Origin of the sequence: Arcticibacter eurypsychrophilus (assembly GCF_001730525.1) — a bacterium.
Taxonomy (GTDB): Bacteria; Bacteroidota; Bacteroidia; order Sphingobacteriales; family Sphingobacteriaceae; genus Arcticibacter; species Arcticibacter eurypsychrophilus.
In genome coordinates, this window is record NZ_MDFN01000001.1 from 173,015 (window position 1) to 230,685 (window position 57,671).

General features: G+C 38.7%; 49 protein-coding genes (2 of these 49 running past the window's edge). 26 read left to right on the plus strand and 23 right to left on the minus strand.

All coding sequences use genetic code 11. The features are described 5' to 3' along the window. On the plus strand, positions 1 to 24 hold the 3' portion of the coding sequence (locus tag BFL47_RS00770) for a transketolase family protein (protein WP_069657881.1). The gene continues 936 nt to the left of window position 1, outside the view; the window shows 24 of its 960 coding nt (coding positions 937-960); its start codon lies beyond the left edge, outside the window; its stop codon occupies positions 22 to 24. 252 nt (positions 25 to 276) lie between these two features. Here the strand turns inward: BFL47_RS00770 and ispG are convergent, their stop codons facing one another. From ispG to BFL47_RS00795, 5 genes are all read right to left on the minus strand, one after another. After that, positions 277 to 2,283 carry a (E)-4-hydroxy-3-methylbut-2-enyl-diphosphate synthase gene (gene ispG / locus BFL47_RS00775; RefSeq protein ID WP_069657882.1) on the minus strand — a complete coding sequence of 669 codons (2,007 nt, stop codon included), beginning with the start codon at positions 2,281 to 2,283 and terminating at the stop codon, positions 277 to 279. A gap of 88 nt (positions 2,284 to 2,371) precedes the next feature. Continuing rightward, positions 2,372 to 4,645 (minus strand): GH92 family glycosyl hydrolase, encoded by a 2,274-nt coding sequence (locus tag BFL47_RS00780; protein ID WP_069657883.1) that lies wholly within the window; start codon positions 4,643 to 4,645, stop codon positions 2,372 to 2,374. A gap of 276 nt (positions 4,646 to 4,921) precedes the next feature. Further along, entirely contained in the window at positions 4,922 to 5,554 is a 633-nt protein-coding gene (locus BFL47_RS00785) for an RDD family protein (RefSeq protein ID WP_083256918.1), read from the minus strand. Then, positions 5,538 to 6,470, minus strand: a complete 933-nt coding sequence (locus tag BFL47_RS00790) for a LiaI-LiaF-like domain-containing protein (protein WP_069657884.1) — start codon at positions 6,468 to 6,470, stop codon at positions 5,538 to 5,540. The genes BFL47_RS00785 and BFL47_RS00790 overlap by 17 nt, the downstream gene beginning before the upstream one ends. A gap of 9 nt (positions 6,471 to 6,479) precedes the next feature. After that, positions 6,480 to 6,989: a PspC domain-containing protein gene (locus tag BFL47_RS00795; RefSeq protein ID WP_069657885.1), complete on the minus strand. Its 510-nt coding sequence runs from the start codon at positions 6,987 to 6,989 to the stop codon at positions 6,480 to 6,482. 288 nt (positions 6,990 to 7,277) lie between these two features. On the opposite strand from BFL47_RS00795, the gene BFL47_RS00800 reads away from it, so the two are divergent. From BFL47_RS00800 to msrA, 5 genes are all read left to right on the plus strand, one after another. Then, positions 7,278 to 8,009 (plus strand): MlaE family ABC transporter permease, encoded by a 732-nt coding sequence (locus BFL47_RS00800; protein WP_069657886.1) that lies wholly within the window; start codon positions 7,278 to 7,280, stop codon positions 8,007 to 8,009. Next, positions 8,006 to 8,758: an ABC transporter ATP-binding protein gene (locus BFL47_RS00805; protein WP_069657887.1), complete on the plus strand. Its 753-nt coding sequence runs from the start codon at positions 8,006 to 8,008 to the stop codon at positions 8,756 to 8,758. Before BFL47_RS00800 ends, BFL47_RS00805 begins: the two co-directional genes overlap by 4 nt. A gap of 117 nt (positions 8,759 to 8,875) precedes the next feature. After that, the gene (locus tag BFL47_RS00810) at positions 8,876 to 9,763 is read left to right on the plus strand and encodes a class I SAM-dependent methyltransferase (protein WP_069657888.1); all 888 of its coding nucleotides are present in this window, start codon (positions 8,876 to 8,878) and stop codon (positions 9,761 to 9,763) included. Positions 9,764 to 10,023: 260 nt separating this feature from the next. Beyond that, positions 10,024 to 11,040 carry a hypothetical protein gene (locus tag BFL47_RS00815; RefSeq protein ID WP_083256936.1) on the plus strand — a complete coding sequence of 339 codons (1,017 nt, stop codon included), beginning with the start codon at positions 10,024 to 10,026 and terminating at the stop codon, positions 11,038 to 11,040. 39 nt (positions 11,041 to 11,079) lie between these two features. Beyond that, on the plus strand, positions 11,080 to 11,622 hold the full coding sequence (gene msrA / locus BFL47_RS00820; RefSeq protein WP_069657890.1) for a peptide-methionine (S)-S-oxide reductase MsrA: 543 nt from the start codon (positions 11,080 to 11,082) through the stop codon (positions 11,620 to 11,622). A 7-nt stretch (positions 11,623 to 11,629) separates the two neighbouring features. On the opposite strand, the gene BFL47_RS00825 is transcribed toward msrA, so the two are convergent. Together BFL47_RS00825 and BFL47_RS00830 are read right to left on the minus strand one after the other, a co-directional pair. After that, positions 11,630 to 14,383, minus strand: a complete 2,754-nt coding sequence (locus tag BFL47_RS00825) for a DNA gyrase/topoisomerase IV subunit A (RefSeq protein WP_069657891.1) — start codon at positions 14,381 to 14,383, stop codon at positions 11,630 to 11,632. Positions 14,384 to 14,494: 111 nt separating this feature from the next. Continuing rightward, the gene (locus tag BFL47_RS00830; RefSeq protein WP_069657892.1) at positions 14,495 to 17,056 is read right to left on the minus strand and encodes an ATP-dependent Clp protease ATP-binding subunit; all 2,562 of its coding nucleotides are present in this window, start codon (positions 17,054 to 17,056) and stop codon (positions 14,495 to 14,497) included. A gap of 188 nt (positions 17,057 to 17,244) precedes the next feature. On the opposite strand from BFL47_RS00830, the gene ettA reads away from it, so the two are divergent. Both ettA and BFL47_RS00840 read left to right on the plus strand, forming a co-directional pair. After that, the gene (gene ettA, locus BFL47_RS00835; protein WP_069657893.1) at positions 17,245 to 18,927 is read left to right on the plus strand and encodes an energy-dependent translational throttle protein EttA; all 1,683 of its coding nucleotides are present in this window, start codon (positions 17,245 to 17,247) and stop codon (positions 18,925 to 18,927) included. 46 nt (positions 18,928 to 18,973) lie between these two features. Then, a complete protein-coding gene (locus BFL47_RS00840; RefSeq protein ID WP_069657894.1) occupies positions 18,974 to 19,795 on the plus strand; it encodes an MOSC domain-containing protein in 822 nt (273 codons plus the stop codon). 2 nt (positions 19,796 to 19,797) lie between these two features. On the opposite strand, the gene BFL47_RS00845 is transcribed toward BFL47_RS00840, so the two are convergent. After that, entirely contained in the window at positions 19,798 to 20,859 is a 1,062-nt protein-coding gene (locus BFL47_RS00845) for a metallophosphoesterase (protein WP_069657895.1), read from the minus strand. A gap of 246 nt (positions 20,860 to 21,105) precedes the next feature. Between BFL47_RS00845 and BFL47_RS00850 the strand changes: the two genes are divergently transcribed. Continuing rightward, positions 21,106 to 21,483 (plus strand): hypothetical protein, encoded by a 378-nt coding sequence (locus BFL47_RS00850; RefSeq protein ID WP_069657896.1) that lies wholly within the window; start codon positions 21,106 to 21,108, stop codon positions 21,481 to 21,483. A 34-nt stretch (positions 21,484 to 21,517) separates the two neighbouring features. On the opposite strand, the gene BFL47_RS00855 is transcribed toward BFL47_RS00850, so the two are convergent. Together BFL47_RS00855 and BFL47_RS19670 are read right to left on the minus strand one after the other, a co-directional pair. Continuing rightward, positions 21,518 to 23,479, minus strand: a complete 1,962-nt coding sequence (locus BFL47_RS00855; RefSeq protein ID WP_139125714.1) for a tetratricopeptide repeat-containing sensor histidine kinase — start codon at positions 23,477 to 23,479, stop codon at positions 21,518 to 21,520. A 136-nt stretch (positions 23,480 to 23,615) separates the two neighbouring features. Continuing rightward, positions 23,616 to 23,759, minus strand: coding sequence for a hypothetical protein (locus BFL47_RS19670; RefSeq protein ID WP_170827239.1), 144 nt, complete (start codon positions 23,757 to 23,759; stop codon positions 23,616 to 23,618). 109 nt (positions 23,760 to 23,868) lie between these two features. Here BFL47_RS19670 and mnmA point away from each other — a divergent pair, with 109 nt between their 5' ends. From mnmA to BFL47_RS00880, 5 genes are all read left to right on the plus strand, one after another. Next, positions 23,869 to 24,957, plus strand: a complete 1,089-nt coding sequence (mnmA, locus tag BFL47_RS00860; RefSeq protein WP_069657898.1) for a tRNA 2-thiouridine(34) synthase MnmA — start codon at positions 23,869 to 23,871, stop codon at positions 24,955 to 24,957. 86 nt (positions 24,958 to 25,043) lie between these two features. Beyond that, complete coding sequence (gene topA, locus BFL47_RS00865) at positions 25,044 to 27,389, plus strand: type I DNA topoisomerase (RefSeq protein ID WP_069657899.1); 2,346 nt, start codon at positions 25,044 to 25,046, stop codon at positions 27,387 to 27,389. A gap of 24 nt (positions 27,390 to 27,413) precedes the next feature. Beyond that, positions 27,414 to 27,818 (plus strand): hypothetical protein, encoded by a 405-nt coding sequence (locus BFL47_RS00870; RefSeq protein ID WP_069657900.1) that lies wholly within the window; start codon positions 27,414 to 27,416, stop codon positions 27,816 to 27,818. Positions 27,819 to 28,279: 461 nt separating this feature from the next. Next, positions 28,280 to 30,409 (plus strand): ribonuclease R, encoded by a 2,130-nt coding sequence (gene rnr, locus BFL47_RS00875; RefSeq protein WP_069657901.1) that lies wholly within the window; start codon positions 28,280 to 28,282, stop codon positions 30,407 to 30,409. A 23-nt stretch (positions 30,410 to 30,432) separates the two neighbouring features. Continuing rightward, on the plus strand, positions 30,433 to 31,410 hold the full coding sequence (locus tag BFL47_RS00880) for a polyprenyl synthetase family protein (RefSeq protein ID WP_069657902.1): 978 nt from the start codon (positions 30,433 to 30,435) through the stop codon (positions 31,408 to 31,410). An 87-nt stretch (positions 31,411 to 31,497) separates the two neighbouring features. Here BFL47_RS00880 and rpmA read toward each other — a convergent pair whose 3' ends face one another. Together rpmA and rplU are read right to left on the minus strand one after the other, a co-directional pair. Then, complete coding sequence (rpmA, locus tag BFL47_RS00885; protein WP_069657903.1) at positions 31,498 to 31,812, minus strand: 50S ribosomal protein L27; 315 nt, start codon at positions 31,810 to 31,812, stop codon at positions 31,498 to 31,500. A gap of 70 nt (positions 31,813 to 31,882) precedes the next feature. After that, positions 31,883 to 32,194, minus strand: coding sequence for a 50S ribosomal protein L21 (rplU, locus tag BFL47_RS00890; protein ID WP_069657904.1), 312 nt, complete (start codon positions 32,192 to 32,194; stop codon positions 31,883 to 31,885). 271 nt (positions 32,195 to 32,465) lie between these two features. Here rplU and BFL47_RS00895 point away from each other — a divergent pair, with 271 nt between their 5' ends. Then, on the plus strand, positions 32,466 to 32,690 hold the full coding sequence (locus BFL47_RS00895; protein WP_069657905.1) for a hypothetical protein: 225 nt from the start codon (positions 32,466 to 32,468) through the stop codon (positions 32,688 to 32,690). A 112-nt stretch (positions 32,691 to 32,802) separates the two neighbouring features. Next, on the plus strand, positions 32,803 to 33,084 hold the full coding sequence (gene ppnP, locus BFL47_RS00900; RefSeq protein ID WP_069657906.1) for a pyrimidine/purine nucleoside phosphorylase: 282 nt from the start codon (positions 32,803 to 32,805) through the stop codon (positions 33,082 to 33,084). 24 nt (positions 33,085 to 33,108) lie between these two features. Here the strand turns inward: ppnP and BFL47_RS00905 are convergent, their stop codons facing one another. Further along, positions 33,109 to 34,011, minus strand: a complete 903-nt coding sequence (locus tag BFL47_RS00905) for a histone deacetylase family protein (RefSeq protein ID WP_069657907.1) — start codon at positions 34,009 to 34,011, stop codon at positions 33,109 to 33,111. An 83-nt stretch (positions 34,012 to 34,094) separates the two neighbouring features. Between BFL47_RS00905 and BFL47_RS00910 the strand changes: the two genes are divergently transcribed. From BFL47_RS00910 to BFL47_RS00920, 3 genes are all read left to right on the plus strand, one after another. Next, complete coding sequence (locus tag BFL47_RS00910) at positions 34,095 to 35,039, plus strand: Smr/MutS family protein (protein ID WP_069657908.1); 945 nt, start codon at positions 34,095 to 34,097, stop codon at positions 35,037 to 35,039. A gap of 20 nt (positions 35,040 to 35,059) precedes the next feature. Then, positions 35,060 to 36,106: a hypothetical protein gene (locus BFL47_RS00915; protein WP_069657909.1), complete on the plus strand. Its 1,047-nt coding sequence runs from the start codon at positions 35,060 to 35,062 to the stop codon at positions 36,104 to 36,106. Between the two features lie 239 nt (positions 36,107 to 36,345). Beyond that, the gene (locus BFL47_RS00920) at positions 36,346 to 36,771 is read left to right on the plus strand and encodes a nuclear transport factor 2 family protein (RefSeq protein WP_069657910.1); all 426 of its coding nucleotides are present in this window, start codon (positions 36,346 to 36,348) and stop codon (positions 36,769 to 36,771) included. Positions 36,772 to 36,840: 69 nt separating this feature from the next. Here BFL47_RS00920 and BFL47_RS00925 read toward each other — a convergent pair whose 3' ends face one another. After that, a complete protein-coding gene (locus tag BFL47_RS00925; RefSeq protein ID WP_069657911.1) occupies positions 36,841 to 38,739 on the minus strand; it encodes a DNA topoisomerase IV subunit B in 1,899 nt (632 codons plus the stop codon). Positions 38,740 to 38,977: 238 nt separating this feature from the next. Between BFL47_RS00925 and BFL47_RS00930 the strand changes: the two genes are divergently transcribed. From BFL47_RS00930 to BFL47_RS00940, 3 genes are all read left to right on the plus strand, one after another. Next, positions 38,978 to 39,169 (plus strand): hypothetical protein, encoded by a 192-nt coding sequence (locus BFL47_RS00930; protein ID WP_069657912.1) that lies wholly within the window; start codon positions 38,978 to 38,980, stop codon positions 39,167 to 39,169. Positions 39,170 to 39,531: 362 nt separating this feature from the next. Next, positions 39,532 to 40,554 carry a Holliday junction branch migration DNA helicase RuvB gene (gene ruvB, locus BFL47_RS00935; protein WP_069658033.1) on the plus strand — a complete coding sequence of 341 codons (1,023 nt, stop codon included), beginning with the start codon at positions 39,532 to 39,534 and terminating at the stop codon, positions 40,552 to 40,554. Between the two features lie 60 nt (positions 40,555 to 40,614). Further along, the gene (locus BFL47_RS00940) at positions 40,615 to 42,201 is read left to right on the plus strand and encodes a peptide chain release factor 3 (protein WP_069657913.1); all 1,587 of its coding nucleotides are present in this window, start codon (positions 40,615 to 40,617) and stop codon (positions 42,199 to 42,201) included. Between the two features lie 10 nt (positions 42,202 to 42,211). Here the strand turns inward: BFL47_RS00940 and BFL47_RS00945 are convergent, their stop codons facing one another. From BFL47_RS00945 to BFL47_RS00955, 3 genes are all read right to left on the minus strand, one after another. Continuing rightward, entirely contained in the window at positions 42,212 to 42,991 is a 780-nt protein-coding gene (locus BFL47_RS00945; RefSeq protein ID WP_069657914.1) for an N-acetylmuramoyl-L-alanine amidase family protein, read from the minus strand. A 102-nt stretch (positions 42,992 to 43,093) separates the two neighbouring features. Continuing rightward, on the minus strand, positions 43,094 to 43,732 hold the full coding sequence (locus tag BFL47_RS00950) for a hypothetical protein (protein ID WP_069657915.1): 639 nt from the start codon (positions 43,730 to 43,732) through the stop codon (positions 43,094 to 43,096). A 93-nt stretch (positions 43,733 to 43,825) separates the two neighbouring features. After that, the gene (locus BFL47_RS00955; protein ID WP_069657916.1) at positions 43,826 to 44,968 is read right to left on the minus strand and encodes a putative sensor domain DACNV-containing protein; all 1,143 of its coding nucleotides are present in this window, start codon (positions 44,966 to 44,968) and stop codon (positions 43,826 to 43,828) included. Positions 44,969 to 45,216: 248 nt separating this feature from the next. Between BFL47_RS00955 and BFL47_RS00960 the strand changes: the two genes are divergently transcribed. Beyond that, on the plus strand, positions 45,217 to 45,711 hold the full coding sequence (locus tag BFL47_RS00960) for a YMGG-like glycine zipper-containing protein (RefSeq protein ID WP_069658034.1): 495 nt from the start codon (positions 45,217 to 45,219) through the stop codon (positions 45,709 to 45,711). Positions 45,712 to 45,864: 153 nt separating this feature from the next. On the opposite strand, the gene BFL47_RS00965 is transcribed toward BFL47_RS00960, so the two are convergent. Then, complete coding sequence (locus tag BFL47_RS00965; protein WP_069657917.1) at positions 45,865 to 48,588, minus strand: Ig-like domain-containing protein; 2,724 nt, start codon at positions 48,586 to 48,588, stop codon at positions 45,865 to 45,867. Positions 48,589 to 48,680: 92 nt separating this feature from the next. Between BFL47_RS00965 and BFL47_RS00970 the strand changes: the two genes are divergently transcribed. Both BFL47_RS00970 and BFL47_RS00975 read left to right on the plus strand, forming a co-directional pair. Further along, complete coding sequence (locus tag BFL47_RS00970; protein ID WP_069657918.1) at positions 48,681 to 49,829, plus strand: alpha/beta hydrolase; 1,149 nt, start codon at positions 48,681 to 48,683, stop codon at positions 49,827 to 49,829. Positions 49,830 to 49,928: 99 nt separating this feature from the next. Beyond that, positions 49,929 to 50,120: a cold-shock protein gene (locus BFL47_RS00975; protein ID WP_016194291.1), complete on the plus strand. Its 192-nt coding sequence runs from the start codon at positions 49,929 to 49,931 to the stop codon at positions 50,118 to 50,120. 75 nt (positions 50,121 to 50,195) lie between these two features. Here the strand turns inward: BFL47_RS00975 and BFL47_RS00980 are convergent, their stop codons facing one another. Continuing rightward, positions 50,196 to 52,793: a DUF5686 and carboxypeptidase regulatory-like domain-containing protein gene (locus tag BFL47_RS00980; protein ID WP_069657919.1), complete on the minus strand. Its 2,598-nt coding sequence runs from the start codon at positions 52,791 to 52,793 to the stop codon at positions 50,196 to 50,198. A gap of 267 nt (positions 52,794 to 53,060) precedes the next feature. On the opposite strand from BFL47_RS00980, the gene BFL47_RS00985 reads away from it, so the two are divergent. Beyond that, positions 53,061 to 53,591, plus strand: a complete 531-nt coding sequence (locus BFL47_RS00985; protein WP_069657920.1) for a YceI family protein — start codon at positions 53,061 to 53,063, stop codon at positions 53,589 to 53,591. Positions 53,592 to 53,825: 234 nt separating this feature from the next. On the opposite strand, the gene BFL47_RS00990 is transcribed toward BFL47_RS00985, so the two are convergent. The 4 genes from BFL47_RS00990 to BFL47_RS01005 all read right to left on the minus strand — a co-directional run. Further along, positions 53,826 to 54,677: an HAD-IIA family hydrolase gene (locus BFL47_RS00990; RefSeq protein ID WP_069657921.1), complete on the minus strand. Its 852-nt coding sequence runs from the start codon at positions 54,675 to 54,677 to the stop codon at positions 53,826 to 53,828. Positions 54,678 to 54,690: 13 nt separating this feature from the next. After that, positions 54,691 to 55,731, minus strand: a complete 1,041-nt coding sequence (locus BFL47_RS00995; protein ID WP_069657922.1) for an aminoglycoside phosphotransferase/kinase family protein — start codon at positions 55,729 to 55,731, stop codon at positions 54,691 to 54,693. 17 nt (positions 55,732 to 55,748) lie between these two features. Next, complete coding sequence (locus BFL47_RS01000) at positions 55,749 to 57,107, minus strand: glutamine synthetase family protein (protein WP_069657923.1); 1,359 nt, start codon at positions 57,105 to 57,107, stop codon at positions 55,749 to 55,751. Positions 57,108 to 57,226: 119 nt separating this feature from the next. Then, on the minus strand, positions 57,227 to 57,671 hold the final stretch of the coding sequence (locus tag BFL47_RS01005) for a glutamine synthetase beta-grasp domain-containing protein (RefSeq protein WP_069657924.1). The gene runs 566 nt beyond the window's last position; only the last 445 of its 1,011 coding nucleotides appear in the window; its start codon lies beyond the right edge, outside the window — the gene reads right to left on this strand; it ends in the stop codon at positions 57,227 to 57,229.

Below are 57,671 nucleotides of genomic sequence, written 5' to 3' on the forward strand. Positions count from 1 at the left end.
GTAATTGCTAGAAAGAAGAAATAAGAATTTTTATATTTTATACAAAAATAGGCTGTCTTTTAAACAAGGTACAGCCTATTTTTGTTAGTTCTGTTTTTGATATGATGTTAGTTTTTGTTCGTTCTAGTTTTGATTTGATCAATAAAACGAATTTAAATATGTGCAATTTTGGACAAAGCATTTAGTATTCCATCGTAGGTAAAAACGCTTTGATTGAAAGACTAAACAATTGCATTACGATCTTCATCCTGCTTCTCAATTTTTTCCTGTAAGTATTTAAACCTCCATTTCAATCCAGTTGCCGTCTTCACGAATGATATCAATCAATTCATCCAGTGCATTATCCTTATTGACACTCTTTTTAACTACTTCTTTGCCCCTGTACAGGGTTATCTTACCAGGACCCATGCCTACGTATCCATAATCGGCATCAGCCATCTCACCAGGTCCATTAACAATACAACCCATAATAGCGATTTTGACACCCTTAAGGTGACTGGTTCTACTCCGGATCATTTGGGTCGTTTCCTGAAGATCAAATAGTGTGCGTCCGCAACTTGGACAAGAAATATACTCTGTTTTGGAGATTCGGCATCGGGTTGCCTGCAGGATGACAAAAGAAGTGCTCACGATGGTCTTTGCTGAAACAGCCGCAGAATTAAGCCATATTCCATCTCCAAAACCGTCTAGCAACAATGCACCTACATCTGTGGAAGAATACAGTTGAAAGTCAGAATCCCGCTTATCCTGCTGCTCAAGAACATCAGACTTGGAAGTATATGATCTTTTAATGATTACGGGGGTTTGGATACCTGTATTTTCAAGGGCAAAAAAGAACTGTCGCTGATCTGCCATACCATGTGATTGATCTGTTGTCAATACAAAAACCAATGTTTTATCTGCTGAAAGTATCTTGAAAGCATTGGGATATTGTAGTAAATCTTTGTTGCTTACTTGAACAAGATTTAGGTACTGATCTTTTATTTGTGCAGACTGATATACATTCCAGGATGCAAAAAGAGGATGCATGTTCTTTTTGTCTACGATTTTAAGCCATGTGGAATAATCATAAAGTTGTTTCAGATTTCCCGGCATATTGAATGAAGGAAGCTGATCTGCCAAATAAATAAAATCGACAGACTGCTCTGCCATATTGAATTTATCTAATAGAGGCGAATATAAATAGCCCGCAGCTGCAAGGATCTGCGGATCCATCAGGCTAGACTTAGAAAGATCAAGAATAACACGTGGAACCTGATGACCTCCTACAAAAGTATTGAGTTCAGTTGTTGTACGTTTGGTATATTGATAGGGACTAAAGCCAATGGGTACTGGGATACTACTGTTTACACCATCCTTGACGAGTTGAGTCCTATGTTTATATCTTTCAGCCAAAGCAATTGCAACAGGAGCCTCCAGTTCTGGATCTTCCGTTAACGAAACGCGGATAGTATCGCCTAATCCGTCTTCCAGGAGTGTTCCTATGCCTACTGATGATTTAATTCTTCCATCCTCTCCATCACCTGCTTCTGTAACGCCCAGATGTAATGGGTAATTCATCCCCTCCTTGTTCATGGTTTCCACTAAAAGCCGGTAAGCCTGTACCATCACCTGAGGGTTACTCGCTTTCATGGAGATCACCAAGTTAAAATAGTTCAGGCTCTCGCACATCCGTATGAATTCCATGGCAGATTCGACCATACCACCAGGAGTATCGCCATAGTAGCTCATGATGCGATCGGATAAGGATCCATGATTGGTACCAATGCGCATGGCAGTACCATATTCTTTGCAAACCTGAACGAGAGGAGTAAACTTTTTATAGATCCTTTCTAATTCGGCTTCATACTCAAAACTGGTATATTCCAATTGATCAAAGCGCTTCTTATCAGCATAGTTACCCGGGTTGATCCTTACTTTTTCAACAATCCTTGCTGCTGCTTCTGCTGCATTAGGAGTAAAATGGATATCGGCAATTAAGGGTACATCATACCCTCTTGCACGAAGTTCATTTTTTATCTGAGTAAGGTTTAGTGCTTCTTTAATACTGGGAGCGGTAATCCGTACGTATTCGCAACCTGCGTCTACCATTCGGATAGTCTGCTCAACCGTACCAATGGTATCCATGGTGTCGGTTGTGGTCATACTTTGAATCCGGATAGGGTTGTTTGCGCCCATTGGGATATGCCCAATAAATACTTCCCGTGTTAGGTATCTGGAGTAATCTGTTAAAGAATTGCAGTAAAGACCTTTTAAGGGTATGCTGGAAATAGAAGCGTTCATACTTATTTAAAATCTATTACAAAAGTAATAATTAATATGTTTGAACGCTCCTGTATATCTGAATGAGAAGGATACGATAAATTTTACATTATTTGTTATCAGCTTGCGATAAAGAGAATGGTTTGTCAGCTATAGCTAGCCCCTTCTCTTTTGCCGGATCACTTCCCATATCAAATTTAAGAGTGCCGCCATTGGTGATATCTGAATGTCTGAAATAATTAGCTGTGTAATTTTTACCATTCAATGTAGCAGATTGAATGTACACGTTTTTGTCATTATTATTAGTGGCCTCAATAATGAATTTCTTCCCGTTTTCCAAAGTAATGGTTGCCTTTTTGAAAACAGGACTTCCTATTACGTATTGATCAGTACCCGGACAAACGCTATAAAAGCCTAATGCACTTAGCACATACCAGGAAGATGTTTGTCCCTGATCTTCATCACCAGGATAACCATTTTCCGTAGAATTATATAAGCGGCTCATCACCTGACGGATATGATATTGTGTCTTCCAAGGTTCTCCGGCATAATTGTACAGGTAAATCATATGCTGAATAGGCTGATTTCCATGTGCATACTGTCCCATATTTGCCATGACCATTTCCGTCATTTCATGGATCATTCCTCCATAAGTACCGACGTTTACTTTATTAGGTTCAGAAAAAACAGAATCAAGTTTTTTGATAAAATTCTTTTCTCCACCCATTAGATTGCTGAGTCCTTGAATATCATGAAATACAGACCATTGCCAGTGCCATGCGTTGCCTTCTGTATAAGGGCCTCCCCATTCTATTGGGTCAAAGTTAGGTTTCCATTCCCCTTTACGATTTTTCCCTCTCATAAATCCGCTTGATGGGTCGTACACATTCTTGTAATTATACATTTGTCTGGCAAAGATATTTTCATAAAAAGGTTTATCAGTTGCTTTAGCAAGCTCATAACCACAGAAGTCATCATAGGCATACTCAAGCGTCTTAGCGGTTCCTTCGCCATATTCAGGATAAGGAACATAACCTAACTCATAGTATTCTTTCCAGCCATGACGACCATTAGCTGGTCCCCATGGCCCTTTGTTGGTTGCTTCATGTAAATAAGCATCCAAGGCCTTTTCAGGATCAAATGTGCGAATTCCCTTCACCCATGCATCAGTAAGAAGGGAAATAGCATGATTACCGATCATACTTCCACCCTCTCCGGGGAAAGACCAGGAAGGAAGCCATCCACATTGCTCCTTAGCCTCCAGCATGGCTTGCATGTATCTGCCTTGCATGGTTGGTTGTAAGATCGTGTTTAAGGGGAACTGAGCTCTGAAGGTATCCCAAAAGCCAGTATCGGTATACATAAAGCCGGAATGAACTTTTGCATCATAGGGGCTATAGTAATAGGGCTTACCATCTTGACCATACTCATAAAACTGTCTGGAAAACAGACTTGCACGGAAAAGACAGGAATAGAATGTAGCTTTTTCTTCCTCTGTTCCGCCCTCAACCAAGACTTTTCCTAAATGTTGATTCCAAATTTTAGCTGCTGCAGCTTTAGTATCCTCGAGTGTTTTAAATTTACGAAGTTCAAGGTTAAGCGTCCGTTCCGCTTGTTCAAAACTGAAGTAGGAAGAAACCACTTTTACCTGGACATTTTCTCCAGAATTAAATTCAATATAAGCGCCTGCACCATCTCCTTCTTTAGTTAATGATCCTGCAGTTATGGTATTTTCCCTATTTTCCCAGGTTCCATAAGATTTGAAAGGTTTATCGAATTCTGCAACAAAATAGTTTCTAAAACCTTCTGGTACATAATGACCGTTGTTTACGTAGCCAATAATTTTTCTTTCTTTAGGAAAGATCTTGACCATACTCATTTTAGTATAGCCGTCCAGAACCAGATAACTTGGGGCTCCTTTTGGAAAAGAAAATCGCAAATGTGCCCCTCTTTCTGTGGGTGCAATTTCCGCATTAATGCCATTATCAAGCTTTACCTGGTAATAATTAGGTTTTGCTGTCTCATTGGAATGATTAAATCCTGTAGCTCTATCCTCTTCATTTACTTTTAATACGCCTGTAACTGGCATGAAAGAAAAAACAGCATAATCATTACTCCAGGAACTGCACTGATGGGCCTGCTGAAATCCCCTGATCGTCTTTTTTTCATATTGATATTTCCAACCATCACCATTTCTGCCTGTTTGTGGTGTCCATGTATTCATTCCATTTGGCAAAGCCGTCGTTGGGTAGGTATTTCCTCGTGTTAGCTCATGTTTTGAATTGGTACCTTGAAGTGTGTTTACATAGTGCACCAAGTCAGGCGTCTGTGCAAACAGTGGTTTTATTAAAAATAAAAGAATAATAGAGAATCTCAATTTCATAAGCAAGTACTTTATACCGTGATTTTGGCAGTAGCATTTATAATAGCAAATTGTCGCCTGTGGTAAATTAAAAGAACAGACAGTATTTAATGGGTTACTTTTAGGTTAAAAACAATTGTATAAAACAAATATAGATTATATTAATCGATTTAGCATGATAATAAAAAATATATTACCCCAGTTTTTTTTACCTTAATAAGTGTCCTTAAAACAGCTCTACATGAATTACATCAGAACCAGAAAGCAGAATTTCCGTTTAATTTGCAGTATAAAAACTTAAATGAGACGATCCTTTATGACCAGGGTTTTCGCAATCCGATCATGCCAGCATTGTTGTTTTCTATTAAAAAAACCGGCTAGGTAGCCAATTCCCAAACTTAAAATGCAAAGAAGCTTTAAGCTATTTCGATAAAAGCTTTGTTTGAGGCTCAGGGGATTTGTATCTTCAGTCGTAACCTTAATACCCAGCCATGACTTACCAAATGTTCCCTGTCTTTTAGAAGCTTCCATAAAAACATTCATAAAAAATTTAACGATAGGAATTACCGGCAAAAAAGATACAGATACGGCTACTCTAAGATATTGAGACTGGCTATCAGTGATTTTGATTATAGCGACAATGAGTATCAGGTAGATAAAAAGCAATAATAAATAATCGATTACAGCAGAAAGAAGCCGCATATCCATAGATGCAAAATATTGTGCATGCGCTTTTTCAAGCTTAAATCCCAGAGCATCACATAAAACAGGAATTTCATGTGCTTCTTTATAATCACTCATTTTACTCGTTTTGACAAAAGTGTCTGGAGTGATTTGCATTCCCTTCATTTCTTCTATCGAGAAAGGGCCTTGAGGTTTACCTGATCGTACAACGAAATAGTCTTCCTCCATATTAATACCGGTCAACATGAAATTTGGAAAATCCACCTTTCATATTAATAATAATTTTACTCGACGCCGTATTGAAGTTAGAGGTTTGGTAAGAATCCTTACCGGTTGAATTAAACCCTTCAAAATCACTTGATGATAAACCTGAATCCGTTTTTATAGTGCATCCCGAAGATTCAGGTACAGTAATATTTATTTCTGATATTCCTGATTCAATGTTTACAACCGTATATTTATTCAAATCACCCAACTTAATATCAAAAGAGGCAACCCCACCCTGCAGTTTTAAGGTACTAATTTTGAATTTGGTTAGGTCAAATTCCGTTTTACCAGCACCTGTTTCTAAATTAATAGCCCACAATGGTTGAGTATTTAATGCCAATATTACTTGATTGGCTTTTGACTTATTCATATCCCAGTTACTCTTTCCTGTCATCTTAAAATCTACAGTTTCGGTACTATCATTGGAAGTCTTGAATAACGAATAGTTGCCATAAGTCTTTTTTACTTGCGCAGTAATTAGAGTAGAAGAACTATCTTTTAGTATAAATTTGGTGGCCCCGCCTGTAATGTTTAAAGTTGCAAGTCGGGTTCCCATTACAAAAGGCTCACTAAAAACGTTGGATTTTAGCTCATCTTCGTCCCTCTCAAATACATTACCTTCATCAAAAAAAGAATCACCATCTCTACCTGATGTATTTATACCTTTATAAGCGATAAAAGACAACACGATTATGGTAATCAATATAGAAACAAAACTACCTGCCTTATTAGTTGAATAAGAAAATAACATATTTACACCAATAAGGATCAGAATAACAGGCCAGAATCTCCAAATGATAGCCCAATCAAAACTAATCTGATCAAAGTTCTGCAATAGTAGAATTCCTCCTATAAAGAGGAGCACTATTCCCCAAATAATCCTTTCTGTCTTCATATCAATATTTTATGTTAAGGGTTGATCGTCTAATGGTTCGTTAAACTTAAATTCCTCTTTTTTTACTTCTTCTACTTTCTGCTTCTTACCCGATCTGAACAGAAAAATCAACCCTATTATGATTAAAATAACTGGCCATAATTTTCTTAATTCAAACCAATCCGGAACAAAACCGAATTCTTCAAATAAAAAGTACACCCCTAAAGCCACCAGAACTAGTCCTGCAACAGGTGCATTTTTCGATCGCTTACCCATACTTCCAAAGGTGCGGCATGAATTAGGGTTTGCACTATAATCCCCATTTATTTTAGCTTCCGAATCGAAAGGAAATGTATAAGGTTTCGCAGGTACAACGATCCATAATATAAGATAAATCAATACTCCGGATAACCCGAGTACAATCATCAGTAAAAAGATCAGTCTCACCCACATCACTTCAATTTCAAAGTATTCTGCTAATCCGGCAGCTACCCCCGCCAGGATTTTATTATTTTCATCTCGCTGCAGTTTCTTTTCCATAATTCCGATAATTAAGCTAATTAAATGGACAATTATCTAATCATTAGAGATTTCTTTATAGACTTTGTTACACAAGATCCATATATAGCTTGTCCTGGTCTACATTGTAACGCAGCAATAAATATTTTACTAATTAGAACAGAACGCAGTTACATGACGATTAATTAAAACATCGAATCAAAGATTATGTTGTTGCCTTAATTAGCAAATGACATAGTTTTAAAGATTCAGAAATTTAATTAATTTAGCTATCATTATAATCATCATATAAAATATACGCAATCATATATGTTTACAGATTTCGGAAGATATATTCTTCTCCTAAAAGCAGTATTTAAACGCCCTGAGCAGTGGAAGATTTATTGGAAAAACATCAGTCACGAAATGGTATATATCGGCGTAAACTCCCTGTACCTTATTGGCATAATTTCCGTATTTGTAGGAGCCGTAATGACTTTGCAGATCGCTTTTCAGCTACAAAGTGACCTGATACCTAAAACGATTATCGGATCTGTAAACCGCGACTCTGCCATTCTGGAGCTTAGTCCTACCATCAGTGCGCTGGTACTGGCCGGAAAGATTGGCTCATCCATTTCATCTGAAATTGGAACGATGCGTGTTACAGAGCAAATTGATGCCCTAGAAATAATGGGAATTAACGCTCCCGGGTTTCTGATCCTTCCTAAAATTATTGCAGGTGTAACCATGATTCCCTTACTAGTCATTGTATCTATCGCTTTAAATATTATAGGTGGCTATATTGGAGGAACATTTTCGGGCGCAATCACAGGAGCTGATTATTACAGAGGCATCACCGAAGGATTTAATCCTTTTACTATTGTAGTTTCTTTAGTTAAAGCTTTCTTTTTCGGTTTTATTATTACTTCTGTATCTGCTTATCAGGGCTATTACGTGAAAGGAAGTGCATTAGAAGTAGGTCGTGCAAGTACAAGCACTGTGGTTATCAGCTGCATTTCTATTCTATGTGCTGATTATGTGATTACCGATTTATTATTATGATTGAAATAAAGGACATCCATAAATCATTTGGAGACAATTATGTCTTAAAAGGTATATCCGGAAAATTTGAAGCGGGAATGAATAACCTGATCATTGGTGGTTCAGGATCTGGAAAAACGACACTTTTGAAATGTATGGTTGGCTTGCACGAACCTGACGAAGGTTATGTATTGTATGATGGACGCGACTTTACCCGCCTCACCAAAGATGAGCGGATAGATATCAGAAAGGAAATCGGCATGCTATTTCAAAACTCTGCACTTTTTGACTCAATGACTGTACAGGAGAATGTGATGTTTGCTTTAAATATGTTTACTAAGCAGAGCAAAGAAGAGAAGTTAGAACGGGTAAATTTTTGTCTGAACAGGGTTAACCTGGAAGGAAAAAATGATTTATACCCTTCCGAATTATCAGGAGGGATGAAAAAGCGCGTTGGTATCGCACGTGCAATATCCATGCAACCTAAATATCTTTTTGTGGATGAACCCAATTCGGGACTTGATCCCCTTACTTCAATCGTTATTGACGAACTTATAGATGAAATCACGAATGAATATAACATTACTACAGTAGTTGTTACCCATGATATGAATTCAGTAATGGGGATTGGTGAAAATATATTATTTCTTGCTGAAGGGAAAAAAGAATGGGAAGGCTCTAATAAAGAGATTGCACATACTGACAATCAAAGGGTAAATGACTTCGTTTTCGCAAGTAAATTCGCTCAGGCAGCTAAAGAAAAACTATAATCTTATATACCTGAAAATCACATCTCAGACCTGATTAAGTCCTTCCTGCATTATTTTTTTCAAGTATGCTGTCTATATTTAGTAATTTCGCAATCTTAATTACGGATATAATTGGCTATGATTGCATTACTTACACCTGAACATTGGAAAGATTACGAACTAATTGATTGCGGAGATTTCGAAAAACTCGAGAGATTCGGAAACGTGGTTCTTATCCGTCCTGAACCTCAGGCAGTATGGTCCAAGCAATTACCCCCATCAGAATGGCAAAACCTAGCGGACATTCGTTTTCAGGGACGGTCAGCTACTTCAGGCGAATGGGCAAAAAAAAACAGTAAAACACCTGATCGCTGGCACATCACTTATCGCAATAACGACATTGAAATCAAATTCCGCCTGGCATTAACTTCCTTTAAACATGTAGGAATTTTCCCTGAACAGGCTGTTAACTGGGACTTTATATCCAATACGATTAAGGCATTCCATACATCTCAGCCCAAAGTCCTTAATCTTTTTGCTTATACAGGCGGCGCATCTCTGGTAGCGAAAGCTGCAGGCGCAGACGTCACACATGTCGATTCAATTAAACAAGTGGTAAGCTGGGCAAACGAAAACCAGGAGTTATCCGGATTAAAAGATATCCGCTGGGTGGTAGAAGACGCATTAAAATTTGTTAAAAGAGAAATTAAAAGAGGGAAAAAATATAACGGTATTATACTTGATCCTCCCGCTTATGGCCATGGACCAAATGGTGAAAAGTGGAAGTTGGAAGATCATATTCTTGAAATGATGAATGATGTCGCTAATCTTCTTGATCCCGAGGAACACTTTATGATTTTAAATACTTACTCATTAGGGTTCTCATCCGTTATTGTAGAAAATCTTATCAAGGATTCCATTAAAAACCCTCAAAATCTGGAAACAGGTGAGCTTTATTTACAAGCAAAGACTGGAAACAAATTACCACTTGGTGTTTTTGGTAAAATTAGAAAGGTTAAGAATTAACGGCAAAAAAAATAAACGATTGAATTACAAAACTTCAACGCTTCCAAGAGTTACTGTGACCTATTTCAAGAGTTTTAGGCGCTAAAATTTCAGACTATTAGCAGATGATAACAGACCATGTTCTCAGGTCTTTGTACTCTAACTAAAGATAAAAAAAGTGTAGAAATGACCTACAAAGTCATTATCTTAATTCTTTTGATTACTTTGGTTGAAATTTCACTTCAATTTCTATAATGACTTATAAGTTCTTAACTTTCGTAATGTGTGCATCATGCATCATTTCTCTTGGGTGCAGCGAAAATAAAAGTACCGCAAATTCAAAAACCGCACTTCATATCTCTACTAAAAACCAAACAGTGGAAGGCGAAGCTGATAGCTTAGCAGTCAGTAATACGATCGACACTTCAGACTATAATAAAAGAAACTTACATCTGGCAAATGGAGATACTTCAGGCTACTGGCCTGTAAAGAAACAGCCTTACCCTCTTCCAGGAGCTATCTTGCCTTTCAAAAGAATTATTGCTTATTATGGAAACTTATACTCGGTAAGAATGGGTGCACTAGGCGAATATGCGCCTAAAGAAATGCTTGCTCGTCTAAACGTTGAAGTTAAAAAATGGGAGAAAGCAGACCCTGGAACTCCAGTACAACCTGCTTTACATTATATAGCCGTAGTTGCTCAAGGCGCTGCCGGAAAAGATGGTATGTATCGTACCCGGATGCCTGACAAACAAATTGATTCGGTACTCACTATCGCTAAAAAAATTAATGCAATAGTATTCCTGGATATTCAGGTCGCTTTAAGTACCGTCAAAGATGAACTTCCTTACTTTGAAAAATATCTTAAATTACCACAGGTTCATTTAGGAATAGATCCGGAATTTTCCATGAAAACTGGCGCTAAACCAGGTACCCGTATCGGCACTTATGATGCCGCCGATATCAATTATTGCTCAGCCTATTTGGCCAAATTGGTTATCGATAACAATCTTCCTCCTAAAGTACTTACGGTTCACCGTTTTACACGAAAAATGGTAACAAATACAGACAATATTAAACTTCATCCTGAAGTTCAAATTGTCATGCACATGGATGGATGGGGTCAGCCTGAATTGAAAAAAGGAACCTATCGCCATTGGATCTATCCTGAGCCAGTTCAATTTACAGGATTTAAGCTTTTTTATAAAAATGATCTTAAACAAGCACCTAATAAGATGATGACTCCCGAAGATCTGTTAAAACTAAAACCTCAACCGATCTACATCCAGTACCAATAAACTCGAAAAACATTGCCATAAAATCTGCGTTATAGAATTATGGCATTAGAACAGGCAACTTTTGGAGCTGGATGTTTTTGGTGCACTGAAGCAGTGTTCCAGGGACTTAATGGCGTAACATCATCTATATCCGGATATATGGGAGGGGAGCTTCCAAATCCAAATTACAACGATATTTGCAAAGGAAATACAGGGCATGCAGAAGTAATTCAAATTGATTATAATCCGTTAATCATAACATACGAAGAATTGCTTCTGGTTTTTTTTAAAACACACTCTCTTACATCGCTGAACAAACAAGGTAACGATATAGGCACACAGTACCGATCAGTGATATTTTATCACAATCAGGAACAAAAAAAAGTCGCTGAGTTAATGATCGATACCTTAACTAAAGAATTGGTTTATGATAAACCAATTGTAACGGAAATCGCACCCGTTTCCGAATTTTATAAAGCGGAGGATTATCATCAGAATTTTTTTAATGACAACCCCCTAAAAGCATATTGTGTATTTGTAATCCAGCCGAAACTGTCTAAGTTTACCAAGGATTTCAAAGAAAAGCTGAAACTTGAACAGTAAAATAATATTAAAAAAGATCAAGCTGGCCTTTATCATCAATATCATCAGGATTGGTAATTTCCAACTTGATATCTTTAGCTTTTTTTGGAGTAAGCAAGTCCTTTTTACCAGGCAAACCTTTAGCAGGTATTTCATCTTCCTGAACAGCTTCCGAATCTAATTCAATAACATCCTTCTCCGCTTCCTCATCAGCCTTCTCTGCCTCAACAACCTCTTCCAATGAAGATTCAGGTATAGGATCCGGAACGTCCTCCTCATCATCGTGCTCAGCGATGAGCTCAATATTTTTTATATCAAAAGCCGACAATTTATTCCCCTGAGCTTTCATACCTTTTATGTCAATTGTATCTGCCAAGTTAAGTTCAATCTGTTCTATTGCCTGATTTTTACCCTTACTTATTTCTAACCGTACTACAGGTTGTGCCGCACCAGAGATTATCCTAAGCTTTGATCCACTTTCTTCATTAATGATATGTACCGTTTTCCCGATTGAAATATCATCAAATTTAAACCGCTTCACATAATAGTTTTTAGTCTTTCCGTCCAGATGAATTACGGTATAGACCTTATCAGCATCATACTTTTCAATCAACACCATTTTATCATCAAAATGATTAGTCAGATCAAAAGAGCTTAGCTCATAAATACCTGTTAATGAAACAGTAAGAATTTTATCTGAGCCATCAAATTCGCCAAGATATATTCCTCTGCTATCCACATTTAAACGTTTTAAAGTTTCATCATACCATATCTTCCTACCTGATAAAGTAGAAATTCCCCTGCTTTTCAATATTACTTTGCGGATTGGATATTTAGTGACAATATTACCCATAGAGCCACGTCCTTTTATTGAAATGTCTGCAAAATTAATATCAAGCTGTAGCTTCTTTAGCTTTGAATGCGGTTTTAAATGAATAGTAACCACCTCCGCTTCTCCATTTGGATTCGCGCTAAAATAATATAATTTAGAACCCTTCGTGCCCTTAGTCAGATCATACTCTTTGTCCCTGGTCACCCCTAAAACTGCAAATCTTTTCACGTAACAGGTTCCACTCTCCCCATCTTTATAGATCATGTTATAAACGGTACGTTCATCACCCTTTTTAAACACGGCAACATGAATAATATCCTTTCCAACGAAAACCTTATCCTGAATTTTAGAAACAACAAATCGTCCACCTTCGCGAAAAACTATTATTTCATCCAGATCGGAGCAATCACAAACAAATTCATCCTTTTTAAGTCCTGTACCAATAAACCCATCTTCTCTGTTTACATAGAGCTTAACGTTAGCCAGAGCCACCTGTGTGGCCTCAACCCGATCAAATACACGAAGTTCCGTTTTACGTCCCCTACCCTTGCCATACTTATCCCTGATGTGTTCAAACCAGGATACGGTATATTCGATCAGGTTCTTTAAGTTATGCGTAACTTCTTTTATCCCATCCTGCAAAGATTTCAACTGTTCATCCGCTTTCTTCACATCAAAACGGGTGATGCTACTCATCGGTCTTTCAATCAATTTTTTATAATCCTCAGCAAGAATTACACGATAGAACTTAGGAAAGAAAGGCTCGAATAACTTATCCAGCACGACTACAACACGCTCAAAACTATTTGAACTTTCGTACTCCGCATTCTTATACATTCCCTCCTGGATAAAGATCCTTAACAAGGAGCTGAAGAATATTTTTTCCTTCAATTCCAACAGGCGGATCTCCAATTCGCGCTTTAAAAGATTGCGCGTATTATTGGTATTTTCAATCAGGATATCGTTTACACTTAGAAAGTGAGGTTTATCATCCCTGATCACACAAGTATTTGGAGATATTGAAACCTCACAATCGGTAAAAGCATATAAGGCATCTATGGTTACATCAGGAGAAGTTCCCGGTGCCAGATGGATCATAATTTCTACATCCTTCGCTGTATTATCCTCAATCTTTTTAATCTTAATCTTACCCTTGTCATTGGCCGAAATAACACTATCAATTAAACTACCTGTAGTGGTAGAAAATGGAATTTCAGTAATTGCAAGCGTTTTTTTATCGCGTTCTTCAATCCTTGCACGAACTCTGACTTTTCCTCCCCGCTGTCCTTCATTATAATTAGAACAATCTGCGGTACCTGCTGTAGGAAAATCCGGCAATAACTGAGGTCGAATCCCTTTCAATACACCAATGGAAGCATCTATGAGTTCAATAAAATTGTGAGGAAGAATTTTGGTTGCTAACCCTACCGCTATACCTTCTGCTCCCTGAGCCAACAACAACGGAAACTTAACTGGCAACGTAATGGGTTCCTGATTTCTACCATCATAGCTTGCTTGCCAAAACGTAGTATCCGGATTAAAAACCACCTCCAAAGCAAATTTAGAAAGTCGTCCCTCAATATATCGTGGCGCAGCAGCAGAGTCTCCAGTCATCGGATCACCCCAGTTTCCCTGTGTTTCAATAAGAAGGTTCTTCTGCCCGATTTGAACCATAGCATCACCAATGGACGCATCACCATGTGGGTGATATTTCATTGTGTTGCCAATCACATTTGCCGCCTTGTTGAATCTGCCATCATCCATTTCTTTTAACGAATGGAGAATTCTTCTTTGAACCGGTTTAAAACCATCATTAATATGTGGCACTGCCCGGTCTAGTATTACATAGGAAGCATAATCAAGGAACCAATTTTCATATAAACCATTAATGAGAATGACATTTTGTAACTTATCTCTATTCTCATTATTATTACTCGACTCTTCGCTCATTATATCAATAAAGATCTTGGGATGGGCAAAGATAACAGTTTAAATAAAAAAACCCCATGTTTCCATGGGGCTTTTAAAATCAATCAAATCAAAATTATGAAAAAATCAAAATTATTCTTCTTCAGCATCCTTTTTACCTTCTGGCAAATGAGGCTCTTTCTTCTTTTTAACAGCTATTAGCTTTGGAGTAATAACAATTTTATCACTTTCTTTGTTATAATCGACCTCCATGACCTGGCCTTCTGTCAAATCGCCTTTTAGAATTTCTTCAGCAATCGGATCTTCCAAATGTTTCTGAATCGCTCTCTTTAAAGGTCTGGCTCCAAACTGTGAATCATAACCCTTTTCCGAAATGAACTCTTTCGCTGTATCGGTTAATGTAATTTCATATCCTAAATCATGTACTCTTGAAAAAAGAGCTAACAATTCAATATCAATGATCTTGAATATATTCTCCTTTGACAGTGAATTGAATACAATTACATCATCAATACGATTTAAGAATTCCGGTGCAAACGCACGCTTTAATGCATTTTCAATTACTCCTCTGGAATGATTGTCAACCTGCAGTGATTTAGCTGATGTCGTAAATCCAACACCCTGTCCGAAATCCTTCAGCTGACGTGCTCCTATGTTGGAAGTCATGATGATAATCGTGTTACGAAAATCAACTTTCCGTCCCAAACTATCTGTTAGCTGACCTTCATCCAACACTTGCAAAAGGATATTAAATACATCAGGATGTGCTTTTTCAATCTCATCCAATAAAACAACTGAATAAGGTTTGCGACGAACTTTCTCAGTCAGCTGACCACCTTCTTCATAGCCCACATATCCCGGAGGCGCTCCCACTAAACGTGATACCGCAAATTTCTCCATGTACTCACTCATATCAATCTGGATCAATGAATCCTCATTGCCAAACATGAAACGAGCCAGTTCTTTTGCTAACTCAGTTTTACCAACCCCTGTTGGACCTAAAAATATAAAGGAGCCTATAGGCTTCTTCGGATCCTTTAAGCCTGCCCGGGTACGTTGAATCGCCTTAGTTAACTTCTTAATCGCTTCATCCTGTCCGATAATCCTTCCGGCCATTAATTCAGGCATAGCCAATAACTTCGCGCTATCAGACTGACCTACACGCTGAACAGGAATTCCTGTCATCATCGAAACTACTTCAGCCACATTATCTTCTGTAACCGTGTACCTTTTTGTCTTTGTATCAGCTTCCCATGCGCCTTTAGCACGTTCTAACTCTTCAAGCAAGTGCTTTTCAGTATCACGTAGCTTAGCAGCTTCTTCATATTTCTGGCTGCGGACAACCTTATTCTTCTCGATCTTGATCTCTTCGATTTTTTGTTCGATATCAATAATTTCCTGAGGAACATGAATGTTGGTCAAATGGACACGAGAACCTGATTCATCTAAAGCATCAATGGCTTTATCAGGAAGAAAACGGTCTGTTATATACCTGGAAGTTAAACTTACGCAAGCATTGATCGCTTCAGGAGTATAAGTTACACCATGGTGCTCTTCATATTTCTCCTTAATCCGATTCAGAATCTCAATAGTTTCTGCAGGAGTAGCAGGCTCAACCATCACCTTTTGAAAACGACGATCCAAGGCGCCATCCTTTTCAATGTACTGACGATATTCATCCAGGGTAGTGGCACCCACACATTGAATTTCTCCCCTTGCTAATGCCGGTTTGAACATGTTTGAGGCATCCAGAGATCCCGAAGCCCCTCCAGCACCAACAATAGTATGAATTTCATCAATAAACAGAATCACATCCGGAGATTTTTCCAGCTCATTCATAACGGCCTTCATCCTTTCTTCAAACTGCCCCCGATATTTTGTACCGGCAACTAATGAAGCAAGATCAAGCGTAACCACCCGTTTGTTAAACAATACGCGGGATACTTTACGTTGAATAATCCGAAGAGCAAGACCCTCTGCAATCGCAGACTTACCCACTCCAGGCTCACCAATTAAAATTGGGTTATTCTTTTTACGACGGGATAAAATCTGAGATACCCGTTCTATCTCCTTATCACGACCTACAATAGGGTCAAGTTTACCGTCTTCAGCAGCTTTGGTCAAATCGCGACCAAAGTTGTCCAACACAGGAGTCTTTGATTTAATATCCGATACTTTTTTAGGTTGGCTAAAAGAAGACTCTTCCTCACGAAAATCATCGTCTCCCGCTGCAGAACCAGATGCTTCATCTCTGAAACCATCTCTGTTTTGTTCTACTTCTCCTTTAAATATATCGTAATTAACATTGTACTGCATTAGAATCTGTGAGGCGATGTTATCATCATCCCTTAAAATAGATAACAGGAGATGTTCAGTACCGATCACATCACTTTTAAAAATCTTAGCTTCCAAATAAGTGATCTTCAAAACCTTCTCTGCCTGTTTTGTAAGTGGGATGTTACCTAAGTTTGCGGTCGTTCCAGAAGTGCTTTTAACAGCATCCTCTATCGTCCTTCTCAATCTTGAAGTATCGACGGCCAGTGATTTAAGAACCTTTATAGCCATTCCATCACCTTCCCGGATAAGACCCAGCAGTAAGTGTTCTGTACCAATATAATCATGTCCTAAGCGAAGTGCTTCTTCTCTGCTATACGAAATAACGTCTTTGACACGGGGTGAAAATTTAGCTTCCATTTATTAACCTTTCTACGTGTGAACGCCCTAATGTAATAATTTGTTTTATCAATACACAGGACGAATTTGCAATAATTTAAACAACAATTAAGCCAAATTGAAAATAATTGCTGTCTATACTTCTAAGTTAACAAAAAATTACATCAAAACGCTCCAATTAGCGATATTTGCACGACTAATACGCAAATATGGCAGACGAAAAAATAATCTTTTCCATGGCTGGGGTAAATAAAATCTACCCTCCCCAAAAGCAGGTTCTTAAAAATATATACCTATCCTTTTTCTACGGTGCAAAAATTGGTGTAATTGGCCTAAATGGTTCCGGAAAATCTTCCTTACTGAAAATAATTGCCGGCTTAGATAAAACCAATCAGGGTGAAGTGGTTTTTTCTCCCGGCTACAGTGTAGGATATCTTGCTCAGGAACCTATTCTTGATGCAAGTAAAACAGTAAGGGAAGTCGTATTGGAAGGTGTAGCAGAAACCACAGCGATTTTAAAAGAATATGAATATATTAACGAGCAGTTTGGCCTGCCTGAAGTATATGAAGATGCTGATGCAATGGATAAATTGATGCTCAAACAAGGTCAACTGCAAGATCAAATCGATGCGCTAGGTGCGTGGGAGCTTGATTCTAAGCTCGAAAGAGCCATGGATGCTTTACGCACACCCGACCCTGATGCCATAATAGCCAATTTGTCAGGAGGTGAGCGTAGAAGAGTAGCACTTTGTCGCCTTTTGCTTCAGGAACCCGATGTTCTTCTTCTGGATGAGCCTACCAATCACTTGGATGCTGAATCCATCGACTGGCTGGAACAACATTTAAAGCAATATAAAGGAACTGTAATCGCTGTTACCCATGACCGTTATTTTCTGGACAACGTAGCCGGATGGATCCTTGAACTTGATCGCGGGGAAGGCATTCCTTGGAAAGGGAATTATTCTTCCTGGTTAGACCAGAAATCTAAACGACTGGCTCAAGAGGAGAAAACCGAAAGCAAACGTCAAAAAACACTCGAAAGGGAACTGGAATGGGCACGCATGGCTCCTAAAGCACGTCATGCCAAGTCTAAAGCCCGTTTAGCCAACTACGATAAACTGGCCTCCGAAGAGACTAAAGAAAGAGAAGATAAACTTGAGTTGTTTATTCCACCAGGTCCCCGTTTAGGAAATGTAGTCATCGAAGCCACAAACGTGAGCAAGGCCTATGGCGACAAAATATTATTTGATAATTTAAACTTCTCGCTTCCGCCTGCAGGTATTGTAGGCATAATAGGACCAAATGGAGCTGGAAAAACTACACTTTTCCGTTTGATTACCGGACAGGAAACTGCAGATAGCGGATCCTTTCGTGTGGGCGAAACAGTAGCGCTTGGCTATGTAGATCAAATGCATAATGATCTGGATGCCGACAAATCAGTTTGGGAGAACATTACTGACGGACAAGAAACTATATTATTGGGCAATAAACCCGTTAATTCCCGTGCTTACGTATCGAAGTTTAACTTCAACGGAGCTGATCAGCAAAAGAAGATCAGCGTAATTTCCGGTGGAGAACGAAATCGTGTACATCTGGCAATCACACTTAAAAAGGATTCTAACGTACTTTTACTGGATGAGCCAACCAATGATATAGATATCAACACGTTGAGAGCATTGGAAGAAGGAATGGAAGGTTTTGCAGGTTGTGCTGTAATCATTTCCCATGACAGGTGGTTCCTTGACCGTATCTGCACACATATACTTGCCTTCGAAGGCGATTCCCAGGTCTATTTCTTTGAAGGGAACTACAGTGACTATGAAGAGAATCGTAAAAAGAGATTGGGTGACCTTGCTCCTAAGCGAATAAAGTATAAAAAACTCACAGTTTAAAATCACCAACCAACCGGAGACACCGGTTGGTACTAATTTCAACTTGATGTTACAGATTACTGAACTCTATATCTATCCGATTAAGTCATTAAGCGGCATATCGGTTAATCAGGCGGAGGTTACCACCCGGGGTTTTAAACACGACAGGCGATGGATGCTGGTGGACGAGCATAATCGTTTCCTTACTCAGCGCGAACACCCACAAATGGCCCTGATTCAGGTGCAAATAGCCTATTCTGGTTTACTCGTTTCTCATGCCCAACACAGATCACTTGAAATTCCTTTCCACAACCTTGAACAAAATAAACTGCATGTAGTAATCTGGGATGATAACTGCACCGCAGTATTCGTAGGAGATCAACAAGACACCTGGTTTAGTACCGTCCTAAACACAAAATGCCGCTTGGTTTATATGCCTGATGAGACCAAACGCGAAGTCGATCAGCGCTATGCAAAACCAGGCATCATTACCTCTTTTGCTGATGGATATCCTTTTTTGCTCATTGGCCAAGCCTCCCTGGACGATCTCAATGCGCGCATTCAGCTCCCCTTACCTATCGATCGGTTCAGACCTAGTATCGTCTTTACTGGCGGCCAGCCCTATGAAGAAGACCGGATGAACTCCTTTGCGATTGCAGGAATCCGGTTTAATGGTGTAAAATTGTGTGCCCGCTGCACCATCACCACGATAGATCAGCAAACAGGCCTAAAGGATAAGGAGCCTTTAACAACATTGGCAAAATATCGTTTAAAAAACAACAAGGTGCTCTTTGGGCAAAATCTGATCCATGAAGGTTCAGGACACCTTACTATAGGTGATCAGCTAAGCATTTTAAGCACACACGAAGAAGAGCGCTTTATCGTATGAAATCAGATAATTTGTTCCTCATAAATCAGTTTACCCATACTTAAAACACCTGACGTATCAAGAGCCCAGGCAGAGAGATAAACAGTGCCATCAATGGCAAAATGCAATTTAAAAAACCCCTTACTCTTCTCTCCAAATTGAAGGTATTTACCCGACTGCACCACATATTTTACTTTCGATCCTGAACCACTCACAATAAAATGATTCCTGTTTTTACGAATATACTGCAGATTATGCTCATGTCCGGCTGCATAGATCAGGTTGCTATAGTTAGAAAGAATTTCTTTCAATTTATGCCTGAGTCTGCGGTATGGCGGATGCGCCATATCCTCCCTCGCCCCTAAAAACCGCCTGTATAAAGGCAGCAAAGACCCAATACCCGGCAAGGGAATCCATGCATCCTGATCAAAGAGCGTTAATGGGAAAATATGATGCTTTAATTTGAAACGCCCGCCATGGATGGCGTAACTATATACCGGATGATGACCGATAACCAACAAATGCTTTCGCTTGTTGGCATCCAGCAACTGCACTAACCGATCAAAAAACTCTTCCTCAGAAGTTAACCCGTCCGCACAAGCCGATCCATTAAAACTTAAGTCTCTTTGCATCCACCACTGGGTATCTATGGCCACAACTGCTATATTATCATTCAGGGTAAAGGATGTGGGACCGGGACACCCTCCTTCCGGGAGCAAAACCTTTTCACCAAATAAACCTTCGAGGTATTCATCCTGCCGCTCAATATATTCCTTTCCATTTTTCCTACCTTTATTCCAATCGTGATTACCTGCTATAAAAACCACCTTACCAGGATAATTTTTTAAGGCCTCATGATGCCGGATTAATGTATTTTCAGCATTTTTACGAAGGATATTCCCTACCGGAGGCAATCCACGCGGATAAATATTATCACCTAAAAAAATAACAGACGATGCTTGATTCGGATCAAAGTGTGCATTAAGCATTTCCAGTACAGGGTCAGGCTTAGATATTGAAATATCCCCTGTATCACCAATAAGGAATAGATCAAAAGATGTATTTGAAGACGTTTGAAGCGACATAAAATACTTAACAAGATGCCCACTGTATTGTTGAAATTCATTTAAATAAGGTTATCATATGCATAAGACAAACTAGAATTATACCATAACCCATTTAAATCCAATGTTCTGAACATTTAATAAACATAAATAACTACAATAAACAGGAAAAATGTTAAACTTTATAGCAAATTAAGAGTTGATCTAATAACGCTCCAACAGTTTTTAATCAAAGAATGCTTTTTCCATAAAATCATATATAACAGAATGCTGAATTTATACCGTCAGTTAATAAGCAATAATCTTAATAATACTATTTTCGAAGAATTGTCCGAAGAATGGTTAGACCGAATTTCACCTGAAGTTAGGAGTGTGGTTATAGACGGGTTTTATAATGCAGGGATCTTAACCATTAATCTTTCCAATTTCAATAAAAATGAGTTTTATACCAAAAGCATTCGGCATAAATTTCCCCACTATTGCGAAAATTTACATATTCAAATAGGACCCGTTATTCAAAGATGTTTGCGTAGAATGTTTCTGGGATTCAACCCCAACCTTTTGGAATACAAGGTCGTACTTTTTATGGAAGGAAATGATGATGATCATCTGGAGCCTGTAAAATTCCAACTGGAGATCTTTTAGCCCATTCAAACATAAGCCTGCACAAGGCTTTTTTTTACCTTTTAAAGGTAAAGAAAAATTCGGCGCCTTTATCCTGCCGGCTTTCAACCCAGATCAAACCATCGTTAGCCAGGATAAATTCTTTACACAACATTAAACCGATACCGGTTCCCAGTTCTCCACTAGTTCCCTCTGCTTTGAGCGCAAACGAAGAAAATAAATTCTGCGCATCCTGCTCATTCATCCCTTTTCCATTGTCGCACACGGAAAAACGGACATATTTATCCCACACCTGGGCCTTAAGCTGAATAACACCACCTGCGTAAGTAAATTTTATCGCATTACTGATCAGGTTCCTTAACACAAAATCAAAATGATCCGGATCAGCACAAATTTGAATCTCCGCCGGAATATGATTAACAATTTGTATCAACTTCGCGCTGGAAGCAGCATGAAAAATATCCAGATTTTTCTTAATAATACTATCAACCTCAAAACTCGTTTGTTTTACACTCACTCCCTGAATCTGGATTCTTCCCCAATCTAATAAAGAGTCCAGGGTTGACAATGAGGCCTCTGTATGTTTTTTAAGCACCCCAACAATCCCCTTCAATTCAGCCTGATCCATTCCTCCGTTTTCGAAGAGCGTTAACATCTGCACAATATTACCCACCGGACCTCTTAAATCATGTCCAATTATAGAAAATAGCTTATCCTTTACCAAATTCGACGCCTTGAGCTTTTTATTTAATTTACGAACATTATACAAGGTGATGTATACGGATACGAGAATAAGGATTACAAAAATGGCTACCCCTATTCCTGTATTTCGCTGAAGTGTTCTTTTGCTATTTACAAATTGAAGTGTTTTAACATGCGCATTTGCCTTATCTTTTTCATACACAGACTGCATTATTTCCATTTCTTTTTTTCGGTCTGTGCTAAATGCATCCTTATTTAAATCATATCGTTTCTCCGACATTAGAAAAGCATCTTTATAATTCCCCTGTTCTTTAAAAACGGCAATCATTGCCTCACAGGTTTCTGATATGAGATCTTTATCGTGAATAAAAATGGCTATGCTTAACGACTTTTGTAACAGCTCAAGCGCCTGACTAAATTCTTTTTTATCAGAATAAGCGGAAGCAAGATTTAACAATGCCCTGGATTCGCTTGCTGGTAATTTATAAATCCTGGATTCTGAAAATGATTGCTGATAATAAGTCAGTGCCTTATCCTTATATCCCAGCTTATAATACGCATTACCTGTATGTGTAAGCATGGGCAAATGCAGACTTGCGAATTCTGGTTTTATGGATTTTTGAACTCCTTTTAAAAAATAGGTTAGGGCCAGCTGCGTTTTCCCCATCCTGGCATTTAGAATTCCAAAACCTTGTAATATCCGTATGGTCTCGTACTCCGAAGGATTTATATCGTTCAACCGTTGCGCTTTTTTATAATAAAACAAGGACTTTTTCAGATCTCCTGCACTACTACAGATCTCAGCTAGCTTGATAGTGGATTGAACAACACCAACATTATTATTTAACTGCTTATAGATCGCAAGCGACTTTAGTAAATCATCAATAGCCTCGGGATAGTTCCCCATTTTGCTCTCCACAGTCCCAAGAATCTCATATCCGGAAGCAACACCTTGCTTGTTATTGATTTTTATTAACCCATTTAAAGATTCTTCTGCATAATGTTTAGCCAGACTCAAGTTTCCATCATACGTATTGATAGTCGCTAGTTTGCCTATCATCACGAGTTCAGCATAGGGATAGTTTACTTTACGTGCCAGGTTCAGTGCGTTCTTTATGTAATAAAGCGAAGAATCTAAATTTGAACCCAGATAATAAATACCAAGATCCTGATAGATCCATACTTTAGCCGTGTCAGATTTTTCCACTTTTAACTTTAAAAATAGTTTAGAAGGATGGTCCTGAGATAAGGCAATCGTATTTAGAAACACAAAACAAATAAGTGAGAGTTGCCTCATTGCTTTACTATTCTTCAATTTTTAGGAATATTTGAAAGATTTATGCTTATCAAAAAAAAGTTTATTAACCTGATTTTGATGTATTAAGTTATCAAAATAAATTCAAGTATAACTCTTTTGCTTTGCAATATGCGAGTAACCTTTTATTAATTGATCATTGGTGGTTATATTTACCCACATTTCTTCTGGAATAAATGATTTCAATCATCTCAAATAAGTCCTTCAGATCACTTTTTATTTTCCTAAATACACGGATGTTTGTCTCAATGATTGTTGCTACCCCAAGCAACTTTTTCATAGGTAGATGTAGGGTCAGGCAGTTTCATATTGCCTGACTTTTTTTTTGAGTTACATTTTACATGGCATTGACCCCCTATACTCATCTTTAATTTATCTTTGCAAATAATATGAGTAAGCACGGAAGAATTTTAGTGGCAATGAGTGGCGGAGTGGATAGTTCCGTAGCTGCTGTAATGTTACACGAACAGGGCTATGAAGTAATAGGCCTGACGATGAAAACCTGGGACTATGCTTCTTCTGGTGCATCATCAAAAGAAACAGGATGCTGCAGTTTGGATTCTATCAATGATGCCCGTTCTTTGGCCGTAGGATATGGATTTCCACATTACATTCTGGATATCAGAAGTGAATTCGGAGACTTTGTGATCGATAACTTTGTTGATGAATACCTCGCCGGAAGAACCCCTAATCCTTGTGTATTATGCAACACGCACATCAAATGGGAAGCCCTTTTAAAACGTGCAGACAAACTGGACTGCGAGTTTATAGCTACAGGACATTATGCCAATATCCGACCTCAGGATAGCGGACGTTATGTAATTTCAAAAGGTAAAGACGAAAACAAGGACCAATCTTATGTCTTATGGGGCGTGTCGCAAAAAAACCTTTCCCGTACCAAATTCCCCTTAGGAAGTTTTACAAAAACAGAAATCAGACAAATGGCGGTCGATATGGGCCAGACCGAACTCGCTAAAAAAAGTGAGAGTTACGAAATTTGTTTTGTTCCCGATAATGATTACCGTTCTTTTTTACGCCATCGCGTAGAAGGACTGGAAGAAAAAGTAGAAGGTGGAAACTTCGCACTCACCGACGGATCGATTGTAGGTAAGCATAAAGGTTATCCTTTCTACACAATAGGTCAGCGCAAAGGACTTGGAGTTGCTTTTGGGCACCCCATGTTTGTGAAGGAAATTTTACCCGAAAGCAATACCGTAGTATTAGGCACACATGAGGAGCTAAACAAGTCTGTAGCCTTCGTAAAGGGCCTAAACCTGGTGAAATACGAAAGCATAGACCAGCCTATGGAAGCTATTACGAAAATAAGATATAAGGATGCCGGTTCCAATAGTATTATCGTGCAGGAAGACGGATTAATGAAGATCGAATTTGAGCACGCCGTTACCGGAATCGCACCTGGACAATCTGCCGTTTTCTATGAAGGAAATGACCTTTTAGGTGGAGGTTTTTTAATCTAGTTATTAAAATATGCAGGCCCAAATCAATATCTTATTTTGGATTGGGTTGATTAATGCCTTTATTTGCAGAAAAACCAATCAATTGAATGGCTAAAAATTTACTAATCGTAGAATCTCCTGCTAAAGCAAAAACCATAGAAGGTTATTTGGGTTCCGATTTCATGGTAAGATCTAGTTACGGACATATCCGTGATTTGGTTAAAACCGATGATGCTATAGATGTTAATAATAATTTTACCCAGCGGTATGAAGTACCGGCGGATAAAAAAGCTGTGGTCAGCGAACTGAAGAAATTGGCTAAAGAAGCCGAGATGGTTTGGCTGGCATCGGATGAGGATCGCGAAGGTGAAGCCATTTCCTGGCACCTTTTTGAAACTTTAGGATTAAAGGACGAAAAGACGAAGCGAATTGTTTTCCATGAAATCACTAAACCGGCAATTTTAAAGGCCATTGATTCACCAAGAACCATCGACTATAATCTTGTTTATGCACAACAGGCACGAAGGGTACTGGATCGCCTGGTAGGTTTTGAATTATCTCCCATTCTATGGAAGAAAGTAAAACCATCTTTATCTGCTGGTAGGGTTCAATCTGTTGCTGTACGTTTAATCGTAGAGCGCGAACGTGAAATCAATAAATTTATCCCCATTGCAGCCTACAAGGTTACCGCTATCTTCAGCACAGGCAAAGTCAAAGAAATTTTCAAAGCCGAACTTCCCGAACGTTTTGATACTGAAAGCGAAGCAACAGACTTTTTAAATGCTTGCCTGGATGCTACTTACAAAGTAACCTCTGTTGAAAGCAAACCTACAAAACGTAACCCATCCGCTCCTTTTACCACTTCAACCTTACAACAGGAAGCGAGCAGGAAATTAGGTTTTTCCGTTTCCAGAACCATGTTAATTGCCCAGAAGCTTTATGAGTCTGGGAAAATTACTTACATGAGAACAGACTCCGTGAATTTATCGGATACTGCTCTGGAAGCTGCTACCAACGAAATCAACAATGCTTATGGCGAAAAATACCATCAGCAACGTAAATATAAAACCAAGTCTGCAGGCGCTCAGGAAGCGCATGAGGCAATCAGACCTACTTATTTTGATGTGCATTCCATTGATGGCGATGCCTCGGAAAAGCGTCTGTATGAACTGATCTGGAAGCGCTCTATTGCTTCTCAGATGAGTGAAGCTCAATTTGAAAAAACAACTGCGAAGATTAGCATCTCTACCCGGAAGGAAAACTTTACTGCCACTGGTGAAGTCATGAAGTTCGACGGATTCCTGAAAGTTTATATGGAATCCAGTGATGACGATCAGGATCAGGAAATTAACCTGGATGAAGACGCTGATAACGCCCTGCTCCCTCCTCTTTCTAAAGATCAGTCATTAATCAATCAGGAGATCAAGGCAACCGAACGTTATTCCCGTCCCCCTTCCCGTTATACAGAAGCCAGTCTAGTTAAAAAACTGGAAGAACTGGGTATCGGCCGTCCTTCTACTTACGCCCCAACCATTTCAACTGTACAAAATAGGGGTTATGTAATTAAGGAAGACAGGGAAGGAAAATCAAGGAATTTCAATGTATTCACTCTTGCTAAATCAACTGTAGTTAAAGATATTAAAACGGAGATGACAGGCGCGGAGAAATCCAAGCTGTTTCCCACGGATATCGGTGCCGTTGTAAATGACTTTTTAGTTCAGCATTTCAAGGGTATTGTCGACTTTCACTTTACTGCCAGTGTAGAAAAGGAGTTTGATGAGATTGCCAACGGACTGAAAGACTGGACCGAAATGCTAAAGGCTTTCTATAGTCCATTCCACAAGGAAGTTGAAAATACTTTACTTAATGCTGAAAAAGCACGTGGAGAAAGAGATCTCGGTGAAGAGCCTGAAACCGGAAAAAAGGTTTCTGTTCGGATAGGTCGTTATGGCCCCTTTGTTCAGATTGGTGATACAGAAGGTGAAGAAAAACCACGTTATGCCAGTTTACGCTCTGGTCAGATGATTGAAACCATCACGATGGACGAAGCGATGGAACTTTTCAGACTTCCTAAAGTTGTAGGAACGTTTGAAGAAAAGGACATGACTGTAGCGATTGGACGTTTCGGTCCTTACGTACGCCATAACAGCGTTTTCCATTCATTACCAAAAGGTGTAGACCCGCATTCCGTAACGGAAGAAGCTTGTATCGAAATCATCAAGGAAAAACGTCAGAAAGATGCTGAAAAGTTAATCAAAACGTTTGATGAAGATCCAACGGTTAAAATCCTGAATGGCAGATGGGGACCCTATATTGAATACGGAAAAGCAAATGTGAAGATTCCTAAAGATAAAGAAGCAAGTGAACTGACTTTCGCAGAAGTAAAGGTATTATTTGACGCTGCTGAGAAAGAACCTAAAAAAGCAACAAAAAAATTCGCAAAGAAAAAATAAATCGTTTGATCTGCTTATCAACCTATGAAAAAAGATATTCCAGAAAATCGCGTAGAAGATATAGGTATAACCGTTGTACTTGAAAGTGAAAGTCCCGAGGGACGTTCATGGAATGTATACCTGATTAACCTGAAGAATGTGGCTATTGAAACCGTCCTCGTATCATCCAAAGGATATGGGACAAAAAATGGAGTGGAAGTGAAGACTTCGGTTTTAAGACATTCAATTGGTGATGTAGCATCAAAAGGATTTGCTAAAATAGAAGCCATAGATGAACAAGTATTTGGCTTGACAAATGAATATCTATTAAGCTATTATATTGATAAACAGATTTTCGATAAGAAATACATATTTGTGCCCGAGAGTATAGTCGAAACGAATATGGTACGCATACCATTACTAAATAAACCTGGTGTATTAATTCTGTAGGTTAGGATTGATTATACTTTGTACCTTTAAAAAGAGGCGGCCGATCAGGTCGTCTCTTTTTTTTTACTCCATTTTCAGAAAGCAAACAAATCGGTTCCGTATTAAAATTCCAGGTGTCAAATTAAGGAAAATTTTACATCAGATGATGGCCAGATTAACGGTGATGCCACAGTGATGCCACGGTGAGGCCACAGTGAGGCCACGTTTTTGCGTTAAAAGGTGGCCTCACTGTGGCCTCACTGTAACTTCACCCTTGGGTCAAGGGTAATCCGGTCATAACTTGTCGGTAACATGTTTAGTCCATTTATATCAAAAGGCTACAATCCATGCTAGTAATTTTATATATTCGATCCAGATAAAAGGCAAATTTATTAACTTGGCCTTTTACGATCTATACATCTGAAATAACCATGAACTATATGGAGACACTTTATGTTGTGATCTTATAATACAATAACGAAATGGCAAAGAAAAAATCCAACCATCTGATAGTTGTTTTTACGCAACTTATCACTGATATCTTGGAAAAGGGAGGCAACACTCCTATGAACTATAAACAGATTGCTTCAAAACTAAATTTGACTGACCCGGAATCGCGGGAGACCATATTATTAGTATTGCAGGAGGAAACCCATAAAGGGATATTTTCTGAACCTAAAAAGGGCAAATTTCAGCTGAAAGAACTTAAAACCATTGTCACAGGGAAAGTTTCAATGACCAGTGATGGCTCTGCTTTCATTGTACCTGATGATGATCTGGAGGAAGACATCTACATTGCTCCCCGAAAAGTAGGGATCGCGTTAAATAACGATAAAGTCCGCGCATACGTTTTTGCAAATAGCAAAGGCAGAAGAAAAGAGGGGGAGATTATAGAGATCCTGGCACGTGCCAAAATGGATTTTACAGGGATCGTAAAAATCTCAGATAATTTCGCTTTTTTTATACCGGACGACCGTAAGATGCTAAGGGATATTTTTATTCCATTAGAAAAGCTGAACGGTGCGAAACACGGAGAAAAAGCGGTTGCAAAAATCACAAACTGGCCCGATGATGCGAAGAACCCCTTAGGAGAAATTACTACTGTGTTGGGTAAACAGGGAGAAAACAATACCGAAATGACTGCTATTCTGGCGGAATACGGGTTTCCACTAAAATTTCCCAAACAAGTAGAAGATGAAGCGAACGCAATTAAGGATGGTATTACGGCAAAGGAAATTGCGAAGAGAAGGGATTTCCGCGATATCCTGACTTTTACTATCGATCCTGCAGATGCAAAGGACTTTGATGATGCGATATCGTATCGTGTGCTGGAAAATGGAAACTATGAAATAGGGGTTCATATTGCGGATGTCTCACATTATGTGATTCCAGGTACAGCACTGGATCAGGAAGCTTTTGAACGGGGTACTTCGGTATATTTGGTCGACCGCGTGATTCCGATGTTGCCCGAGCGGCTTTCAAACGGAGTATGTTCATTACGTCCTAACGAAGATAAGTTATGTTTCTCTGCTGTATTTGAGTTGGATAATAAAGCGAATATCATTGAACAATGGTTTGGTAAAACCATCATCCACTCGAACAGACGTTTCAGTTACGAAGAGGCACAGGATGTGATAGAAGGCAAATCAGAAGATCTGCGGGAAGAAATCCTGAAGCTGAATGAACTTGCTTATATCCTGAGGGACCAAAAGTTCAAACAAGGAGCGATCAGCTTTGAAACTTCCGAAGTGAAGTTTAAGCTTGATGAAGCGGGCAAACCTATCGGTGTATATGTGAAGGAACGCAAGGATGCACATAAACTGATTGAAGATTATATGTTACTGGCCAATAGAAAGGTGGCTGAGCTGATTGCAAAAAAAGGGAAGGGTAAAAACAAATACACTTTTGTATACCGTTCGCATGATGCGCCAAAGGAAACGGCTTTACTTAGTTTTGCGCAGTTTGCCGCTAAATTTGGTTATAAGATCAATACCTCTTCCAGTAAGGAAGTGGCCAAATCACTCAACCTTTTAATGGAGGATGTGGAAGGCAAAAAAGAACAAAATGTGCTGACGCACCTGGCGATCCGCTCGATGGCCAAGGCGGTTTATACGACTAAAAAATCCAGTCACTACGGTCTGGCTTTCGATTATTACACCCACTTCACCTCCCCTATCCGCCGGTCGCCCGACGTGATGGTACACCGCTTGCTGCAACATTACCTGGAAGGAGGAAAGTCGGTAAATGAAGAAGAGTATGAAAAACTTTGTCTCCATGCTTCTCAAATGGAAAAAAAGGCGGCAGATGCGGAACGTGCTTCGGTGAAATACAAACAAGCTGAATACCTTCAGGACAATATTGGTAAAGAGTACAATGGTATAATTTCCGGTGTTACGGAATGGGGCATGTTTGTGGAGATTGAAGAAAATAAATGCGAAGGAATGATACGGCTCCGGGATATCTCAGATGATTTCTATGTATTGGATGAGAAGAACTACTGTATTATCGGTCAGCGTAAAAAGAAAAAATATCAGCTGGGAGATGAGGTCAGGATCCTGGTAAAAAAAGTGGAATTGGCTAAACGTCAGATCGACTTTAAATTATTGCAATAAAAGATGAACATGACCCGCGAATGATGTATACGATTACGCAATTACAGGATTTAGTAAATAAGCAAATAGCTGCGAAGAGTTACACGGAAGCTCCGTCGGAACTATATGAACCTATAACTTATATTATGTCGTTAGGGGGCAAGAGAATGCGCCCTGTGCTGACTTTAATGGCCTGCGACCTGTTCGATGGTCCGATTACTGCTGCACTTGATGCTGCAGTAGCTATAGAGGTATTTCATAATTTCACGCTGATGCATGATGACATTATGGATAAGGCTCCTTTACGAAGAGGAAAAGCGACTGTACATTCGAAGTGGAACGACAATATAGCCATCCTTTCGGGTGATGTGATGCTGATTGAATCGTACAAACTGCTTGTTGGTTCGGTTGAGAGCAGTATTTTGAAAGAGGTACTGGACGTGTTCAACGAAACTGCTGCCGGGGTATGCCAGGGGCAACAGATTGATATGAACTTTGAGATCACAGACGAAGTCAGCATTGCCCAGTATATGGAGATGATCCGGCTTAAAACAGCTGTATTGCTTGGAGGAAGTTTAAAAATTGGTGCGCTGATTAGTAAGGCCTCTACAGAAGTAGCGGATGAGTTGTATGCTTTTGGAGAAAACGTTGGAATTGCCTTCCAGCTGCAGGACGATATTTTGGATGTTTATGGAGATCCGGAGAAATTTGGGAAGCAGGTTGGCGGGGATATTCTTTCTAATAAGAAAACGTTCCTCCTGATCAAGGCACTGGAGTTAGCAGATGAGCTGGATAAAGAAGAATTAACGTATTGGATTAATACCACGGAGTTTGACCCTGCCAGTAAGATCAAGTCTGTTACAGGAATCTACAACCGCTTAGGATTACGGCCACTTGCTGAAGAAGAAATGAACCATTATGCCAGGAAGGGACTTGCCGCACTGGACCAGGTTTCTGTACCTCAGGAGAAAAAGCAAGCGCTGGCAGAATTTGCGGGACAGCTTTTAACCAGGGAAGCTTAAGTTTTCAATCGGGCATAAATAAATACATCGTGTAATAAAAAAGGCCTTACTGAATCAGCAAGGCCTTTTTTATTACACGATGTATTTTTATTCAGCAGTAGCAAGCGCTTCAGCTTCAACAGCTGGACTCTCTGCAAGAGCAGAAACTTCCAGGGGAAGAATAGAAACGTATGATCTGTTATCTTTTTTCTTTCTGAACACTACAGTACCATCAACTAAAGCAAAGATCGTATGATCCTTTCCTAAGCCAACATTCTTATCTGGATGGTGTTTAGTTCCACGTTGACGAACAATGATGTTACCTGCAATAGCTGCCTGACCACCAAAGATCTTAATACCTAAGCGTTTGCTATGCGATTCTCTACCGTTATTCGAACTACCAGCGCCTTTCTTATGTGCCATGTTTTTTTATATTTTTGAATTGAATGATCAATTCAGGTTATTATTCTGTGTCTGTATATTAATTTGTGAATTACAAAGTAATACTTGTGATTGCAATCTTTGTGAACTGTTGACGATGACCGTTCTTTTTCTTGTATCCTTTACGACGTTTCTTTTTGAATACAATCACTTTATCTCCTTTTAAATGAGTTAAGATCGTTGCTGAAACTTTCGCACCTACTAAAGCAGGAACACCTACTTGAATATCACTTCCGTCTACAGCTAACAATACCTGATCAAATTCAACACTAGCGCCTTCTTCTCCTTGTAAGCGATGTACAAAGATCTGCTGGTCTTTTGCAACCTTGAATTGCTGTCCTGCTATATTTACTATTGCGTACATTGTTAGTTATTATTTTTTTTAAATGAGGTGCAAATATAGAATTAATTTCTTTACAGGACAAGCATGTGATCATAAATGCGTGTAAAAATTAATTTGAGTAGTTTTTGAGGTACTAAACTACACACCGTGGTGATGTTCTACATATTTATTTTACACCAAACTCCCTTAAGCATTCATAACTAGTGTTTTGACTATATTTCTCACAATGGCACGGAATTGCTACAAATGTTTATATCAATAATTGAATAATTTAATTCTAAAACGATATATCATGAAAAAATTAATGTTCGCAGCCTCTTTATTGGCATTTGCAGGAATTACAACTTTGACAGCAACTAGTCACCCAGTTAAATATACTACTACTCAAGTTGCACAGGACACCACAACTGTTCCTACTGATACTACGAGTACACCAGCAACTACGCCTACGGATACTACAGCTGCACCGACAGATACTACAGCTGTACCGACTGACACTACAAAGGTTGGTCAATAATCTGTTCATCGCAGAGATCACCCTTTAATATTACAATTAAAAATGACCTTAAAGCCCCTATATTGGGGCTTTTTTCATTTAAAATCCTGATCTTCCGTTTTTAATTAAAGATATGATTCAGGTAAACGAATATTTTGATGGTACAGTTAAGTCACTGGCGTATGAATCGCCAGAAGGAAAATCGACTATTGGGGTGATGGAAAAAGGAGAATATGAATTTAATACTTCTCAGAAGGAATACATGACCGTAATTGAAGGTGAGTTAGTGGTTCTGCTGCCTGAAGCCACAGAATGGAAAAGTTTTAAGAAGAACGAGACCTTTAGCGTTGATGCTCACGTATCCTTTAAAGTAAGAAGTAATGAACAAAGCTCTTATCTCTGCAAATATGCCTGATGGAAGGAGTGCAGCCGGCTCTCTTTAAAAGAATAACTGATCTGCTACTCTAAAGGTGTTGCAATGAGCCTCTACGATATCGATCATCTGGTGTGAGTAACCACCACCCATACTAACCTGCAACGGGATATTCCATTGCTTGCAGGTACGTAGCACTATTTCATCGCGGGACTTGCAACCTGCCCTGCTTAATGCCAGATGACCTAACTTATCAGTAGCTAATACATCTACCCCGGATAGATAAAATACAAAATCAGGTTTTACCTTTTCAAAAAGTTTTGGGAGTTGCGTTTTTAATATTTCCAGATATTCCTGATCTTCCATACCAATAGGTAATCCAATATCCAGATCAGACTTTTCCTTTCTAAAGGGGAAGTTTTTCTCCGCATGCATAGAAAAGGTAAATACCTGGTTGTTACTGGAGAAAATCTCCGCGGTACCATTGCCCTGATGCACGTCCAGATCAACGATTAAAATATTTTGGGCTAAGTGTGCTTTAAGGAGATAATTGGCGGCGATGGCCTGGTCGTTTAAAAAGCAGAAACCTTCTGCCCAATTACTGCCCGCATGATGTGTGCCACCGGCTACGTTAAAGGCAATACCATATTGCAGAGCGAAGTGGCAGCACTCAATGGTGCCCTGCGCGATCATCAGTTCGCGCTCTACCAATGGACGCGTTAAAGGGAAACCTGACCGTCTGATTTCTGCAGGACTTAAACGCAGATCCCTCAGGCGTTCCCAGTAATCTTGCTGGTGGGATAAAAGAATGATGTCTTCATTGACCTTGCCGGGAGAAAATAGATTCTCTTGCGTGATTAATCCTTCATAAAGCAGCTGTCCGGGAATCAGTTCATACTTGAGCATTGGAAAACGGTGCCCTCCTGGCAAAGGCAAAACGTACGTGGGGTCCCAGGCTATCTTTAACACATCCCTAAAATACAAAAGAAATGAAACTCCCCTATATTATTCGCTAATTAAGTATTTTTGTTTTTTAATTAAGATACATCATCATGGATTTGAAGCTAGGAGAATTTGTTCGGTTTGTAGACGAAAAAATGGAAGGTTATATCACCCGTATCATCAGTGAAGATATGATTGGGGTAACAGGAGAAGATGACTTTGAAATCCCGGTACCGGTTGCAAAGGTAACGCGGGTACATGGGCATAAATATGCGGATTCTCCCGAAGAAGTAACGCCTGCAGCCGAAGTATATACAGGACCATTTGAGACGAAGGGGATTTATGTTGCCGTGGTACCCGATCAGAATAAAGGATCAGTGGTTCACTTTAACCTGGTGAATGAGACCTCCTTTCAACTTTTGACTACACTGGTTACAGAGAAGGCAGGTTTATCAAAAGGCGAATATGCCGGTATGATCAATCCCCATTCCTCAACTGATATCTATTCCGCTAACCTGGCAGACCTGAGTGTATGGCCTGCATTTACGGTAGAGATCCTATACTTCTCAAAACTGAATAGCAGTATCCCTGCTGCGCTACGGTTTACAGAGCGCTTTAAAGGAAAGGATTTTGCAGGAACAAAGAAGAGGGTAGCTCTTTTAAATAAGGATGCCTGGACATTCCGTTTGGATGAAGAAGATATTATTATCGATGCAGAGAAGCTGAAGGAAAGTTTTTTTAAGCCAACAGAAGAAAAGAAGACAGTAGAGAAACCGGCAAATGAAATTGATCTGCATATCGAAAAATTGCGGGATGATTTTGCGCTTTTAAGCAAGACCGAGATTCTTAAGATCCAAATGGAGCATTATCAGAAGGCTTTGGATGCCGCAATTGTACACAAGCTGCATTCGGTGATTTTTATACACGGTGTTGGCAATGGCACTCTGAAAATAGAAATCCACAAAACCCTTGGACGCAATAAACAGGTGAAGACCTTTATGGATGCCCGCAAAGAAAAATTCGGGTACGGAGCTACAGAGATATTTTTAAAATAGTATATAATACAATTTTCCCTATGCCGGATTACGAAACCAGAGCAGACGTACCTTCAAAGAAAAAGTTCTGTTACCAAATTACTGAACCCTTAAGGGAATATTTAGTCAAGTATAACAGGGAGGTAAAACTTCCTGTGCAGTATGCCGATTTGTTGCGCTTTCAATTCAGCACTCCTTTATTAGATAAGGCAGGAAATGACACCCTCTGGCAAACGGTGTATTATGATCAGTCGGAAATGGGGGACCTCTTCCCGAACCTGAATTATATTTATGCGTTGATGAATGCAGACGGGGATATGCAGGTAATGGAACATCTGCACATTGCGCAAATAGACTATTGTACGTTCGGAAACTCCAAACCTTTCCGGATCAGAGTAATCAATAGGTTCAATGATAACTACGATTACTTCTACGTGAAGGTGGCAGACGCTTCCAGAGTGTACGGAATTGAGCTGGAACACATTCTATCCCCTAATCGAATCACGTACCTTACAGACAACAATACGCTTATTGAGGAGCATATCTCCGGACTTCCGGGTGATGTATTCATTCAGCAGCGTACGAATACCTCTAAATTTAACCAGATCCGTATTTGCAAGGAGTTTGTTAAATTCAATGAACGTTGTTTTATCCGTCTGCTTGGCGATATGCGGTCCTATAATTACGTAGTTCATATTACCCCGGATATTGAGGGGAATCAATACCGGATCCGTGCGATTGACTTTGATCAGCAATCTTATGAAGGGCGCAGAAACTTTTATCTGCCACAGTATTTCAAAGAAAACAACAAGCTTGTCCAGTTGGGAATTCAGCATATGGATAAAACAACCATGCGGCAATACCAGGAAGAAGAGCGAAGCTTAATCAATGGCCGTATGAAACTAGTGAACTACCGGCTTAGGGATATACTGAATGTAATGAAGAAACATGAGATCTCCCCAAGGGAAAAAGTGGTTCAATTACGCAACGAATTATGGGAATATCATAAGAAAGGTTCCTTCTTAAATTGCAACACAATGGGAGAATTAGTGGAAGAACAACTCATAGTATTCTTCGAAAAAAAGTAAAGGTGATAAAGGTCATTTTTATAGGGGCATATCTGATAAAAATCACAATATAATTAATGCTTTTTTTAATCAAAAAACTGCTTAATAGCGATAGTGGAAAAGTAATAATTTGCAGGAATTACAAGGGCTTTCATACATTGTTGAAATTCAAGCAAAAGTACTGCTGAATGATGTGAACAGGCTTTTTCAGCTCTATATTTGTTGTGTAAAAAATAAAGAACAACTAAATAAATAAAGTTATGAAAGCTTTTAAATCTATACTCGCCACATTATTATTATTATCCTTAATTATCACTTCTGGTTATGCTAAAGTTGACAAAGAGTCTCTTACTATGGACTATGCCATTAAGACTTACATAGGTGCTGTATCTCAAGGAAAAATTAAAGGAATAGAAGATATATTAGATCGCAATGTTAAGTTTACTCTTGCACAGGGAAGTAAGGTAATCAACTATAACAGAGCCGAAATGATCAGCTCTTTGAAAGTATCAGAAAACATTAACCAAAACTGCAAGACAGATTACTCCATTATAGAAAAAGGAGATGCTCAGTCTATCGTTAAAGTAACTATGACTTACGAAAACTTTTCAAAAGTGAACTATGTCACTATTTCAAATACAGATGAAGGATGGAAAATCACTAACGTATCAAGTGTATTCAACTAATCGTATTTATTAAACAAAAGAAGGGGCTGTATGCAAATACAGCCCCTTCTTTTGTTTAATGGTTTTCCATCAGGCGGCGGACTCTTCTTCCAGATCTTCTGCTACTGTTGTTTTCTCTTCAGAAAGAATAAGCTTGTCATCTTTTTCTACGCGCAGATTGCGTACAATATGCTGCTGACGATCAGGTGTATTTTTACCCATAAAGTATTGCAGCATGGCCTGGATATTGGAATCTTTCAGTATGACAGGGTCTAAACGGATATCTTTACCTATAAATAAGCCAAATTCACTGGGTGAAATTTCGCCCAATCCTTTAAATCGGGTAATTTCAGGTTTCACGCCAAGCTTATTTATAGCTCGGAGCCTTTCTTCATCACTGTAACAATAGATGGTTTCTTTTTTATTGCGGACCCTGAACAAGGGGGTCTGCAAAATAAACACATGTCTTGCTTTTACGAGATCAGGGAAAAACTGAAGGAAAAAGGTCATCAGTAAAAGCCGGATATGCATACCATCCACATCAGCATCGGTAGCAATAACAATATTATTATAGCGAAGGCCATCCAGTCCGTCCTCAATATTTAGTGCATGTTGCAAAAGGTTGAACTCCTCATTTTCATACACTACTTTTTTTGTTAGTCCAAAACAATTAAGCGGTTTACCTTTGAGTGAAAACACGCCTTGGGTCATTACATCTCTGGATTTAGTAATGGATCCACTTGCAGAATCTCCCTCGGTAATAAATAAGGTGGTATCCTGCTTCCGTTCGTGATTATCTTCAAAATGTATTTTGCAGTCTCTTAGTTTACGGTTATGCAGGGATGCTTTTTTTGCGCGATCGTTAGCCAGTTTTTTAATTCCGGCAATGTCTTTACGTTCGCGTTCAGATTGCATGATCCGTTTTAACATGGCATCAGCTACTTGAGGATATTTATGAAGGTAGTCATCCAGACTTTTTTTAATAAAATCATTGACAAAGACACGTACTGTTGGACCCTCAGGACTCACATTTAAAGAACCGAGTTTGGTTTTAGTTTGAGATTCAAACACAGGTTCCTGAATACGTACCGAAACGGCAGCAACAATTGATGCCCTTACATCAGCGGCTTCAAATTCTTTCTTAAAAAACTCACGGATTGTTTTGACCACTGCTTCGCGGAATGCTGCCTGGTGTGTACCTCCTTGCGTGGTATGCTGCCCGTTTACAAAGGAATAGTATTCTTCGCCGTATTGCTGTGCATGGGTCATAGCAATTTCAATATCTTCCCCTTTCAGATGAATGATGGGGTATCGGAGCGTTTCGGCATCTGTATTTTTAACCAGCAGATCGTGAAGACCACGTTCAGAGAAGTATTTTTTACCGTTGAAAATTATGGTAAGTCCGGCATTCAGGAATACATAATTCCAGATCATATTTTCTATGAATTCGGGAATAAAGCGATAGTGCCTGAAAATAGAATCGTCAGGATGGAACGTTATCGAGGTGCCGTTTCGCTGTGTCGTTTCTTTTTCCTCTTCATCCCTAACAATTTCGCCTTGACTGAACTCTGCAATTTTAGTTCGGTTATCCCTGTAGGATTGTACTATAAAGATAGATGAAAGTGCATTCACAGCCTTTGAACCTACCCCATTCAGACCAACGGATTTTTGAAAGGCACGGGAGTCATATTTGCCCCCGGTATTGATTTTAGAAACACAATCTACTACCTTACCAAGAGGGATGCCCCTGCCATAATCACGAACTGATACTTTATGCTCCGAAATATTAATATCAATTGTACGCCCCGCCCCCATCACAAATTCATCTATGGAGTTGTCGACAATCTCTTTTAATAATACATATATACCGTCATCGTAAGCAGACCCGTCACCTAGTTTGCCTATGTACATTCCGGGTCTTAAGCGAATATGTTCTTTCCAATCCAGTGACTTGATGCTATCTTCACTGTATGCGTTAATTTCCGCCATATTAGTATACTTTCAGTCCTCAGTTGCAAAAATAAGAATAATCAATTCTTCTCAAACATGGATTTGTCCTTTTCATGCTACAATTACACGGAAAACGAATGTATTTGTCAAAATTGTGTATAGAATTATTGACAGTACTATTCTTATTTTATTCGTCTTTATGTGAAATTACGTGAAAATAAGTGCAATTATCAATCATTTGTACACTTTGGTATGGTATTCGTAAATGTAGGTGTATATGACTGTTCCAAATAAATTAAACATCTCTAAAGAAGAGCAGGAAGATATTCATGAGAAAGAGGATTTAACTTGGGAAAATCCTTCCGATCCTGAAAATGCCTCAGATATCAGAGATGTAGAGCAACTGCAAAGGCAAAGAAAAGAAGCAGAAGCAAGTAAAGATAATTCATCAGATAATTCATCAAAATAGAACAAGCAACAGCACCTATGCTAAATATTATGAAAACTCAAAAAACTGAACAGACAACCCAACTAATAAAGATAGTTTCAGAAATAAAAAAAATTAACATTAGAGAACCTCAATCAGTTAATGAAAGTCATGATCAGCTTATTATAAGAATGATACCCTACTCTCAATGTTTTCTAATTGCATAGTGCATATAAGATTTTAATTAAATAGCGCTCTCATCGCTCAAGAAAAGAGGTTGTGTCCTAAGGGGTACATCCTTTTTTGTATTTACAATTTCAATTATTCCTTCATACTGATTCTCTGCTAGAGAGATACCAAAAAATTTAGCATACTAATAAATGATTTAGTAATTTAGCAGCATGCTGAATGAGAACATAGATCCCGACTCAGAACGTCTTACACCCACAGACCGTGATATGGAGCGGGTGTTGCGACCACAGGTATTTGAAGATTTCACCGGACAGTTCAAGCTGCTTGAAAATCTCCGAATATTCGTACAGGCAGCTAAACAAAGGGGTGAATCTTTAGATCATGTATTGCTTCATGGCCCTCCAGGTCTTGGAAAAACCACCCTTTCGCATATCATTGCCAATGAAATGGGAGTAAATATCAAAATCACATCAGGGCCTGTATTGGATAAACCAGGTGATCTTGCAGGGTTGTTAACTAACCTGGAAGAGGGTGATATTCTGTTTATTGATGAGATCCATCGTTTAAGTCCGGTAGTTGAAGAATATTTATACTCAGCAATGGAAGACTTCAAGATCGATATCATGCTTGAATCAGGACCTAATGCACGTTCCGTGCAGATCACGCTGAATCCATTCACATTGATTGGCGCAACAACAAGATCGGGGCTCCTGACTGCGCCTTTAAGAGCTCGCTTTGGCATCAATTCCAGATTGGAATATTATGATGCGAAGTTACTCACCACTATTGTACTTCGCTCCTCTTCTATACTCAAAACCCCTATAAGCGAAACAGGGGCATATGAAATAGCGCGAAGGAGCCGTGGAACTCCCCGTATAGCAAATGCTTTATTAAGGCGTACACGTGATTTTGCGCAGATAAAAGGGAATGGTTCCATTGATACGGATATAGCTAAGTATGCGCTTAATGCGCTTAATGTAGATAGCTACGGACTGGACGAAATGGATAATAAGATTCTGATTACTATTATTGATAAATTTAAGGGAGGCCCTGTAGGACTTAAAACAATCGCTACAGCTGTAGGAGAAGATGAGGGAACTATTGAGGAAGTATACGAACCCTTTTTAATTCAGGAAGGCTTTTTAATGCGGACTGCAAGAGGCCGTGAGGTTACCGACCTGGCTTACCGTCATTTAGGTAGATTAAAAGCGACAGATCATCCAACTTTATTTTGAGTTCTTCCTGCTGTTATATGTTATCATTAATAATGGTACATTTGCAACCATTTGAAAACAATGAGTGTCCATCCAGAAATAGATAAAAGAAAAACTTTCGCAATCATTAGTCACCCCGATGCGGGAAAAACAACTTTAACTGAAAAGTTTTTGTTATTCGGTGGTGCCATCAATACTGCTGGTGCAGTTAAACGAAATAAAGCGAATCAGAATACAACTTCCGACTTTATGGAAATTGAAAAGCAGCGTGGCATTTCGGTTGCTACCTCTGTGATGGGTTTTGAATATAAAGGTAAAAGAATAAATATTCTGGATACTCCGGGACATAAAGACTTTGCTGAAGATACATACCGCACATTATCAGCTGTGGATAGCGTGATACTGGTTGTAGATAGTGTGAAGGGCGTGGAGGAGCAGACTGAAAAACTAATGGAAGTCTGCCGGATGCGTAATACCCCGGTTATTATATTCATTAACAAAATGGATCGGGAAGGGAAAGATACCTTTGATCTGTTGGATGAACTGGAAACAAAACTTGCGATTAGTGTTTGTCCGCAATCGTGGCCTATCGGGCAGGGGCATACCTTCAAAGGGGTTTATAATATCTACGGTAATCAGTTGAATTTATTTGAGCCTGATAAAGCAAAAGTGACTGAGCCTGTAATTCATGTGAAAGATTTACATGACCCTACCCTTTCAGAATATCTGCAAACCAAAGCATTGGATAAATTGAAGTCCGATCTTGAACTTACGGAAGGAATCTACGGTCCGTTAGATAAAGAAATGTATCAGGAAGGTCTACTGGCTCCTGTATTTTTTGGCAGTGCCATTAACAACTTTGGAATTCGTGAATTATTAGAGACGTTTATCGTCATTGCACCAAGTCCGGCTAGTCGCGAAGCAGATCAACGTATGGTTTATGCAGATGAAAAGGCCTTTACAGGTTTTGTATTTAAGATTCATGCTAACCTGGACCCAAAACACCGTGACCGGATTGCTTTCTTAAGAATCTGTTCCGGAAAGTTCGAACGTAATAAGTTTTATTTTAATACCCGTTTGAACAAGAAGCTGAAGTTCTCCAATCCGATGGACTTTATGGCAAATGATAAAACACTTGTGGAAGAAGCATGGCCAGGGGATGTAGTTGGATTATATGATAGTGGAAACTTTAAAATTGGCGATACGCTAACAGAAGGGGAAGAATTGCAGTTTAAAGGCATACCCAGTTTTTCTCCTGAAATATTTAAAGAAGTTGAAAATAGAGATCCTTTGAAGACCAAGCAGTTGGAAAAAGGAATTCAGCAGTTAACCGAAGAGGGTGTTGCCCAGTTATTTATTCAACAACCGGGGAACAGAAAGATCGTCGGAGCTGTTGGTGCCTTACAATTTGAGGTGATCAATTTCAGATTAGAGCATGAGTATGGTGCAAAATGTGCATTCAGACCTCTATCATTCTCCAGATCAAGCTGGATTACTGCTAAAGATAAAAAACAGTTACAGGAAATCATGCAACGGCGCTCTTCGCATATCGCATTAGATAAAGATGGCAATGCGGTATTTCTAGCAGATAATGATTGGGCAATCAACCTGGCTAAACGCGATTTCCCGGAAATAGAGTTCCATCTAACATCTGAATTTAAAAAATAAAAGATATTGATTATTTCCTAACCGACTTTTTGTATGCAAGCACAGCATCCATAAGGTCGGTTACAATTTCATTTTGGCCTGCTGCAGATCGCATATATTGTTCTTCTGCGGGACTACTTAGAAACCCTATTTCAGTAAGCACCGCCGGCATAGATGCGCGGGCTAATACAGCCAGACTTTTCTCTTGTACAGTACGATCAAGTCGTCCCGACTGTGTAAATTCTTTTTGTATGATAGAAGCAAGCTTGATACTTTGATTCCGGTAAGCATTCTTCATTAAAGACAAGATGATATAACTCTCCGGATTTCTAGGGTCGTAACCAGCATAGTTTTTCTTATAGTCTTTTTCCAACAGGATAGAGGCGTTTTCTCGCAAAGCAATATCCTGCTCATCCAATCTACCAAAACCAGAAACAAAGGTTTCGGTTCCCCTTATAGACGCACGATTACTTTTATTTTGTGGCATAGAATTGCAGTGAATGGATATAAACAGGTTTGCTTTTACCTTATTTGCCAAACCTATTCGCTCGTATAAAGGAATAAATCGGTCTGTACTTCGTGTAACAATCACTTTAACACCTTTAGCTCTTAATTTATCACTGAGAAGAAGTGCAACCTTTAAAGCTATATCCTTTTCTTTGGATATTTTACCTGAAGCGCCACCATCATGTCCCCCGTGACCCGGGTCTATAACCACTGTAAATGTGGTAGCAATCTTTGCGGAAGGATCACCTAAAATAACTTGAGGGATCAATAATAGTAAAATTGCCTGAAACAATAATTTGATCATGTGCGATATAGTTCGTTAATGATAAAGGCGCAAAGATAGTATAAATACTAATTTGCGCCTTTTCCAATATGAACAAAGCCTGTTGGGGCCTATTAATAACTTCTAGAATTGCTTGATTACGCCGTCCTCAATCATCTTTTGAGCGATCACTTTGGCATAGCCTTCAATAAATTTATTCAGACTGGAAGGATTATGGGTACGTGACTGAACTGACCAAATCAACTCGCCACTCTTTGAATTAAAAACATTTGTTTCCAGATAATAATCTCTGTCTAAGGATGAGAAGCCGTTATCATAGAAACCTCCGCCCCATCCACCGTACATACCCATACCCCATCGGTTTCCCCAACCCCAGGGTCCAAAACCACCACCTGAATAGTTTTGACTAACTTTTTTATCTACTACGGTATTGGTAACAATAATATCACTATTAAATTTACGGAGCTTCCGAAGCAAAGCTTCTTTGTCCTTGTTACTTTTACTGTTCAGATTAGGAGGAAATGCATCTATGCTTTTAGTTACAATAACGCCCGGTCTGCTCAGTATCATTGCTAATTCCTCTTCTACTTTTTGCTGCGCGTTTATGTTATTAGTCAAAGCAGCTACTAATACCCTTTGATAATTTAAGGTTTTTATTTCGGGCTTTTGCCAGGATCCAACAATCTGAGTTGAAGTCCCGCAAGAACTTAATAATACAACAGGTATTACTAAGCTTGCTAATAATTTCAAATACTTATTCATGTGTGTTTGTTTTAATTCGTCTATTGTATGTACGTATTGTTTGAGATCTTTGTGTCACGGTATCGAACATTTTACTTCTTTTTATCCTAATCATTATAATAATAAAGTATCTATACGATGAGCCTGTACAATGTTAGCCGAAGGTGACCATGAAAAGATAGTAAATACGCCATCCTGAGAAGCCACTAAAGCAATAGCGTCATGCTGATCATGTACAAATTGAGCTGCGGACAAGTGCCTTGTACCACCAATCTTCCCCGGATGAACGGTATCTGCTTCTCCCCCTACAATTGGTTCAATTAAAGCGACACGTTCAATGCGAACGCTCGTTTTTGCTATACCTATTTTTGCTCCAAATGCAATTAATTCATGCTGGTCGTTTAAAATTGTAGCACCATCAATTGCGGTAAGACCACCGATATTGTCCACTTCTTTATTCAGCATACTCTGCCAAACACTTTCACTTCTATCTATGCCCTCTTTCCACACCATTTCGGCTAAGCCGGTAAAGGGAGGATTGACAGCATATTGCATCGGCTGAATCACAGAATGTTTCCATTCAGTATTATCTGCAGGAACGACGAGTAATATTCCACCCTGACCATGTGCCCTCATGGAAACAGCCAATTGAATTAATACGTTTACAGAATGGTTAACAAAAGAGGATAGATCCAGTAAAGCTTTTACGATGGGAGGACAATCTAAAGACTGCACACAAGATTCGTCGACTACCTTTATCTGGTCACCTTTAAGAACAGCGACGTTTGAATACTTTCCAAAACCACACATACGTCTGTGCTTGATAACCAGCAAGCCTGGTTCGGAAACATCAAGTACAAAACAGAAGTTAGGTAATTTTATAGTAGTACCCCAAACAAACAATCCATCTTCGTCATACCATACACCTAGATGAATACCAGGTCTTTCTACACCAGGAGCAAGCTTGGTTAAAACAAGTGGAGTGAGGGGTTGTCTGGATTCAAACAGTAATGCTTTAGTAACCTGATCAGGAGCTAAGAAAGCAATAGAAATACGGGGACTTCTCCCTTCTTCCTTCCTTAAGCTTGCCCAAAATGCAGCATCTATCATTGCTTCAATATAACAGGCAGGAGGTTGTTTTGCCAGATTTAGCATGCCTTGTTCAGAAGCAGCACTTACGTGATGAGCAAAATGAGCCTCCACCGTTTCAGCTACAGAACGTGCGGCCATGTAAGTTGAATCGTAATTTCTGGTCATGATATAAAATTAAACTAATTGTCGGTCGCTTTTACATAATGTATGGGTATCTATACAATTTTACATTATTATTGTACAATGAGAACATTTTGATTAAGATTTTTAAAACAAAATAAAAGTTTAATAAAATAATAATTTTAAGTTAAGAGACTATTCCTCAATTAACTATAGCAAAATAACTTTATTTTAATACTTCATTAAACCTTTCTGGCATCATTATGTCATATATGTTTACGAATTATATGATTATGAAAAAATTATTAACAATACTAGCATTTGCATCAATAGTTGTTGCATGTAGCTCAAATGATAAAATTAAGGCTGATCTTAAAGCAAAGAATGATTCCATGAAAATGATGAAGGATAGTTTGAAACTTGATAGTTTTCAACGAGCATCTGCTGCTATCGAAGAGCAAAAAAGAATTGAAGCAAAAGAAGCTGAGCAAGCAGCTGTTTTAGCAGCCGCAGCCAGAAGAAGTACGAGGAGTACAAACACAGTGCGTTACGTAAATTATCCATCAAGATCTACCTCTACAAGCTCTGCTACAACACAATCACAGAAGAAAGGGATGAGTTCTGCTGCAAAGGGAGCCCTTATAGGTGGTGGTGCTGGTGCAGTAACAGGTATACTTGTTGACAAGAAAAATGCACGTGGAGCTATTATTGGTGGTGTTCTCGGCGCAGGTACAGGTTATGTTATTGGACGTGATAAAGATGTAAAATCAGGTAGAGTTCAAAAATAACTTTTACTAGTATAGTCATTCTCATTTTTGAGATTACGTTATAAATAAAAAGTCCTCAAAATCAATCTCATAAATGCGATTGGTTTTGAGGACTTTTTATTACCCGGTTCTTAGTGTAGCGTATAAGCTTACTTTAATGCACAGTTCTTCTAACTATTTAATCGTGTAGCGATATATATATCTGCCAATATTACCTTCAGTATCCATACCTTCAATTATTGCACGGTAAGTTCCTTTTGAATCTGCATTATAATACTCTACAACTGCATTACCTGATTGATCTGTTGTTATTAAAGGATTCCAATAAATAGTAGTTCTCAGATCGGCAGTGATTACACCTTTTTTAGGTCCCTCATATTTGGGAGCATAGAATTGTTTAGCTTTTCTATATCCCATAGGCGAAAAGTCAATCACATTACTTTTAGGGAGCAAGTCTGCCAACTGACCCGGTTTTAATTTAATCTTTTCTACCTTTTTAGTATTGACAACTAATACACCATTGGTATTATAAAGGCGGTTTACAGTTCCCAAATCATCCCTTAGAAAGATTTCAACGGATTCGACTTCTGAAGAATTAACTGTACTCAGACCATTTACATCAATAGGCATCCCATTTAAAAAGACTTGTACCGGTGTACGCTGTCCTGCGTTATAGTCCCGATTAACATAGAACTGTTCATCCGCAAAGATCAACCCCATTGCAGAAGTCTTCAGACAATTCAAAAGGAAAGGACAATCTTTAAACCGATCGCCAGATATTAAATGATCGGGCATCATACTTAATCCGCTCAAAGAAGAATGGTCTGCATGACTTGGCTTTTTTATGGTACTTTTTGCCACAATAACCACTTCATCCAATAAGTTAGCCGTACGATACTGGCGCTTGCTATTTTGCAGGTATGGATTCAAGGTACTATCAATATTGACAACAGCATCGGCCATGTTGGTATTTTTAGTAACCGCAGGAAAGGCAGATCCATCCACAACAATGATCATATTACGGGAATTCAGGTTATTTCTGGCACTTAATATCGCTTTGGCAGAATCAGGGAAAACCAGATTAGTAAACTTAAACTTACCCTCTTCATCGGTAAGTACGCTTAATGAAATGTTCTTATCCGGGATGCTTAACTGCATATTACCCTTAATAACGGGCATTCCATTCATCATTCGCAATGTGCCTGTTATTTCCATGCCTTGTTCGGGCAAGAAAGAAATAGGAGGATATTTGTCGTTTAAATAATTTTCGTATTCAAAGGCACGGTATCCTTGTGTCAGCAGGAGCAAATCAAGATCAGCTCTTTTTTTATCATCCTGGTTATTAAAATAGTAATTAGGCAACTCAATGTAACCACGAAGATCAGAACGAAGAAGCATACTACTGAATATAGAAGTTTCCGCATCTTCATTATAAGGCACTTTACTTTCGTCAACTACTGAGAGGGAATAACTCCCAGGTAAAGCTTTGAGTGGATTTTTAGCAGAAACAGTCATCTTTACCTTTTGTCGGGGTAGGTATGATGGTTTATCACTCGTTAACGTTAATTTAAATGTTTCAGGATGCTGAATAAATGCGATCCGCTCACTCAAAGGCATGCCTGATGAGGTAAATAGGGTTATCTGCACAATCCCATTTGGAAACTTGTTTTTTGGAATTAACGCATTATAAATCTGGCTCTGCAGTTTTATCTGAGCGGCATAACAAACCACACCAGAACTCTGTGCAATGATATAAAATGCTTTATTTTTATAATTATCAACAAAGGTGCTACTTGCAGCAATCCTCACAGATAAACTGGCGGTATCCACATCGTTAATTGCAATATTGATCCCTTCCTTTAATGCGGCAGGCATATTGTAGGTACTACTTGTTCCATCTGCAAATGCCACATTGGCTTTATATGTTTTATTGGGTTCAGGAATATAGTTGAGCATCCCTAATCCCAGATGCTGAGAGGCGAATTTCACCACCTCTTTGCCTTCATTATCAGTAATGTTTCCTTTTACCGCAATCCCGAGACCGTCAGATTTAATTGCTTTAAAAGCGAATTTTGTGGTAAGACCAATAAGGGCGACACCACCTTCAGGAAGAAACTGAATCTCATTGGTTGTCAATGTAGATTTCAACGAAAATGAACTGCTTAACGTTTTTTCATTACTCACAGAAAGGTCAGTTTCAAGTGTTCCAGCATTTAAAAGCGCCCTATTCGCATTTGTTGCAGAAATATTAATAAAGCCGTTCGCATCCGTAACTCCCTTTCCTTTACTAATATCCTCAAATTTTGATACTACTTTCCAGCTTACCTTCCGATCAGAATAAGGTTTGCCAGCTTCATCCTTAAATTGAACTTTTACATTTACCTCCGCTTGTTTGTCTGTAAAACTACTTCTAAGCGTAATATTGGTATATAATTTCTTATTGAGTGTATTACCTATAGTGATCGTTTTATTAAAGAAATAGGCTTCTCCAAAATTCATCATCCAATTGGTATATGCCCTGAACTGATAGTTTCCCTCTGCATAGTTCATAGGAGCTAAAGTCAGATTTCCGTTTGCAATACCACTTGAAACAGGAAGCTTCATGGTTTCTATCAAAGAATCACGATCATTTATAACATCAACATACACTACTTTACTAATTGGTGATGGTTGCTGAAGTCTGCTCGATATATAGGTTTTAAACCAGAGGGTATCCCCAACGGCATAATAAGGTTTATCAAAATGAAGATGGGCCTTTTCTGTCGGGTAATGTTCTGAATATTCAACGGCCTTTTCAATGATGGTTTTTAGACTCACACTATCTTCTTGTGCCAGAGCTGAAAAATGCATTGCTAAACAGAAAAGCAAAAGCGTAAAGAATTTTATAATTGAATTCATTAAAACTATTTAAACAATATGGAGCATAAAGATATTCAATTATGACCGAGCAATAAAGTTTCCGGTCATGTTTAACACTTTTTCACATTTATATGGTTCGTTTAGGCCTAATTACAACTATTTTGTTACTTTCTCTTCTTGCTTTATTTAACGCGCCCACCTATCATCTCTGGCTTGCTGCGGTTGCAATTACTGAATTCCCATTAATTTTCGTAGGCATCACATTTATTTTGATCCTATCAGTTACTATTACAAGAAGGTTCAAATCCTTAGGTACCTTTCTGGGTATTGTTGCTTTGATTATTTTCAGTACTCCAATAGCCCGTGCTTATTTAATTGCTGATAACCTGGGAATTGAAATGGATGAAGCCTTTAAATCAAGCCCTGTTACTTCCAGCAATTATAAATTTAATTTTTGGAAACTAGCCTCACGGGAACCTGATCTATCTTCCTACCAAACATTGAAATACATAAAAATTCAGCACATGGACTTAACTCTTGATTATTACCAATCTGATAGTGCAGGTCTGAGACCCTGCATTGTTGTCATTCACGGGGGGTCCTGGAGTAGCGGAAATAGTCAGCAATTGCCCGAACTAAACACGCGTCTCGCCAGACTTGGATATAATGTTGCATCTGTAAATTATAGAAAAGCATCTCAGTGGAAAAGTCCCGCTCCACTGGATGATGTAAAAAACGCATTATCCTATCTTAATAAAAATGCAGATAAACTTCATATTGACACGACTTCAATTATTTTGTTAGGTCGATCTGCTGGTTCACAAATTGCACTCTTAGCAGCCTACACACTCAAAAATAAAGACATTAAAGGAGTTATAGATTTTTACGGACCTGCTGACATGATTTGGGGTTATTCCGTACCAGCTAATCCCTGGGTTATGAACTCCCAAAGAGTGATGGAAAATTATTTAGGAGGAACCTATAAACAGGTGCCAGAAAATTACAAATCAAGCTCCCCCCTGAATTATGTGAGTAAAAATAGCGTACCCACCTTGATGATTCACGGCAAAAATGATGTATTAGTATCCTACCAGCACAGCATTCATCTGCAAAAAAAGCTAAATGACCTCGGAATCCCTAATTATTTACTCAGCTTGCCCTGGGGAACCCATGGACTTGATTACACCTTAAACGGCCCCAGTGGCCAGCTATCCACGAATGCCATAGAAATATTCCTTAAAAAACTCTTTTCAGAGCAATCCACTGTAAGACAGCAGTAACGCAAATGCAATTTGGATAAAATATTTTCATTAATTATTATTCTTTTATCAAAAATTGCTTTTTTTCGCTTATCTTTACAACTTTAATATTTAAATACAATGCAAGAAGGAACAGTAAAATTTTTCAACGAAACAAAAGGTTTCGGATTCATTAAACCAAGCTCAGGTGGCAGCGAAATCTTCGTTCACTCTTCAGGTCTTATCGATAGCATTCGTGAGAATGATACTGTAAGCTACGAAGTAGAACAAGGTAAAAAAGGTTTAAATGCGGTTAATGTAAAAGTAATCTAAAGATTAAATTAACATCATATATCGTATAAGCATCCGGCTCCTCCGGATGCTTTTTTCGTTTAAAGACCTTTATTTCTATTTTGTTGTTATCTTAAACATCGTTGCTATTCCAATTCGGTAACCAAATTCTTTATAATGACTATCCAAAAATGAGGTAGCTATTTCAACCCTGAAAATTCTAAATATATTATCGAGCGAATAACCCAGCTCATAATAGTTTGCAGATCGCTCTGTTTTTAAATAATTACCAAACAAATTTTCTTTTAACCCTGCTAGCCTAACCTCTGGAATCCGCGTAAATAATAACTTCCTTATTTGATAATATACATTAGCCGTAACATAGGATCCATTTGTACTGTAATAATAGTAATCCAATAGCCTAAAAGTTCCTGCTGGTTTTGCACTTGCCAGAAATACCCTGTTTGCATCAAAATGTTTATAATCCATGAAATACATCTGCTTGCTATTTAGAAAAGTCCCTCCCCGTACTTCAAAGTTCAATCTTGAACCTAGTCCTGCTTCAAACCCATGATTAACACCCAGCTCAAGCTGATCAAAGTCAACATCACTTCCTAATACTCCGGAGATTCCCTTTTTATAGTTCAGCAAAAGCTCCGGAGACCTTTCATATAGTGGAATTTTCTTCCCGTTGTAAGTCCGGTAACTTTGAATCGGCCGGTATTTTAATTGTATATCCGCTATAAATGCATTATGAGTAGCAAAATCAGTATTTTGATCCGTTATATTTACAGGAATATTAAGTGTGTAATCCCTGGAATCTGATTTAAAAAAGCTATAATCCGACTGATTATATAAGGCTGACCTTTTTGCCCATTCAGCATTTAAGGACATAGAGAAAAAGGCAGAAGGCTTATAGGTATACCCCGCTTTCAGAAAAGTCTTCTCATACAATTTCATATAATTCCTTCTGGCAAATAAGGAGCTTATTGAATTAACCAAAGGATGGATAGGTTCCTCATCATTAAACTGACTCACAAATTGACCTCTGGATAAAGAAACATCAGTAACAATACCTGCATTTTCTTTCCGGTAGTTCAATGTAGCTTTTGAATATAGCGTGTGACTTGAAAATCCATAACGCAAGGCAGGAGCAAAAGACAAAGATCTCTTGAGACTATCAAAATCATATTTGAGCTCTCCACTTAAATTCACATTAAATCCCTCTATTGTATTAAAATAGAACTGCGTAAAGGAGGGATCTATTTTAATTGAAGTATTTGTGAATACTTTATAATACCCTCCTGTAACCAAATCAAGGGGATTAAATAGCTTATGTTTTTTTACCCCGGTTGAGTCTTTTAAGGATTTCTTTATGGAGTCCACTTTTACAAGCGAATCATCCCGGTGGTATCCCTGCACCTCTTTGGTAGTCAATGGAACAGAACGCTCGTTTGTCCAATAAACCGAATCTCTCTTTCTGGCTAACGAATCAGTAGTAATTGCACGTTCTTTAATAATTTCCGGATTACGCTGTTGTTTCAGTGATTCCTTTTCAACCTGATCCACCATTTTCCTAAACTGCTTTCTGCTGAGTTTAGCATTATTGCTTACAGGCAATTCAACTACAGATGAGGATAGAGGTTTACTATCCTCCATAAGCTCTGCTTTTGCAATTAAGTCCTTATTTAAAGTAACCTTAAACTGGCTGCAGACCGCTATGTACTTATAGTGCCCGGCAAAACCCAATACATTTCCAGAGAAATCATATTGATGATTAACGGGTAACCATACCAAAGGGGCAACTTCTGCGAAATTCTGTCTAACCAGTATGGGGAAACCAAGAACGCTGGTCCTCAAATTAACGCTATGGATCGCCCATTCGTCTTCAATAATAAAAATGCTCCCTTCAAACACATTATCCCCCTTTGAACGTGGGATAACCAGAATTTTATTGATAATATGATTGCCCTCCGTGAAACTTCCCTCATACTTAAACCTGTAATAATTAAAAGCAGAACGAGATAACGGAGAAATAATATTGGCCACTTTATCCTTATAAAAAGTCGCTGCAATGAACATTGAGGGAGAACCAACACCCGAATCTTCTCCAGTGCTGCGGGTAGCAATTACTTTTTCAGTAACCTTATCCGGCTGACTAAAGTTAATCATACTGACCGATTCGGAAGTATACGCTTCATTTAATTTAACACCCTCCTTCTTTAGTTTCCCTTTAACAAAAAAGGGAGCTTTCAACAGTTCACCCGTTCCTTTAACATACACTTTCATTTGATAATCAGTGTATTGTAAACGATGAAATTTACTCTTAGCAATCGCATTCCGGATGATGGTATTGGCATAATCACCTTTTTCACCCTTTCCTATCCTTACTTCCTGCAATTGATACCCTTGTACTTTTAAGCTGAAATCCTGGATTGCCCAATCACTACCTATAACTACTTCTTTTTCTTGCGAAACATAACCAATATTTTGAATCCGGATAGCATAGGTTCCCGAAGGCAGCTTAATCTCGTACTCTCCAATTGAATTTGCAGAAGTACCTGATTTACTTCCTACTAAAAAGATAGAAGCATAAGGTAGTGGTTCACCATTCGTAGCTCTTATAACACCCTTTATTCCCTGACCATAAACAGAAGAAAAAAAACACAATAAGGCTGCTGCAGCTGTTAAAAATTTAGGGTAAAGGAAGTTCATGGTTTAAATATAGTTATAGCTAGTAATAAACGAAAAGACTTTCTAGTTAAACTTAGTTAAACTAGAAAATATGAGATGTGGAGGCAATTTATTCGATTCATTCACCTAAAAGAGGTGAGGATTTTAGCAAAGAAGATTGCAAATCTGAAATAAACCAGACAATAAAAAACTTTTCTTAATCTGGGTTAAGTGTACTTCCCAACAGGGACCTTAATTTTGTTTAAAGATAATTACTAAAAAATACTAAAAATTAATAATAATAAAATCATGGCAAATAATTGGAAAATTGATCCTACTCACAGTGAAATTCAGTTTAAGGTTAAACATTTGATGATCACTACGGTTACTGGTAACTTTAACGAATTTGATGGGTCAGCTATTACTGAGGCAGAAGATTTCAGTGCTGGCTCTCAAAGTGAATTTACAGCAACTATTAGTTCAATCAGCACTAATAACGAACAACGTGATGAACATTTAAAGTCTGCAGACTTTTTTGATGCTGTTCAATTCCCAACTTTATCCTTTAAAAGCACTAAAACTGAAGGTTCAGGAGACGATATGAAAATATATGGCGACCTGACTCTCAAAGGAGTAACCAAACCAGTTGTTCTGAATGCCGAGTTTGGCGGAATAGTAGTTGATCCTTACGGACAAACAAAAGCAGGTTTTACAATATCCGGTAAAATCAGTAGAAAAGAGTTTGGACTTACCTGGAGCGCTATTACTGAAGCAGGATCAATTGTTGTAAGTGACGATATCAGATTACTAGCTGAAGTACAATTTGTTAAACAAGCATAATTCAATCATTAAAAAATCATAGTAAATGTAAAAAGGGAAGGCTCCAATAAAGCTTTCCCTTTTTATGCATACAACCGCCTTATTCGTGTTCACTTCAGTCAATGCCCATCTCCTCTTTTATTCAAGAATCATTTCCATTTCAGATCCTAATCTACTAAAACAGACTCACAAATCATTTCCATTTCAGATCCTAATCTACTAAAGCAGACTCACAAATCATATCCATTTCAGATCCTAACCTACTACAGCAGACTCACAAATATACGTAGGTATAATTCCCGTAGACGCAATCAATGCATCCCGATCTGCCGCTAATGTATTTCCTGACAATACCAGCACCGTATCAAGGCCAAACTTATTCCCCCCAAGAATATCAGTAAAAAGCGTATCCCCGACCATTAAAATATCGTTCTTGGTAGCCATAGAAGATTTCCGCACCAGATCATAGGCAAACATAAATAACTGCGAATCCGGTTTACCAAAATTGATAAACTCTCTCCCCAGTATATTCTCAATCATCGATGCAACCCCACCAATGGCTATAGAAACCTCATTTTTATTTACCGGATAGGCATAATCCGCATTCGCTACAATAACAGGTATAGTTCTTTTTCTTAATAAATTAACAGTTTTATTTAAATCACTGCACCAGTCAAAACCCTCATCATCCAAAAATACCAATACATTAACCAAATCGATATTACTCTCATCGATTAAACTCATCGGTAATGTTTTCAATCTTGAGCTCTCAATATAATGGGCCGAATTGCTCGTTCCCAGATAAGCCACAATACCATCATGCACCTTTAAATCAAGGTATTCTCTGGCCAGCATGCCTGATGAAATAATCCGGTGATGCGAAATGGAAGGAAGCCCCATTTGATGGTATATTGAAGCTAACTGTCTTGGACTTCTTGAAGCATCGTTCGTCACAATATAGTACTCCTTTTGTCGAGCCTCCAGTAAAGCAAACGTCCTTTCAATACCTGGAAACAGTCCGTTATAATTTCTCAGCACCCCATATGCGTCGAAGAATATTACTTTATACTTTTCTATAATGGATTCAAAGTCGCTCAGATAAGTCATTCTTAAGTTTAATTTAAATAATATGCAATGCTTCTATTATCTTTTCCGGATCAAAATCCCGATCTATCGAAGGAAAATAGATCTCAAAGGCTTCAGACTGCAACTTCGTTGCATATTGCTCACTGAAGAAATGTGTTCCATCCTTGATCACATAATTCAATATAAAAAATCGATATACCTCCCTGATAAACCTCACTTCCATGGCCGTTAACGGATTAATTTTATGATACTCTTCCAGAAAAATAATGAACCGGTCTTCAGTAAGTGGACCGATTAGATAACTAAATACCGTTTTATCCCCCGCGTCGGATACTACACGACTTAGGAAATAAAAATCCATCACCCTACTGCTCATCCTAAACCAATCATAATCCCAGCGCGAATAAAGCTTTAGCGCTGGAGTAACCGAAAAGTTCCCAATATTCCAGTCTATAAACACAGGAATACTTTCAAAAGCAAAAGCATTAAATAATAGCCTGTTCTTTAAAAAGCTTTCACAATGAAAACGCAAGACCCCTATTTGTTCAGCAGTAAATTGCTTTTTAAGCTTTGCAGTATCCAATTGTTTAATCAGGGTATTTATATCGGTGCTTAAGTTCTTTGATGACTTAGGAAGCACCTTACTTACTCTGGAACATGCACGGTGAAAGCGACCAATCTGTTGTCCCAATTTACGAATTTGCTGCTCTTCCAAACGCTTAGGCAAGCGATTTTGTACCCTTGCCGGGTTGTAAAAGACCACCCAGGTATCAACCTTTCCTGTTTTATGATGATACGTGTATACCCGGTTATTCTTCAATAAAGACTTGGCCAATAAATTCTCAAAAGGATACAACAGGTTATTTGCCAAGGCATGTATTATCCGATGATCCTCCTTAAAATGTTCATACTTACCAAAAAAAGACAGCTTGGCTATCACAATGTCTTCATCCTCAAAAAGAATCCTGAAGACATGATTAGTAGAAACCATAGCACTGATGTCCTGGATCCTTACAATAGTTTTCGATGGATCATAATCCTTCCATGCCTTTTTAATAATTCTGGAATAGTCCATGAATACGCTCTATTTATTTATATACTTTCAAAATATCTTCTCAACTCCCAGTCACTTACATATTTACTATGTTCCGTACATTCCCAGAAGCGGGTTTTGCTAAAATGATTAATAAACTCTACACCAAATAGCTCTGCAGGCAATGGCGACTTATACATGATCGACGTTGCCTCATGCAAACTGGATGGAAGCCTTTCTATATTCATCTGCGCATAAGCATTTCCCTTAACAGCCGGAATGTGAAGTGGAATTTTATTCGCAATTCCATATAAACCGGAAGCCAAAGAAGCAGCCATGGCAAGGTAAGGATTCGTATCCGAACCAGGGATCCTCGTTTCCAAACGAGTCAATGCATGATTCTGATTGATCACCCGTAACGCTGTAGTGCGATTTTCAATCCCCCAGGTCACCGTTGTCGGTGCCCACGCCCCTTTCACCAACCGTTTATAACTATTGATTGTAGGCGCATAAAAAGGCATAATATAAGGCATGCAATAAAGCTGTCCCGCCAGATAATGCTTAAATAAATCACTCATCTTGTCCACATCCTGCTCATCATAGAACAAATTGTGCTGCTTGTCCCGATCCCAAAGACTCTGGTGAATATGGCCGCTGCAACCAGGAAGCGTTTCATTCCACTTGGCCATAAAAGAAGCCAGCAGGCCATGGTTGCCCGCAATCTCTTTTACCGACGACTTTAACAATAATGCCTGATCTGCTGCCTCCAGCACTTCATTATGTATAATGGCTGCTTCGTACACTCCCGGGCCTGTTTCCGCATGCAACCCTTCCAAAGGAACATTAAACTTAGCCAGCTGCCCGGCCAGATCATAAAAATAATCACTATGCTGAGATGGTCGCAAGATGGAATAACCCAACATTCCCGGACTCAGAGTCTGCAGGTTACGGAAGTTTTTATCCACTACCGTCTGTGCATTCTCCTTGAAATTAAACCACTCAAACTCTTGTGCAAACTCAGCATGGAATCCCATTTCAGTGCACTGCCTTCTGATTTTTTTTAACAGGCCGCGAGGACAAGCAGAAAGCCCCGTTTCTTCACCTTTACTAAAATCAGCGATAAAAAAAGGAATATCATGCTGCCAGGGAATCGTACGAAAAGTAGAAAGATCTATAAAACAAAGTTTATCCGGATAACCACTATGCCAGCCTGTTACCTCCAGATTTGTATTTAAAACATCTGCGCTATCCCAGCCAAATACGACATCACAAAAGCCATATCCAGCATCCAGACCCGCTATAAATTTATCTTTATGGATCACCTTACCCCTCAATATACCATCGATATCAGCAAATGCAAACTTGATATAATCTGCATTTTTATCTCTTAAATAGTCAATGATCTGGTTCTTCTCCATTAAAATAGTATTGAAACAGTAAATTTCCGTTAATTAAACCGAAATAACTATTAAAGACAAAAAATCACAAAAAAAAACCCCTGAACGTTTCAGAGGTCTTTTTTATATATAAAAACTAATTATACTTTAGCCGATTTTACTGTCTTAATAATAATAGCTGCAACTTTATAAGGATCTGCAGCAGAGTTTGGACGACGATCTTCCAAGTATCCGTTCCATCCTTTTTCTACCGTGTATAAAGGAATACGAATAGATGCGCCACGATCAGATATACCGAAGCTGAAGTCCATAATAGACGCAGTTTCATGTTTACCTGTTAAGCGTAAGTGGTTATCAGCACCATATACATCAATATGTTCTTTAATCACCGGACGGAAAGCTTCACAAATAATGTCGTAAGTTTCCTTGCTTCCAGCAGTTCTCAACGTAGTATTAGAGAAGTTAGCATGCATTCCTGATCCATTCCAGTCCAAAGAGCCAAGAGGTTTACAATGCCAGTTGATAGAAACACCGTAATCTTCACCAATTCTTTCTAATAAATAACGGGCAACCCAGATTTGATCA

What these genes read in the sequence shown, in the direction of transcription:
- BFL47_RS00965 (WP_069657917.1), bottom strand. Translation starts at nt 48,588, where the DNA reads ATGAATTCAATTATAAAATTCTTTACGCTTTTGCTTTTCTGTTTAGCA.
- BFL47_RS00975 (WP_016194291.1), top strand. Translation starts at nt 49,929, where the DNA reads ATGCAAGAAGGAACAGTAAAATTTTTCAACGAAACAAAAGGTTTCGGA.
- BFL47_RS00990 (WP_069657921.1), bottom strand. Translation starts at nt 54,677, where the DNA reads ATGACTTATCTGAGCGACTTTGAATCCATTATAGAAAAGTATAAAGTA.
- ettA (WP_069657893.1), top strand. Translation starts at nt 17,245, where the DNA reads ATGGCAGACGAAAAAATAATCTTTTCCATGGCTGGGGTAAATAAAATC.
- topA (WP_069657899.1), top strand. Translation starts at nt 25,044, where the DNA reads ATGGCTAAAAATTTACTAATCGTAGAATCTCCTGCTAAAGCAAAAACC.
- BFL47_RS00910 (WP_069657908.1), top strand. Translation starts at nt 34,095, where the DNA reads ATGGATTTGAAGCTAGGAGAATTTGTTCGGTTTGTAGACGAAAAAATG.
- BFL47_RS00785 (WP_083256918.1), bottom strand. Translation starts at nt 5,554, where the DNA reads ATGTTGACCGGTATTAATATGGAGGAAGACTATTTCGTTGTACGATCA.
- rnr (WP_069657901.1), top strand. Translation starts at nt 28,280, where the DNA reads ATGGCAAAGAAAAAATCCAACCATCTGATAGTTGTTTTTACGCAACTT.
- ppnP (WP_069657906.1), top strand. Translation starts at nt 32,803, where the DNA reads ATGATTCAGGTAAACGAATATTTTGATGGTACAGTTAAGTCACTGGCG.
- BFL47_RS00795 (WP_069657885.1), bottom strand. Translation starts at nt 6,989, where the DNA reads ATGGAAAAGAAACTGCAGCGAGATGAAAATAATAAAATCCTGGCGGGG.
- BFL47_RS00780 (WP_069657883.1), bottom strand. Translation starts at nt 4,645, where the DNA reads ATGAAATTGAGATTCTCTATTATTCTTTTATTTTTAATAAAACCACTG.
- BFL47_RS00970 (WP_069657918.1), top strand. Translation starts at nt 48,681, where the DNA reads ATGGTTCGTTTAGGCCTAATTACAACTATTTTGTTACTTTCTCTTCTT.
- BFL47_RS00825 (WP_069657891.1), bottom strand. Translation starts at nt 14,383, where the DNA reads ATGAGCGAAGAGTCGAGTAATAATAATGAGAATAGAGATAAGTTACAA.
- BFL47_RS00950 (WP_069657915.1), bottom strand. Translation starts at nt 43,732, where the DNA reads ATGAATAAGTATTTGAAATTATTAGCAAGCTTAGTAATACCTGTTGTA.
- ispG (WP_069657882.1), bottom strand. Translation starts at nt 2,283, where the DNA reads ATGAACGCTTCTATTTCCAGCATACCCTTAAAAGGTCTTTACTGCAAT.
- BFL47_RS00925 (WP_069657911.1), bottom strand. Translation starts at nt 38,739, where the DNA reads ATGGCGGAAATTAACGCATACAGTGAAGATAGCATCAAGTCACTGGAT.
- BFL47_RS00850 (WP_069657896.1), top strand. Translation starts at nt 21,106, where the DNA reads ATGCTGAATTTATACCGTCAGTTAATAAGCAATAATCTTAATAATACT.
- rpmA (WP_069657903.1), bottom strand. Translation starts at nt 31,812, where the DNA reads ATGGCACATAAGAAAGGCGCTGGTAGTTCGAATAACGGTAGAGAATCG.
- BFL47_RS00995 (WP_069657922.1), bottom strand. Translation starts at nt 55,731, where the DNA reads ATGGACTATTCCAGAATTATTAAAAAGGCATGGAAGGATTATGATCCA.
- BFL47_RS00895 (WP_069657905.1), top strand. Translation starts at nt 32,466, where the DNA reads ATGAAAAAATTAATGTTCGCAGCCTCTTTATTGGCATTTGCAGGAATT.
- rplU (WP_069657904.1), bottom strand. Translation starts at nt 32,194, where the DNA reads ATGTACGCAATAGTAAATATAGCAGGACAGCAATTCAAGGTTGCAAAA.
- BFL47_RS00790 (WP_069657884.1), bottom strand. Translation starts at nt 6,470, where the DNA reads ATGAAGACAGAAAGGATTATTTGGGGAATAGTGCTCCTCTTTATAGGA.
- BFL47_RS00870 (WP_069657900.1), top strand. Translation starts at nt 27,414, where the DNA reads ATGAAAAAAGATATTCCAGAAAATCGCGTAGAAGATATAGGTATAACC.
- BFL47_RS00955 (WP_069657916.1), bottom strand. Translation starts at nt 44,968, where the DNA reads ATGACCAGAAATTACGATTCAACTTACATGGCCGCACGTTCTGTAGCT.
- BFL47_RS00930 (WP_069657912.1), top strand. Translation starts at nt 38,978, where the DNA reads ATGACTGTTCCAAATAAATTAAACATCTCTAAAGAAGAGCAGGAAGAT.
- mnmA (WP_069657898.1), top strand. Translation starts at nt 23,869, where the DNA reads ATGAGTAAGCACGGAAGAATTTTAGTGGCAATGAGTGGCGGAGTGGAT.
- BFL47_RS00800 (WP_069657886.1), top strand. Translation starts at nt 7,278, where the DNA reads ATGTTTACAGATTTCGGAAGATATATTCTTCTCCTAAAAGCAGTATTT.
- BFL47_RS00915 (WP_069657909.1), top strand. Translation starts at nt 35,060, where the DNA reads ATGCCGGATTACGAAACCAGAGCAGACGTACCTTCAAAGAAAAAGTTC.
- BFL47_RS00940 (WP_069657913.1), top strand. Translation starts at nt 40,615, where the DNA reads ATGAGTGTCCATCCAGAAATAGATAAAAGAAAAACTTTCGCAATCATT.
- BFL47_RS00815 (WP_083256936.1), top strand. Translation starts at nt 10,024, where the DNA reads ATGTGTGCATCATGCATCATTTCTCTTGGGTGCAGCGAAAATAAAAGT.
- BFL47_RS00985 (WP_069657920.1), top strand. Translation starts at nt 53,061, where the DNA reads ATGGCAAATAATTGGAAAATTGATCCTACTCACAGTGAAATTCAGTTT.
- BFL47_RS00920 (WP_069657910.1), top strand. Translation starts at nt 36,346, where the DNA reads ATGAAAGCTTTTAAATCTATACTCGCCACATTATTATTATTATCCTTA.
- BFL47_RS01000 (WP_069657923.1), bottom strand. Translation starts at nt 57,107, where the DNA reads ATGGAGAAGAACCAGATCATTGACTATTTAAGAGATAAAAATGCAGAT.
- BFL47_RS00805 (WP_069657887.1), top strand. Translation starts at nt 8,006, where the DNA reads ATGATTGAAATAAAGGACATCCATAAATCATTTGGAGACAATTATGTC.
- BFL47_RS00810 (WP_069657888.1), top strand. Translation starts at nt 8,876, where the DNA reads ATGATTGCATTACTTACACCTGAACATTGGAAAGATTACGAACTAATT.
- BFL47_RS00960 (WP_069658034.1), top strand. Translation starts at nt 45,217, where the DNA reads ATGAAAAAATTATTAACAATACTAGCATTTGCATCAATAGTTGTTGCA.
- BFL47_RS19670 (WP_170827239.1), bottom strand. Translation starts at nt 23,759, where the DNA reads ATGAAAAAGTTGCTTGGGGTAGCAACAATCATTGAGACAAACATCCGT.
- BFL47_RS00980 (WP_069657919.1), bottom strand. Translation starts at nt 52,793, where the DNA reads ATGAACTTCCTTTACCCTAAATTTTTAACAGCTGCAGCAGCCTTATTG.
- msrA (WP_069657890.1), top strand. Translation starts at nt 11,080, where the DNA reads ATGGCATTAGAACAGGCAACTTTTGGAGCTGGATGTTTTTGGTGCACT.
- BFL47_RS00840 (WP_069657894.1), top strand. Translation starts at nt 18,974, where the DNA reads ATGTTACAGATTACTGAACTCTATATCTATCCGATTAAGTCATTAAGC.
- BFL47_RS00845 (WP_069657895.1), bottom strand. Translation starts at nt 20,859, where the DNA reads ATGTCGCTTCAAACGTCTTCAAATACATCTTTTGATCTATTCCTTATT.
- BFL47_RS00880 (WP_069657902.1), top strand. Translation starts at nt 30,433, where the DNA reads ATGTATACGATTACGCAATTACAGGATTTAGTAAATAAGCAAATAGCT.
- BFL47_RS00830 (WP_069657892.1), bottom strand. Translation starts at nt 17,056, where the DNA reads ATGGAAGCTAAATTTTCACCCCGTGTCAAAGACGTTATTTCGTATAGC.
- BFL47_RS00945 (WP_069657914.1), bottom strand. Translation starts at nt 42,991, where the DNA reads ATGATCAAATTATTGTTTCAGGCAATTTTACTATTATTGATCCCTCAA.